41 protein-coding genes and 1 pseudogene (2 of these 42 running past the window's edge) are annotated in these 51,643 nt (G+C 44.3%); 31 read left to right on the top strand and 11 right to left on the bottom strand.

What is annotated here, in order from left to right; translation table 11 throughout:
* The 3 genes from PYS60_RS01150 to PYS60_RS01160 form a co-directional block, all read left to right on the top strand.
* Positions 1 to 3,704, top strand: partial view of a S8 family serine peptidase gene (locus PYS60_RS01150; RefSeq protein WP_315570093.1) — the 3' portion only. The gene continues 1,510 nt to the left of window position 1, outside the view; only the last 3,704 of its 5,214 coding nucleotides appear in the window; its start codon lies off the left edge, out of view; its stop codon occupies positions 3,702 to 3,704.
* Between the two features lie 222 nt (positions 3,705 to 3,926).
* Positions 3,927 to 4,430: a hypothetical protein gene (locus PYS60_RS01155; protein ID WP_315570095.1), complete on the top strand. Its 504-nt coding sequence runs from the start codon at positions 3,927 to 3,929 to the stop codon at positions 4,428 to 4,430.
* A complete protein-coding gene (locus tag PYS60_RS01160; protein WP_315570097.1) occupies positions 4,427 to 5,137 on the top strand; it encodes a hypothetical protein in 711 nt (236 codons plus the stop codon). Before PYS60_RS01155 ends, PYS60_RS01160 begins: the two co-directional genes overlap by 4 nt.
* A gap of 77 nt (positions 5,138 to 5,214) precedes the next feature.
* Here the strand turns inward: PYS60_RS01160 and PYS60_RS01165 are convergent, their stop codons facing one another.
* Positions 5,215 to 7,755, bottom strand: coding sequence for a M1 family metallopeptidase (locus tag PYS60_RS01165; RefSeq protein ID WP_315570099.1), 2,541 nt, complete (start codon positions 7,753 to 7,755; stop codon positions 5,215 to 5,217).
* 216 nt (positions 7,756 to 7,971) lie between these two features.
* On the opposite strand from PYS60_RS01165, the gene pgmB reads away from it, so the two are divergent.
* On the top strand, positions 7,972 to 8,652 hold the full coding sequence (gene pgmB, locus PYS60_RS01170) for a beta-phosphoglucomutase (protein WP_315570101.1): 681 nt from the start codon (positions 7,972 to 7,974) through the stop codon (positions 8,650 to 8,652).
* Positions 8,653 to 8,681: 29 nt separating this feature from the next.
* Positions 8,682 to 9,041 (top strand): arsenate reductase family protein, encoded by a 360-nt coding sequence (locus PYS60_RS01175; RefSeq protein ID WP_390866561.1) that lies wholly within the window; start codon positions 8,682 to 8,684, stop codon positions 9,039 to 9,041.
* 63 nt (positions 9,042 to 9,104) lie between these two features.
* Here the strand turns inward: PYS60_RS01175 and PYS60_RS01180 are convergent, their stop codons facing one another.
* Positions 9,105 to 10,013, bottom strand: a complete 909-nt coding sequence (locus PYS60_RS01180; protein ID WP_315570105.1) for an Abi family protein — start codon at positions 10,011 to 10,013, stop codon at positions 9,105 to 9,107.
* A gap of 149 nt (positions 10,014 to 10,162) precedes the next feature.
* On the opposite strand from PYS60_RS01180, the gene PYS60_RS01185 reads away from it, so the two are divergent.
* Entirely contained in the window at positions 10,163 to 11,530 is a 1,368-nt protein-coding gene (locus PYS60_RS01185; protein WP_315570107.1) for a sodium-dependent transporter, read from the top strand.
* Here PYS60_RS01185 and PYS60_RS01190 read toward each other — a convergent pair.
* Positions 11,509 to 12,423, bottom strand: coding sequence for a helix-turn-helix domain-containing protein (locus PYS60_RS01190; protein ID WP_315570109.1), 915 nt, complete (start codon positions 12,421 to 12,423; stop codon positions 11,509 to 11,511). The two genes, PYS60_RS01185 and PYS60_RS01190, sit on opposite strands and share 22 nt — an antisense overlap.
* Before the next feature lie 193 nt (positions 12,424 to 12,616).
* On the opposite strand from PYS60_RS01190, the gene PYS60_RS01195 reads away from it, so the two are divergent.
* The 3 genes from PYS60_RS01195 to PYS60_RS01205 all read left to right on the top strand — a co-directional run bounded on the left by PYS60_RS01195 (position 12,617) and on the right by PYS60_RS01205 (position 16,297).
* Entirely contained in the window at positions 12,617 to 14,218 is a 1,602-nt protein-coding gene (locus tag PYS60_RS01195; protein WP_315570111.1) for an ATP-binding cassette domain-containing protein, read from the top strand.
* Between the two features lie 171 nt (positions 14,219 to 14,389).
* On the top strand, positions 14,390 to 14,842 hold the full coding sequence (gene rpoZ / locus PYS60_RS01200) for a DNA-directed RNA polymerase subunit omega (protein WP_315570113.1): 453 nt from the start codon (positions 14,390 to 14,392) through the stop codon (positions 14,840 to 14,842).
* A gap of 18 nt (positions 14,843 to 14,860) precedes the next feature.
* On the top strand, positions 14,861 to 16,297 hold the full coding sequence (locus PYS60_RS01205) for a glycine--tRNA ligase (protein ID WP_315570114.1): 1,437 nt from the start codon (positions 14,861 to 14,863) through the stop codon (positions 16,295 to 16,297).
* A gap of 137 nt (positions 16,298 to 16,434) precedes the next feature.
* Here the strand turns inward: PYS60_RS01205 and PYS60_RS01210 are convergent, their stop codons facing one another.
* The 4 genes from PYS60_RS01210 to PYS60_RS01225 form a co-directional block, all read right to left on the bottom strand.
* The gene (locus PYS60_RS01210; RefSeq protein WP_315570116.1) at positions 16,435 to 17,004 is read right to left on the bottom strand and encodes a hypothetical protein; all 570 of its coding nucleotides are present in this window, start codon (positions 17,002 to 17,004) and stop codon (positions 16,435 to 16,437) included.
* 48 nt (positions 17,005 to 17,052) lie between these two features.
* Positions 17,053 to 18,189: a serine hydrolase gene (locus tag PYS60_RS01215; RefSeq protein ID WP_315570118.1), complete on the bottom strand. Its 1,137-nt coding sequence runs from the start codon at positions 18,187 to 18,189 to the stop codon at positions 17,053 to 17,055.
* 119 nt (positions 18,190 to 18,308) lie between these two features.
* Complete coding sequence (locus tag PYS60_RS01220; protein WP_315570121.1) at positions 18,309 to 20,798, bottom strand: YhgE/Pip domain-containing protein; 2,490 nt, start codon at positions 20,796 to 20,798, stop codon at positions 18,309 to 18,311.
* A gap of 9 nt (positions 20,799 to 20,807) precedes the next feature.
* The gene (locus PYS60_RS01225) at positions 20,808 to 22,976 is read right to left on the bottom strand and encodes an efflux RND transporter permease subunit (protein ID WP_315570123.1); all 2,169 of its coding nucleotides are present in this window, start codon (positions 22,974 to 22,976) and stop codon (positions 20,808 to 20,810) included.
* A gap of 164 nt (positions 22,977 to 23,140) precedes the next feature.
* On the opposite strand from PYS60_RS01225, the gene PYS60_RS01230 reads away from it, so the two are divergent.
* Positions 23,141 to 24,688 (top strand): UDP-glucose--hexose-1-phosphate uridylyltransferase, encoded by a 1,548-nt coding sequence (locus tag PYS60_RS01230; protein ID WP_315570125.1) that lies wholly within the window; start codon positions 23,141 to 23,143, stop codon positions 24,686 to 24,688.
* A gap of 93 nt (positions 24,689 to 24,781) precedes the next feature.
* Positions 24,782 to 26,125: a C1 family peptidase gene (locus PYS60_RS01235; protein WP_315570127.1), complete on the top strand. Its 1,344-nt coding sequence runs from the start codon at positions 24,782 to 24,784 to the stop codon at positions 26,123 to 26,125.
* Positions 26,126 to 26,259: 134 nt separating this feature from the next.
* Here the strand turns inward: PYS60_RS01235 and PYS60_RS01240 are convergent, their stop codons facing one another.
* The 3 genes from PYS60_RS01240 to malQ all read right to left on the bottom strand — a co-directional run bounded on the left by PYS60_RS01240 (position 26,260) and on the right by malQ (position 31,502).
* A complete protein-coding gene (locus PYS60_RS01240) occupies positions 26,260 to 27,687 on the bottom strand; it encodes an aminoacetone oxidase family FAD-binding enzyme (protein ID WP_315570129.1) in 1,428 nt (475 codons plus the stop codon).
* Between the two features lie 66 nt (positions 27,688 to 27,753).
* Positions 27,754 to 29,781 carry an AMP-binding protein gene (locus PYS60_RS01245; RefSeq protein ID WP_315570131.1) on the bottom strand — a complete coding sequence of 676 codons (2,028 nt, stop codon included), beginning with the start codon at positions 29,779 to 29,781 and terminating at the stop codon, positions 27,754 to 27,756.
* Between the two features lie 152 nt (positions 29,782 to 29,933).
* Positions 29,934 to 31,502 carry a 4-alpha-glucanotransferase gene (gene malQ, locus PYS60_RS01250; protein ID WP_315570133.1) on the bottom strand — a complete coding sequence of 523 codons (1,569 nt, stop codon included), beginning with the start codon at positions 31,500 to 31,502 and terminating at the stop codon, positions 29,934 to 29,936.
* A gap of 37 nt (positions 31,503 to 31,539) precedes the next feature.
* On the opposite strand from malQ, the gene PYS60_RS01255 reads away from it, so the two are divergent.
* From PYS60_RS01255 to PYS60_RS01270, 4 genes are read left to right on the top strand one after another with little or no spacing between them, the layout of a single operon-like run.
* The gene (locus PYS60_RS01255) at positions 31,540 to 32,817 is read left to right on the top strand and encodes a glucosaminidase domain-containing protein (RefSeq protein WP_315570135.1); all 1,278 of its coding nucleotides are present in this window, start codon (positions 31,540 to 31,542) and stop codon (positions 32,815 to 32,817) included.
* A gap of 8 nt (positions 32,818 to 32,825) precedes the next feature.
* Complete coding sequence (locus PYS60_RS01260) at positions 32,826 to 34,397, top strand: Mur ligase family protein (protein WP_315570137.1); 1,572 nt, start codon at positions 32,826 to 32,828, stop codon at positions 34,395 to 34,397.
* A gap of 44 nt (positions 34,398 to 34,441) precedes the next feature.
* Entirely contained in the window at positions 34,442 to 35,245 is an 804-nt protein-coding gene (locus PYS60_RS01265) for a type 1 glutamine amidotransferase (protein WP_315570139.1), read from the top strand.
* 19 nt (positions 35,246 to 35,264) lie between these two features.
* Positions 35,265 to 35,942 carry an HAD family hydrolase gene (locus PYS60_RS01270; RefSeq protein ID WP_315570140.1) on the top strand — a complete coding sequence of 226 codons (678 nt, stop codon included), beginning with the start codon at positions 35,265 to 35,267 and terminating at the stop codon, positions 35,940 to 35,942.
* A gap of 85 nt (positions 35,943 to 36,027) precedes the next feature.
* On the opposite strand, the gene PYS60_RS01275 is transcribed toward PYS60_RS01270, so the two are convergent.
* On the bottom strand, positions 36,028 to 37,221 hold the full coding sequence (locus tag PYS60_RS01275) for a DUF5685 family protein (protein WP_315570141.1): 1,194 nt from the start codon (positions 37,219 to 37,221) through the stop codon (positions 36,028 to 36,030).
* A 204-nt stretch (positions 37,222 to 37,425) separates the two neighbouring features.
* On the opposite strand from PYS60_RS01275, the pseudogene PYS60_RS01280 reads away from it, so the two are divergent.
* The 16 genes and pseudogenes from PYS60_RS01280 to PYS60_RS01355 form a co-directional block, all read left to right on the top strand.
* Positions 37,426 to 37,608: pseudogene (locus PYS60_RS01280) on the top strand (ABC transporter ATP-binding protein); the annotation flags it as partial.
* A gap of 122 nt (positions 37,609 to 37,730) precedes the next feature.
* Entirely contained in the window at positions 37,731 to 38,204 is a 474-nt protein-coding gene (locus tag PYS60_RS01285) for a J domain-containing protein (protein WP_315570143.1), read from the top strand.
* Between the two features lie 14 nt (positions 38,205 to 38,218).
* Complete coding sequence (locus PYS60_RS01290; RefSeq protein ID WP_315570145.1) at positions 38,219 to 38,812, top strand: hypothetical protein; 594 nt, start codon at positions 38,219 to 38,221, stop codon at positions 38,810 to 38,812.
* 92 nt (positions 38,813 to 38,904) lie between these two features.
* Positions 38,905 to 40,059: a M28 family peptidase gene (locus PYS60_RS01295; RefSeq protein ID WP_315570147.1), complete on the top strand. Its 1,155-nt coding sequence runs from the start codon at positions 38,905 to 38,907 to the stop codon at positions 40,057 to 40,059.
* Between the two features lie 31 nt (positions 40,060 to 40,090).
* Complete coding sequence (locus tag PYS60_RS01300) at positions 40,091 to 40,891, top strand: inositol monophosphatase family protein (RefSeq protein ID WP_315570149.1); 801 nt, start codon at positions 40,091 to 40,093, stop codon at positions 40,889 to 40,891.
* Complete coding sequence (locus PYS60_RS01305; protein ID WP_315570151.1) at positions 40,884 to 41,804, top strand: bifunctional hydroxymethylpyrimidine kinase/phosphomethylpyrimidine kinase; 921 nt, start codon at positions 40,884 to 40,886, stop codon at positions 41,802 to 41,804. Before PYS60_RS01300 ends, PYS60_RS01305 begins: the two co-directional genes overlap by 8 nt.
* Entirely contained in the window at positions 41,777 to 41,989 is a 213-nt protein-coding gene (locus tag PYS60_RS01310; protein WP_315570153.1) for a hypothetical protein, read from the top strand. Before PYS60_RS01305 ends, PYS60_RS01310 begins: the two co-directional genes overlap by 28 nt.
* A 155-nt stretch (positions 41,990 to 42,144) precedes the next feature.
* Complete coding sequence (locus tag PYS60_RS01315; RefSeq protein ID WP_315570155.1) at positions 42,145 to 42,984, top strand: DeoR/GlpR family DNA-binding transcription regulator; 840 nt, start codon at positions 42,145 to 42,147, stop codon at positions 42,982 to 42,984.
* Positions 42,985 to 43,256: 272 nt separating this feature from the next.
* A complete protein-coding gene (locus PYS60_RS01320; RefSeq protein WP_315570157.1) occupies positions 43,257 to 43,892 on the top strand; it encodes a class II aldolase/adducin family protein in 636 nt (211 codons plus the stop codon).
* Positions 43,882 to 44,973 (top strand): S-methyl-5-thioribose-1-phosphate isomerase, encoded by a 1,092-nt coding sequence (gene mtnA / locus PYS60_RS01325; RefSeq protein ID WP_315570159.1) that lies wholly within the window; start codon positions 43,882 to 43,884, stop codon positions 44,971 to 44,973. Before PYS60_RS01320 ends, mtnA begins: the two co-directional genes overlap by 11 nt.
* Positions 44,974 to 45,041: 68 nt before the next feature.
* On the top strand, positions 45,042 to 46,229 hold the full coding sequence (locus tag PYS60_RS01330) for a BMP family lipoprotein (protein ID WP_315570161.1): 1,188 nt from the start codon (positions 45,042 to 45,044) through the stop codon (positions 46,227 to 46,229).
* 72 nt (positions 46,230 to 46,301) lie between these two features.
* Complete coding sequence (locus tag PYS60_RS01335; protein ID WP_390866538.1) at positions 46,302 to 47,840, top strand: ABC transporter ATP-binding protein; 1,539 nt, start codon at positions 46,302 to 46,304, stop codon at positions 47,838 to 47,840.
* Positions 47,827 to 48,993: an ABC transporter permease gene (locus PYS60_RS01340; protein ID WP_315570163.1), complete on the top strand. Its 1,167-nt coding sequence runs from the start codon at positions 47,827 to 47,829 to the stop codon at positions 48,991 to 48,993. Before PYS60_RS01335 ends, PYS60_RS01340 begins: the two co-directional genes overlap by 14 nt.
* Positions 48,974 to 49,933 (top strand): ABC transporter permease, encoded by a 960-nt coding sequence (locus PYS60_RS01345; protein ID WP_315570164.1) that lies wholly within the window; start codon positions 48,974 to 48,976, stop codon positions 49,931 to 49,933. The genes PYS60_RS01340 and PYS60_RS01345 overlap by 20 nt, the downstream gene beginning before the upstream one ends.
* A 47-nt stretch (positions 49,934 to 49,980) precedes the next feature.
* Positions 49,981 to 51,075 carry a Gfo/Idh/MocA family protein gene (locus PYS60_RS01350; protein ID WP_315570166.1) on the top strand — a complete coding sequence of 365 codons (1,095 nt, stop codon included), beginning with the start codon at positions 49,981 to 49,983 and terminating at the stop codon, positions 51,073 to 51,075.
* 56 nt (positions 51,076 to 51,131) lie between these two features.
* Positions 51,132 to 51,643, top strand: partial view of a cupin domain-containing protein gene (locus PYS60_RS01355; protein ID WP_315570168.1) — the 5' portion only. Its footprint extends 25 nt past the window's final position; 512 of the gene's 537 nt are visible here — the first part of the coding sequence; it begins with the start codon at positions 51,132 to 51,134; the stop codon falls past the right edge of the window.

Consider the following 51,643-nt stretch of genomic DNA (forward strand, 5'->3'; position numbering starts at 1 on the left):
GTACAACGGCGGAATTGGATTTTAAGCCGGAAATTACGGGTATCGGCGGTCAGGTTTATTCGACCGACAATGATAATAAGTATGTTATGATGAACGGCACATCTATGGCCTCACCTTATGTAGCCGGCGCTTCGGCTTTAGTTATGTCGCAAGTGAAGAAGGATTTGCCCGGCTTGCCCGATTATGTTGGCTTTACCAAGAAAACGCTGATGAATACGGCCAAGATTGTTATGAATAAGCAGGCGGGAAATGCGATTCCTTTCTCTGTTAGACGCCAGGGAGCAGGATTAATTCAGGTTAAGAATGCTATGGAAAACCGGGTTCTCGCTACTTATGAGACGGCTGACGGCGAGGCGGCGGCAGCATTGCGCAGTTTCAGCGGCAGCAAAAGTTTTAAGATTAATTTGCGAAATTATTCGAATCGGGCGCTGACGTTTACGGTCGATCCGGGAAAAGTGTATACAACGGAAACACTTAACGATAATTTATTGGAGCGAGAGGCGGCGGCAACAATCAGCACTGATGTTAAAACTCTGACTTTGCAGCCGGGAGCTCAAAGTCAAGTGAGCGTAACATTGGATGCGGCGGCGGTTAAGGATAATTTCGTCGAAGGCTATGTGCGCTTCCTTTCGCAAACGGACGGCCAGCCGGATATTCATTTCTCTTATATGGGATTTGCCGGTGACTGGAATGCCGAGAATATTTTCGATAACTTGGATACTTTAGAGAACAAAAAAGAAATAACCTACGGCGATACGCGCTTGATGACGATGAATAAAGATCCGCTGAATTTCTTTGACAGAGGTGAAATTGTGCCCTTGGGTGTCAGCCCCGATGACCAAAAGAAAGGAGATGTCAAACCGGCAGAAAAATACTGGTCAATATCTCCGAATAAAGATGGTCGGGCCGATGTTGTCATTCCGCAGATAGGCATTTTGCGCAGCGCCAAAAGCGTCGAATTCAGCATCTTGGATCAGGACAAAAAAGAACTGAGAAAATTAGGTAAGATGGAGAATGTGCGGCGTCAAAGCTTGCGTAATTTCATCAGCAGAAAAGAAAGTAAGCAGTTATTTACAACTTTCCCGTATATTGAAGGTATGTGGGACGGACAGCTTTATAATCAGCAAACAGGTAAAATGGAAGCGGCGGCAGACGGACAATATTATTTAGCAGCGACAGCTCATTTAACTGCAAATTCGGAGCCCCAACAGCTGCTCTTCTCTCTCAAAGTCGATACGGAAGCACCGACAATTGAATTAATTAAAGCTGCCGACGGTAAAGAATATGAGTTGACACCGCAAGGTCGTTTGTTCAAGTTCACTGTCAAAGATAAAGTGGGAGTAGCAGAGGTCAAAGCGGAAATAAATAAGAAGACCTTACAAGTCACGGACAAGGGCGACCATTATGAAACTTTGGCGCCTTATAGTACGGAAATGGGCGAAAATGTGTATTTGACAGTCAGCGACTATGCTTACAACAGCAAAAAAGTTAATGTCAAAAATGTTAAAGGTAATTCTTTGAGCTTTACTAACTGGAAGAGCGTTATTAATAAGAAAATAAATACTATTATGGGCGAAAGTTACAGCGGTGTGACCCAAAATAAGGATACGGCCTATATTTCTCTGAAATTCGTCAGCGCTAAAGACCAAACGGAGATTACAAGTAAAGATTGTCCGGTCAAAAACGGTAAGTTTGCTTTTGCCTCCTTCGTACTGACGCCGCAACAACAGGGGAAATATAAAGCGTTTGCGATTGAAAAGAACGCGGATAAGAAAGTGATTAAAGAGACAGCTTTAGGCGATTTTGTCTACGATTACGTGAAACCGAGCCTGACCTTTAATTATGTGTCCGAATTGAAGGGCAATGATGTAAAGGACCCGCAAAAAATCAAAGCCAAAGACCCGAATTATAAAGAGTATGTGATGCGTAAGAACAAAGACGGCAGCTGCACCTTTACCGGTAAAGTTCAGGACAATGTTTATCAGCCGCAGGAACTTACACTTACAATTGGTACACGTGAAAATAAAGTTGAGATTCAAAAGGACGGCAGTTTCACTTATGTTTTGCAAACACCGTCGAAACATTTTGACTTTATCAATATTTCCCAACCGGCGGAGTTAAGTGCTTCCAATACAAGTTCCCTGTTTGAGGGCTTGGATTTAGGCGGTTTCCTTAGACCTTCCACTGCGAAAAAGAAAAAATTGGAGAGAACTTATGTCGTAACTAAGTACTTGGAATATGATCCTAATGCAACGCCGCCGACGACAGGCACAATTTCGGAGCCGGAAGCTGCCAAGCCGGAATTTAAGCTGACAGTTAAGCCGCAAAAAGCAATTGTTAATATTAAAGAGACGACCAGGTCTTACGGCCAAGTGGCAAAACGGGCCGACGGATATTATTACAAATTGTACGGTTATACCAACGATTCCAATTGCGAAGTTTACGTCGCAGGCGAGAAAGTTACAGCTAAAAAGACAAGTTCAGGTCTGAATTTCTTTAAAGAAGTTAAATTGCAGGAGGGGATGAATAATATCAATGTGCGGGCAACAGATGCTACCGGTAATGTATTACAGGAGCTGAAAGTCAGAATTTTACTTGACACCAAATTACCGACATTGATTCTGGACAGTCCGACAATAGAAAGTGAAGAAGCGGCGCCGAACGCTACGTCGCAGGCGCAAACGCCATCCGGGCAACAAGCTCCGGCTGCTAATCAAGGCGAGAAGTTCGAAGTTATTAAAACTTGGAAAGATAGTGTCGTTTTTGCCGGCAGCATCGAAGATGAAAGCCAAGGATATGATTTGTTCTTGAATGGTGATAAGCTGCTTTCTTATAACAGTAACGGTGCTTTGGGCAATAATTTGCGCCACTTCAAGCGGAGTGTAAAGGTTAGTGACGGTAGTATTCTGATTCTGGAGCTGGCCGACGCTTCCGGTAACGGTAAGGTTACCAAGTATAAAGTTAAAAAAGTGAGCGGCCCGAAGCTGGTGGAAGTTCTTGATTTGACGGAAGAGAAAACAACAGGTTATGTTCGCGTCAGTTTGATGAGCAAAGACGGCAAAGCTAAGGTTTACGATGTGCTGGCCGGTGCAGTGGATGTGGCAGAATTACCGCAATTGCCGGCAGACAGTGACTATAGATTTGACGGTTGGTATTTAGATGAAGGTTGCAGCAAAGAATTTACCGGTAAAATTACTGCCGATATGACTTTGTATCCGAAGTTCGAACCGTTGGATGTCGCAAGGCCGATAATTGACAATGGAGATGAGGATGAGCAGCCGGAGCAAGATTCCGAGCAGGAGCAGATTGATGTCAGGGACGCTGTGCAACGACTCTTACCCGACAGGAACGAAAATCCGACTCTGCCTGAACCGGTGCTTGTGCCGATGCAGGCGCCGCAGGCCGGACGTGGTAGCGGCAATAAGCAAGTAGTTGCCGCCAAGTCGGAGAATAAAGTGCGGGCGACGACAAGTAAGTCGAGCAAGGTTACGGAAACAACGCTGACAAGTACGAGTGAAACTAAGCGGGAAACTCAGCCGACTTCGACGTTAAAGCCGTTAACTACGACGGCAGCGGAAGTGAACGAAACTAACGCAGCAGCACCGTTTAAGCGGGTGATTATCGGTTTAATCATTGTCGGCAGTTTGAGCGTTTTAGCGGTGTTACTATATATTTTGCTGAAAGAACGGCGCGTTGAACGTTAGGAAAGCAAATGCTTGCTTAGCAAAATTACAGGCTCTCTTCGCCCTTTACAGGCGAGGGGAGCTTTTTGTGCAGATTAGCGGTAAATAAAGGCACGATTTGTGAAAAATAGAGAAAATGATTAAAGACGGAAAAGTTGCAGCATTATCTATTGATAAAATCCTTTTTTTGTGTAATGATACTGATAGTAGCTACTGAAATTTTAAATATCATAGAGGTGCGATATGAAAAAAATATTATCATTGTTGTTAGGATCACTATTTTTATTGAATACTGGTAACGTATTAGCTAGCGGTGATCAGTGTAGTTCAGTACGTTCTCCAAGATGTGAAGATACTTATTATTATGAACCATACTATAAAACTTTTGAATATAGAAACGAATTTAGAATGGAAGCGGACAATGTAGTAGATTTAGTAGTGACCAGAGAAGTAGAAACGTACAAATCTTTATCTATTTCTGCTGAAGCGGGTGTGGATATTGATGCAGTAATAGGCCATTTGAGTCTTGACTTTTTAATGAAACGGGAAGGTAGCGAGCGTTATGTTATCAGAGCTATGTGGCCTACAAAAGCAGGTAATAAGTATGAATTAACTGCGGGCATGAAGATCGGCGTGGAAAAAGGCTATTGGGTTCATATGGATGAATATTGTAATAGAAAAGAAGAAAAATATATAGAAGCACGGGGAGAAATAGAAGAGTATGTTCATTCTCGGGTGATTGGATGAAAAAACATGTTAGCAAATTTGCTCCTGTTTTCGCGGCATTGCTTGTTTTTACCTTAACTGCTTGCAGACAAACTTCCAATATTCAGCCGAATATAAGCAAAAAAGTAAGTACTGAAAATACAGTAGCGGAAGATACCGATTTTTATAATTTGAAGAATTTAGTTTTTAAGTATGAAGGTGAACTTGTTTATTATCCCCGTGCCGGAGAATACTCTCTGAATTTGACCTTAAAATTCCCCAACTGTTCCATGCGTGATGCTAAAAGCGGCAAAAGCGCTGAATATGCCTATTTATCATTTCATGCCGGCAGAATCGGGGATAAGGACAACTATCCTTTAGGGTGGGACCAAAGTAAGAAAAAAGAGTATGTAAATCCGAACAGTAAATTTCAGTCGGAGCGGCATGAGTTGGATAAATTCGGCGGTGAATTGATCGGTTTCACTTATCGGAGCGTAACGACTTTACCCGACGAAAAATTGTATCAGATTAAATTGGCCGAGGGTAATTTCCCGCAAGAATTAAAAATAAGCTTGAGTTCACATGACAAAATGCTTTTAGATTCTCATAGTCGCCAAGTGCTTAAGGAAGCCCGGGAGAAAGGACATCCGGTGCAATTAGGAATAGCTTTACGTGATGATAAAGGAACTGTGCGGCAAATTTGCAGTCTCTTCCTGGAGGACGAAAATAAGAAATATCCTGCCTGCTAAAGTAAAAAACTAAAGTAAAAAGCGAGCTGCAACTGATTAGCTGCGGCTCGCTGATTTTTTTGCAATCGACATCGACGTCATTCCGCTAAAGCAGCTTGAACGGCGGCAATCACAGCCGGTTTTTGCGTAGTAATCATTTCAACTTTACCGGCAATAACCTTGGTATCCATAATAATTTCCCGATCAAGGCCTTTGGTATTGATGAACGGTTGGAAGAACTCCTTAAATTCCTGTAAGCGTTTTTCACTGTTGAAAACATGAGCGGTAACCTGAATAAAACCATTAAATTCCATATCGCCGCCCAAAGTCTTTTCCAACCATTTCCATTCGGTCCTTAACCATTTCCAGGTACGTTCCTCTGCCAAAGGATTGGCCAAGAGGCTGTAATACCAGGAACGGACATCCTGAGGTTTGATAATTTCGCCGTTCTTCAAAGCTTGCAGAATTTCATCCAACTGCTCATTTTGGCGACTGACAGTCAAAGCTAAACGCAAGTCATCTTTATAAGCCGGATCTGCATGTTTTACGTACACATCGAACAGCTCGGCGAAAAGCTGCGGCTGATTGTAATTTTTGATTTCATTGCGCAAAATCAGGTAACGCATATCAGCCGGTAAATTATACGGTTGTGCAGTATGTTTAAGATAAAGTTCATGCATGGCGGCGAGGCACTTCTGATCTTCGGCATAATATATGATGCTCCAGACATAGGGACGCACGAGCGTATCGTCATTGCTTTCGTTCGCCCGGGCAATCAAGCCTAAACGCTCGGTTTGAGGAAGATATAACTTAGCGAGCAAAGCTTGTAAATCTTTTTCCTCCGCACTCTCAGGGGTGAAGAAAGACTTTAAGATGCCGATAACATTGAGCAATTTCGCCTGTACAAGTTGGGAAGTGCTGCCGGATAATTTGACTACGAGCGGAATCAGCTGCGCGTAAGACAATTCACCGCATTTGGCAAGTAAAGACATATCCTGCAGAATTTGCAGATGAGTGACGGTATCAAGTTCATCCAAGTTGTCCAAAATATCATCCATCAAAGTTTGGTCGTATTGAACGATGAAATGAGAATTGTTGCCGAAATTAAGAATAAACGGTCGATTGCCGTTAGCTTGTTTCAATTTACGGTAGTCGCCCAAATTAATCATTTCATCCCGCATAAGTTCAGGCACAGTTTGATAATTGCAGCTGAGCGGAATTTGCCAGAGACGTTGTTTATCTTCATGTTCGCCGATAAAGAATTGCCTTTGACTCAAGTACAAATTACCGTTAACAACATTGGCATTGACCAACGGATAGCCCGGTTGCTCCAACCAGGAATTCATAATTTCGCCGACATTGAAGCCGCTGACAGCCGACAAAGCGTTCCATAAATCCTGCCCTTTCGCATTAGCATATCGGTGCTCGGCAAAGTAGGCTTTCAAACCGGCTCGCAGTTTCTCATCTCCCAGTAAAGCCCGGACCATAACAAGGAGGCGGGCACCTTTGGCGTAAACAATAGCGCTGTCGAAAATTGCGTCAATTTCCGCCGGATCATTGACCATGACATGCACCGACTGCACACCGTCGGTAGCATCTCGCTGCAAAGCGGCGGGAATATCGGAAGTTTGGAAAGATTCCCAAATCTTAAATTCCGGTTCCAAAGCGTCGACGGCGACATATTCCATCATATTGGCGAAAGATTCATTCAACCACAAGTCATCCCACCAGGCCATAGTCACAAGGTCGCCGAACCACTGGTGCGCCAACTCGTGACAAACAACTGCAGCAACCAATTGTTTGGTAGGAATGGAAGAATTTTGCGGGTCCAACAGAAGACATGATTCTCTATAAGTTACAAGGCCCCAGTTCTCCATCGCTCCGGCTGAAAAATCGGGTAAAGCCAATTGATAGGAATGTGCTAAAGGATAAGGTGTTTCATAATATTCTTCAAAAAATTCAATTGCCCGTTTGGCAATATCTAAAGCAAAATCCAACTCTTCCGCCTTATGCGCCTTAGTCGCAAAAACGCCGATTTCCACGCCGGATTTAGTTGAAGTTAATTTTTTTTGCATATCACCGAAAGCGAAAGCCACCAGATAAGTGGACATGCGAACAGTTTCCTGAAAGTAATGTACACCGGCAACACATTTTTCTTCCGGCTGGTTGGCAATAATCGTTTCCCCGGGCTGTTCATCATATTTAATGGCTAAAGAAAAAGTCGCTTTAGCTGCCGGTTCATCGAGGCAGGGGAAAGCCTGACGGGCGAAGGTTGTTTCGAATTGCGTGCCGATTAACTGCTTCTTTTCGCCGTTAATTTGGTAGTAAGACGGATAAATTCCCATCATGGTATCGGTAAGTTTGCCCGTGAAAGCCACTTCAATAACAACTTCCCCGGCCGGTACACCGCTGATTGTCAGATCTTCGGTTTTATCGCTGTAATCGAAGGCGGCGGTGAGATTGTTGACTTTAACTGTGTTAATAGTTAAATATTTTTGGTTTAATTTAACCGTATCGCCGAGAGCTGTACCTTTTACGGTGCTTTTACCGGTAAAAGTTTTGGCGGCACGATTAATATCTAAATAAATGTCATAGTGTTCCGGATGAAATAAGTCAAAAAGTCGTTGAGTTTGCGGCATAGTCTATCTCCTAATAACTGCTGTTTTCGTTAATTTTAACCTCCGCCGCCGATTATTACAAATTTTTCGCCTGTTTCTCGCACTGCTTGGGCCGCGGCAGCGGCAGCAGCACAGAGGAGCGGCTCGTTTCGGCTCGGCTCGCTGTAGATATTTGGCGCCGGATTTATTCAGGTGGTAAACTGTTCAGTAACGATAATATTTGCGGCGGAGGGGCCCATGGTTAAATTTAAAGGCGTGATTTTTGACTTGGACGGAGTTCTTTGTCATACGGATGAATATCATTATTTAGCTTGGCAGCAATTGGCACAACAGGAGGGAATTTATTTTGACAGGCTGATTAATCAACGCTTGTTGGGGATCAGTCGCAGCGAGAGTTTGGAAATTGTCCTGGAGCGGGCCGGACGCACTTACACGCAGGCGGAAAAAAGCCGGCTGGCGGAGCGCAAGAATGAGCTGTATCGGCAATATTTATTGCGGATGACACCGGCGGATTTAACAACAGGTGCCGAGAAAGTGCTGCAAACTTTAGAAGCGGCCGGAGTGAAGCTGGCTGTCGGTTCGTCCAGTCGCAATGCCCGCTTTATTTTGGATAAATTGGGAATCAGCTCGAAGTTTCAAGTCATTATTGACGGTAATGTATTACAACATTCCAAGCCGGATAAAGAAGTTTTTTGCAAAGCACTGGCGGCGTTACACTTGGCGGCCGATCAATGTCTGGTGGTTGAAGATGCTGTTTCCGGAATACAGGCTGCCGTCAGCGCCGGGATTAAAACGGCGGGAATCGGTAAGGTGATTGAGCAGACTGCGGTAGATTATACTTTGCACGCCATCAGCGATTTATTGCCCGTAGTTTTGGGTACCGGCTCGCAACGCCATGCCTTTAACAATCTTGGGTAGTATACTGTAAAAATAAGAGGTGAAATATGTTGACTTTATACGCTTATCGTGCCTGCAGTACCTGTCGGCGAGCCGAAAAATGGCTGCAGGAGCATCAAATCGATTATAATTTCGTTTCCGTTAAAACGGCGAATTTACAGACTTCGGACATTGTCCGTTGGCAAAAATTGAGCAACTTGCCGTTGAAACGGTTTTTCAATACAAGCGGTCAAGTTTATCGGCGTTTGAATTTGAAGGATAAACTTGCGACCTTAACGGAAGATGAACAGCGACAAATATTGATCAGCGACGGTATGTTGCTGAAACGTCCGATTTTAGTGGCTGAAAATTTTGTCTTAGTAGGATTTCAGGAAGCAGAATGGGCGGCAAAGCTGGATAAACTTGCATAGGACTTGGACTTTATGTTTGTAGAAATTAAGTTCTGCAAGCGCCGTGACGGTTTGAGCGAAAATTTATATTTCATCCGCCCAATCGGCCGGGAAACCGAGGTGTGCCAAATCGATAGCATCCTTGTAGTCGCTTAACAGCAGCAACAAACGCTCTTTTACTTCTTTTTCCCATAAAAATTCCGGGGGACAAAGCTGTCGCAAAACTTTAAGGAGCGGCCAAAGTCGTCTTTCGGCAGCCGGAGCGACATTTATTCCTGCCGGTACAGCGCTGAAGGTACGATAATAAAGGCGGTTGAAATGGGCGCAAATATTACGCAGCTGCGTCAAACAAACCAACCAGCTGGCCAGTTGACGATATTGGACGTGATATGCGGCGGCGATTGTTTTTTGGTCACAAGTCAAAAGGTCACAATAAAAGCGGGAAAGCATACCGAAAGAAAACAATTCCGTCATAACCCAAAGTGGAAATTTACCGCCGTATTTATCCAGATGGTGTTGTACGAACAGCAATTTGGCATTCAGATGTACCTGATTTTGCAGAGATTGCAGAAACTGCGCATGTTGATGCTGTAAATTAAAGTGTTGCGCCTGCAAATAGCCCAAAGGACCGTATTTGGAAGTGTGACAATAAGCTAACTTCGTCCTTAAAGAAATTTCAATCGGCTCCAGTACACCGTAAATGATTTGGCGCAACAGACGATCAAACTCATAAACTTGATAAATTTGCTCAAAAGTGACACCGGGACGAAACTTGCCGTCAGCCCGCTTAAATGCCTGAAAATAAGGCGAAAGACGATAATAATTCAAATTGGCCAGACGCTCGGTGCAAAGCTTTTCATCCAGAACAAGACAACCGTGTTCCTGCAATACTTGCATTTGCTGGCGATGACTTTTATTCGGCTTGACATTTACCGGTGCCTGCACCGATGCCGATAAATTAAACGGTTTGTCCAAGTTAGGCATAATACTCATAAACTCTCAAATTAATGTCTCCCCTTGGGACACATCTGCGAGAGGTGCAGGGGAGTCCTATTACTTACATTATACCCTTATTCAGTAGAAAATGTTATAATCACCGATATATTTTAGCTGCAAACTCAATTGAGGGAGGGCTTTAGCCTATGTCGGTATCCCACTTGGAAAAAAGAGCTGCTTTCAGCGGCAAAATCGGTTTTGTCATGGCTTGTATCGGTTCGGCCGTCGGGATGGGAAATATTTGGCGTTTCCCGATTATGGTGGCAATATTCGGCGGCATGAACTTCATCCTGCCGTATTTAATTTGTGTTTATATAGTGGCAGTTTCCGGCGTAACGGGCGAATTTGCTTTGGGCCGGGCAGCGCAGGCGGGAACAATTAAAGCCTTTATCTATTGCTGTACGGCGAACAATAACGCGAGAGACGGAAAGAGGAAGGACGCCATAATCGAGCGGATTGCCGTGATTGCAGGCGCTTTGCCTGTTTTGGGCAGTCTGGCATTAGCTGTCGGTTATACGGTAGTTATGAGTTGGATTTGCCGCTATACCTACTTAGCCTTGAGCGGTCACTTGTTGCAGGTTAAAGCAACAATAACGGATACAACGGCGTTATTTCAGGAAACTGCTGCCAATAATACAATTTGGATAGTTGCCGCGATTGCTTTGAGCTTATTAATTTCGGCCTTAGGTGTAGGTAAGGGCATTGAAAGAGCTAATAGAATAATGATGCCGTTATTATTTTTTCTTTTTCTGTTGCTGGCAGTTTACGTAGCCTGCCTGCCTGCCGCCCGCTCGGGATATGCTTACATTTTCAACTTGCAGGCGGATAAAATGACTGATCCTGTTCTTTGGCTTTTCGCTTTCGGCCAGGCCTTTTTCTCTTTGTCGGTTGCCGGGAACGGTTCGGTTATTTACGGTTCTTATTTGCCTAAGAATGAAGATCTGCCGCAGGCGGCGCTGCATGTGGCTCTATTTGATACTTTGGCCGCTTTACTTGCCGCTTTAGTAATTATTCCGGCGATGGCAGCCGGCGGTGCGCCTTTGAACCAAGGGGGACCGGGTTTGCTGTTTGTTTGGCTGGTGCAGGTCCTGCAGGGTTTGCCTTATGCTTATTTTTTGCAGACTGTCTTTTTCGTAGGGATTCTTTTGGCCGGCTTAAGTTCGCTTATTAATTTGTATGAATCCCCTGTTGCCGTTTTGCAGGAAGAATGGAAGTGGCGGCGTATTCCGGCTACTTGTGCAGTTTTGTTGTGCGGCGGACTTGCAGCGCAACTGATTAATCCGATTACAGCGAGGTGGATGGATATAGTTTCAATTTATATTTGCCCTTTGGGCGCTTTTCTGGCCGCTTATATGTTTTTTTGGCGCGGCGGTATGAATTTGGTCCTGTCCGAGGTTAATTCGGGAAGCAAACACCCCTTAGGTAAGTGCTTTTTCTATTTCGGGAAATACATTTATTGCTTTTTGTGTTTGCTGGCGTTGACAGCCGGTGCTTATTTCGGCGGTATCGGGTGAGACGTGCTGTTGTCGGCTGCAGCTTTAAATTCAACTTCATTTGAAGATAGAGCAGTGATTTTTCGAAAGCAACAATCCCACTCGTTCATTTTTTCGGGGCTAATAATAAGGTTAAGCGTTGTCAGAATTGCTTCATGTGTTTTTATAGCTTGTTCCTTTTTACCCTGCAAATAATCATACATAGACTGAAGTTCATATAAGTAAAGTTTTTCAAACAAGAAATAAGTGGGATATTTTTTTAAAAACAGTAATTGTAAAAGATTTCGACAGGCACAAATTTCTTTTCGTTCAATAAAAACATAAAGGCAGTTTAAAACAGTATCAATTTTGATGCGATCAAGGTTATTTTTCAGAGATTGAGGTATGCTGCTCATAATGGTATCGGTGAATATTATCAAAGCTTCGGTTGTAAAATAAGGAACTATATTTCCCAATAGACCTACATCCAGATTAGTCCAGTACTCTAAGGAAAAAAAGTAGTCGGATAGTTGATGTATAACCGCCTGTTCAACAGTTTTCTGTTTAAGTTCACATATTATAACTTCTAAAACGAGAGAAATAATGAGGTAAATATATTGCTCGTTTTTACGAGACAGTTCTTCAAGTCGATTTTTAATATTAGATAGTGCAGGGATATCCTTAAGCCTCAAAGCGTCCTCTATTTGTTGACTGACTAAATAAAAATCTTTGTCCCGGAAGTCTTTCCATTCGAAAAATTCATTAATTTCAACCATCATGTAGCCTAATAATTTAAATAGTACATCATTTGAGAGGTTAGTGTGTCCATTTTCAAAGTCTGAAATACTGGTTGCAGAACCGGCTAATTTTCCCAAGGCTTTTAGGGAAAGTTTTCTCTGCTTGCGAATGGCCTTAAATTTTTCTCGATTGTTCATGTACGGATTTCCGAAATTTCCCTTTCTTAAATTTTTAGCATTATATAATACAAACAATCAAAATGAAAGGCGGGGAAAAGGCGGAGCTTGCCCCAAACGTGATATTTTCAACGAATGCAACAAAATATTATGCAAAGTTTTGAACTTGCAATTTTATCTAATAAACTAAATTATGAATTAAAGGTGGAGTAAGATGCTGACGATTATTAGAAAAATATCTAAACTAAAATTGCTTATCTATATATTATTTTCTTTATTGTATTCTTTCCAAGGCTTGCTTATGTCTTTTCTTATACAGGCAGCCGGAAAACTTGATGTTGAAGATACACGCATGATTTTAATATTCGGAGCGGGTGGAGTGCTGCTGTTTGTCTTTATTTATGCTTGCATGTACATAAATAATGTTATGATAAGAGCAATAATTGAAGATTTTAATATCCTGGTTTCTAAAAAAAGTATTGAAAAATTTTATCAAAAGAGACTAAAATATACGCCGTCCGAGCTGAATTCTTTTTTGACTCAGGATGTTCAGATGTTTTGGCAGGAATACCTTGCACCTTTATTGGTTTATCCGGTCTTTTTTCTCTCTATTTCAGCATCTGTAGCGTATCTTCTGCTGCAAAATGTTCAAATAGGTTTATTGTTTACAATTGGTGGCTGCTTAATGATTATACCGCAGTTTGTTTTTAATAAAAAACTGCAGAAAAAAGGAGAAGAATTAAGTACAGCCAGAATAAAAAGTATGGAATCAATTACAGATTTTACTCAAGGAATAGATGTTATTCGCAGTAATCAAGCAAGCAAACCGTTTTCGGCCCATGTTTTGGGAACTATTAGAAATACAGAAAATAAACAATATAGTTATTTTACAACACATAATTTGGTTATGTTTTGGACAGGTCCGCTGAAAGGAATCGGACTGGTACTTCCACTGATGATAGGTTTGCTTTTAATAAGGACAACATCTTTAACCCTTACAACTTTACTTGCAATGATGACAGCTGCGATGAACCTCATTTCTCCATTGCAGCAACTTCTTGATGGAACTGCAAGATTGCAGTCAGCTAAATTTATTAAGGATAAAATAATTTCTGCTTTAAATGTAATTAATGATAGCGACGATAAGGTGGCTATGGGAGATAATCCATCACCTGGTAAAGAAAAACTGAAAATTTCGGCTAAAAATCTCAGAAAATCGTTTGCAGATAAAATCCTTTTTGAAAATTTAAGCTTTAATATTCCTTTTGGGAATAAAATTTTATTATCCGGAGCAAGCGGCAGCGGAAAGTCAACTTTATTCGGAATATTAAGTGGAGAAGATTCCGACTTTTCCGGCAGCTTATATTTGGAAGATGAAAATGGAAATTGCTATGAGCCGTCATATACTAATGTGTCTGTAATTCATCAAAGCCCTTATGTGTTTAAGGGAAGTTTGAGAGATAATTTAGCATTATTTCAAAACTTTTCCGACAACGAGTTATTGGATGTTCTACGGAAAGTTAAACTTGCTGATGCAGTGGCGGATAATCTTGATTTTCAACTTGATGGACAAAATTTATCCGGAGGGCAGAGCATGAAACTGGAACTTGCCAGATGCTTGTTAAGACTTAAGCCGATTTTACTTGTGGATGAGGTAACGGCTGCATTGGATGAGACTAATGCTCGAGAGATTCGGGGCCTGATTTATGCACAAAATTGCACAATTATAGAAATATCACACAAAGATGTTAACAGTAATTTTGATGAGATTATTAAACTGGAAGATTATAAACCGTCAAGGTTAAAAGAAGTATAATTCTCGTGGAAGCATATACAGTAAACTAGGGAATAATGATTCTACCATACCGGGACATTATCATTTGTGAATCATAGTGAATCATAGAACTAATACAGCTTTTTTGACTTGTTTTGACAAAGAATCTATAATTAATTAGTTAGCGAATTTAGCATATATAAGGAGATAAATATGTTAGTAAATCCACCGATTGAGAAATTATTAAAACATGTTGAAAATCGTTATTGTCTCGCTATTGCCATTTCCAAGCGTTGCCGACAGTTGGTGAACGGCGGCTTGCCGTTGGTAAAGAGTACAACTAAGAACGAAGTAAGTTTGGCCTGCGAAGAATTTGCAGCCGACAGCGTAGTAGGCGTTATGAAAAACGTTCGTCCGTCAGTCCCTTTGCGCCCGGATGTTGTTGCCCGTAAACGCCAGGAAAGAGAGCTGCGTTTCCAGGAGATGGCCGAGAAAGCCAAAATGGCCGAGCGAAATGAGCGCTTAGGCGATGAAGAAGAGAAAGAAACTGTTACAGCCGCAACTGAAAAACCGGAGTTTGCCGGGGAAGACGTTATGGATCAGGACACCGACAGCATTGAGTCGATGATTGAAGCGGAAGACAACGAAGATAACGAAGAAGAGTAAGAGAAAAGAGTTGAAATTATGCCGGTAGAGAAAGTCAAAGGACAGAATGCAAACGGTTTAACGATGGAAAAGCTGGTAGCTTTGTGCAAAACACGGGGCTTTGTTTTTCCCGGTTCCGATATTTATGGCGGATTGGCTAATGCTTGGGATTACGGTCCTTTAGGCGTTTTGCTGAAAAACAACCTCAAAGCTGCTTGGTGGAAGCGCTTTAATCAGGAAAACGAGTATAATGTCGGCCTGGATGCAGCCATATTGATGAATCCGACTGTTTGGCAAGCTTCCGGTCATGTCGGCAACTTTAATGACCCTTTAATTGACTGTAAAACTTGTAAGAGCCGTTATCGGGCGGATAATTTGGTTGAAGATTTTGTTCAGGCGCATGTAGAAGCACAACCGGAATTGGCACAGTTGCAGATTGAAGGCGCAGATAATGCCGCTTTAACGGAAATTATCGAAAAATATAATATCGTTTGCCCTAATTGCGGTAAACTGGATTATACGCCGATTCGTCGTTTCAATATGATGTTTAAGACCCATCAGGGAGTGACGGAAGACAGTGCGACCGAGTTATATTTGCGACCGGAGACAGCTCAAGGAATATTTGTTAATTTTGTCAATGTGCAAAGAGCTATGCGTCTGAAGTTGCCTTTTGGCATTTGTCAAATCGGTAAATCTTTCAGAAACGAAATTACTCCGGGTAATTTTACTTTCAGAACCAGAGAATTTGAACAGATGGAATTGGAGTTTTTCTGTAAACCCGGTACATCTTTGGAGTGGTTTAAGTACTGGAAAGATTATTGCTATCAGTTCCTGCTGGATTTGGGCTTGAAAGCGCAGGAGTTGCGTTATCGGGATCACAGCAAAGAAGAGTTGTCGTTCTATTCCAATGCGACCAGCGATGCGGAATTCCTTTTCCCCTTCGGTTGGGGCGAAATTTGGGGTATTGCCGATCGTACGGATTATGATTTGAAGCGTCATTCGGAATTTTCAAAACAGGATTTGAGCTATTTTGACGCCGAGAGCAATGAAAAATACATTCCCTACGTCGTTGAGCCGTCTTTGGGTGCCGATCGTCTTACTTTGGCTGTTTTATGTTCCGCCTATGAAGATCAGACTTTGGAGAACGGCGAGAGTCGTACCGTGATGCATTTCCATCCGGCTATCGCTCCGATCAAGGTTGCAGTTTTGCCTTTGAGTAATAAGTTGACCGAGCAGTGTTTACCTTTGTATCGTGAGCTGTCCAAGCATTTTATGTGTGAATTTGACAGCCGGCAATCTATCGGTAAGCGTTATCGCCGCCAGGATGAAATCGGTACGCCTTATTGCGTGACTTATGATTTTACTTCGCCGGAAGATCAGGCAGTGACCATCAGAGAGCGCGATACGATGGAGCAGGTGCGGATACCGATGAGTGAAACTGTCGCCTGGTTGCAGGAGCATTTGCCGCTCTTTTAAATTTACAGCATCCGCTTGCATACCGGTAAAAATGAAAATACCCGCTGTACCTCCTTATAGGCGGTCCGATGCGGGTATTTTTTTGTTTGCTGTTTCCGGCGCCGGGATAGATTGATTCAGGCTTAATTCAGCGGCTGTCAGCGGCTGAGAGAATACCATTTATCCTTTATTTTTTGTCCGATTATTTGGGCGATATTGAAGAAAGAACAGCTTAAAGCTGCTGCCAGTAATGCCGTCAGCAGGCAGATTAAAGCTTTCCATTCCGGGGTAAGCTGCTTAAATTGTTCGAAGTAAGGTGCAATTATCGGATCAATAGGTAGATAATTCCAAGATAGGATTAAAGGGAAACAATAGTTGCCGCCTACATAAAACAGGATAAAGAAGGCGCTGAAAGCTGTGAGAATACTGATCAGGCTACAGCCCCAAAAGAAACAAATTAAAAGGACTGCCGGTAATAAGAGCAGAAAAAAGAGTAGGCGGGGTAAAAATAAAGACGAAGTACTCGGCTCGCTCGCAGATACGGCCGCTGTTTCAACTTGCGGTTCTGCTGTCGGTTCGCTACTTGTTTCAGGCTTTGTCTCTACTTGTGTTTCCGTGACAGTTTCCGCTTTAGTTTCTGTACTCGTTTCAGTAGCCGTTTCTTCTGTCTGCCGGTCAATTACAGCATTATCTTCATTTTTCGGATCAGTTACATTATTATCGACCATATGTTTTACCTCTTCAATCATTTCCTTTAATCATAACACAACGATAATTTAATTGTCCGCCCCGTCGGCATTTACAACAGCAGGCTGATCTTCAGCTGTATAAACGGGATAATTTCGGAAAACTTCAGCTTGCGCCAAAATTTGCTCAGCCTGTAATTTGTCCGGATGATAATGAGCATAAATCAAAGCGGCAATTTCAGCTAATACCTGTTCGCCCGCCGGTCCCAAGTCGGTCAGGACAACCAAAGAAAAAGGATTATTCGCATCCAAACTGAAGCCGACAGAATTCATGGCATTTTCAAAAGAACCGTATTTTTGCGCCATTATGTGCTGCATTGGCGGCAACAAATTAAAATATCTTGAAGTTTGCGCTTGGGTCATATCTTCCAGTAACTGTTTATAAGTTGTTTGCGCAGCGCTATAAATGGCCCGGGCACAGGCTGTTAAAATTTGGGCATTAATTAGATTCCCTTCCTGTAAATAAGCCTGATCCGGCTGAATATTAAGGAAAGAGCAGGTTAAAGTCTTGAATTTGTCGAAACCGCCCAAGTGCTGAAATAAAACGTGAGCAGCTGTATTGTCGGAACTGATAACCATATGCTTCAAAAGCTCTCTCACAGGAATAGAGTCACCGGTTTTGTAAGTGCCGGCCACCGCTTCGCCCTCATCTGTCATGGAAGCGTCCAACAAATAAGTGTCACTCAAAGCAACTTTGGATTGGGCAACTAAATCATAATATAAAGTCGCTAAACAAAGTTTGTAGGTACTGGCTGCCGTAAAATAACAACTGCTGTTGAAGGTGTAGCGGCTTTGCGTGCGAAAATTCAGGACATCGACGGCCAAGTGCCGACCGTCAAGTTGCTTTTTCTCCAGATATTGCCGAATTAATCGGCTTATTTCCTCCTGATCGGCTGTTTGCGGTGAAATAACGACTGCGGGAGCCGGTAAAGTGGAAATTGTTTGCGGCAATTTAAGTTCGTTTTTGGCCATGGTAAGTTTCCTCTTTTCTGTCGGCGGCACAAGCGGCCTCGCCTTATGTTCGGAAGACTTTTGACAGGAACTGAATGTGCCGCCGGCTAAGGCTAAAGCCAGGAGCACGCTTAATTTGCGCCCGATTTTACCTCGTTTTATAGCGCTGTCGTTGCGGCTGAAGTTGCTGTGCGGAGCAAGGCTGTGCTGATTCATATTCCCCCCTGAATTATGTCATTGTTGAGTGCTACTAAAGTTATTATTATATATGTAAATTGAAGGCGTCGGCAATACCACGCCCCGGGGACAAAGGACAGCAATTCCCGGCAAAAGGATTAATCATTTGCCGCCGGGCGGAACAGAGCTTTTAATTTATCCCAAAACTTGGCTTGCGGCTCGTCAACGGGTGCAGCTGCTTTTTCATCCGGCAAACTTATGCCCGGATAAACCATGATAAATTGAGTTACCGTTTGTGGAGCGTTTTTTTCAGCGATAAAAGAATGCGGGCGGAAATTCTGACCGAGGAACTCGGCGATCATTTTTTCCATCTGCTTTTGGGCTTTAAGCGCCATGCCCGAGGTAGCTTGGGCCAACTTAGCAAAACCGGCAGTGTAAGCCTGTAAACCTGTCTGATATTCTTCACTGCCGTCAGCCAGGCGCTCCAGACCGTCAGCCAATTTGTCGCTGCCTGCGGCTAATTGACCGGCACCGGCTGTGAGTTTGGCGGAACCGCTTGTGAGTTCACCTTTTTTTTCGCCCAATAAATCGGCATTGGCAGCCAATTTTCCCGAACCGTCGGCTAATTCCTGTAAGCCGGCAATCAGCTGTTTAATTTGGTCGATTGCCTGACTTAATTCGCTCAGTTGCAATTCTTTTTTGCCTTGATTTTTCTGATTGAATTTATGCAGCAGTTCCTTCGCTTGTGCCAAATGTTTTTCAGTCTCACTGATTTTAGCGATGATTTCCGCCGGATTGCTTGCAGTACCGCCGTTTAAAAGCTTTTGTAAGTCCTTGATATTTTGTGTGAGGGCGGCAATATCATTCAGCTGACTTGCCAACGAGTGCAGTCCTTGGCGCAATTCTGCCAGCTTTTGCCGAATATTGCCGGCAGGATTTGCCGGTTGGGGATTAGGTAAAGCCGTCAACAAATAACGTCCGGCAAACGGTAGACCGATACTGCCGCTTACAGGCAGGATTGTCGGGGCCTTAACAGGGGGCTTTTCAGCTGCAGCTGCTGCCGGGGAAGAATGCGGCTCGGGCGGCATTTCACGTTTTTCACTCGGACTTGGCGCTTCTTTTTTTTCAGTTTGAGCTTCGGCTTGAGGCAACTTGGGGGCGGACTTGTCGCTAACAGCATTTCCTTGCGGGAGAGAGCGGCTTGGAACAAGATTGGCAGTTGCCGGCAATAAGTCTTCAATTTGCTTAATCAGACTTTCCAGGTGGCTGATTTGCTGTTGCAGAGCGGCAATATTAATATCCGGTAATTTGATTTTGCTTAATTGCAGCAATAATTTTTGATTTTGTTTGAAGAGCGAGAGGATTTTATCCAAACTTTGCAATAACAAATCCATTTGTTGCTCCAACTTTTGCAAATCGATTTTTTGCATATCCGGCGAAGCCTTGTCCAAATACTCCTTGAGATCTTCCAGAAAAGCCAGTTGAGCCTGTAATTTGTCGCTGCTTAAGGCCTGCTTGACCTGCTGCATACCGCCGTCCAGGCGTTTAACACCGGCAAAATACTGTGTTAAGCCGTCGCTGTAACGCTGTAAGCCGTCTGTGAAAGCGCTTGCGCCGTCAAACAGCTGTTCACTGCCGGAAGCTAATTTCCGACCGCCGCCGGCAAGTTCCTCAATCCCTTGATTCAGCCGGGAATAGCCGGAACTGAGAGCACCGGCAGCTAGGTGTAATTGATTTATACCGTTTTCCAATTGGCTTAAACCGTTTAATTGCTTTTGCAGTAAGCTGCTGCCGTCAAGTTTGAAAGTCAAGGGCAAAGCGGTCAACATGGCTGACGGAATATGAATATTGTTCGCATCGGCAGTTACCGTATATTCGGCTTCCTGTTTCGGCAATTTCAGAAATACAATATTAGTTTTATCGGCAGCCAGACTTATTTGCGCCTGTTCGGCCTTAATGTTGTGGAAGGAATTTAACGGCAAAGCGAGGGTGAATTGGAGAATATAGCTGTCAAAAAAGCTCGAGTCGACGGACTTATCGGCGCTGATTTTCATTTTCAGCGTGAAATGCCCGCTTTTCCCGGCAATCTCCGTCGCCGTCATTTCCTGCCCGTCCAGTTGGTAAGAATACTCAATTTTCCAAGGCAGAGACGTTTTTTGCAATTTAGCCTGATAATAGAAAAATTCGCCTTTTTGCAGGGGGAATTTAACGGCGGTTAAATTGTCGGCTTTGGAAGTTTCCAACTTTTTTTCCGGTTTCAAAGAAACAGTTTCACTGTAATTACCGTAATCGGTTACATTGCAGTCTTTTTTAGCTTCGAAGTAGTTGACGGCATATAGTTCGTCCGGAGCGTTGAGATTGCTGTATATAAGTTCGTGTTTGATATAATCTCGATTCGGGGTATCTGCAGCCGTTGCCGTTGCGCTTGCCTTGGCGGTAGAAGTTGCCTGTGGACTTTTCTGCTTCGGTAAATCGCTTGCCAATAAGCCGGCGAAAAGACTTGCAATCAGCAGAAGTGAAACGAGCAGTGCTAAAAGTCGGTATCGGAGCTTCAACCTCGAGGTGCAGCGGGTCTCGGAATGAGAGGAGCGGGCATGAGAACGGGATTTTTTCTGTTTATCAATTGCAGGTATAATTTTGTTAGCCATATTAATCTCCTATTTGTCGCCGTGCTGTTTAAGCTTGTCGTTTACGGCAGTTGCAAGTACAACGGACTTAGCGGCCTTGTTTTTTCCGCTTCTTTTGAGTTTGAGTAACAAATTGCCCAATTTTACGAACAAAGGATTTAAGTCGCTCTTTTCTATAAGCTTATCACACCAATATAACAAATTTGGTAAAAGTAAGAGGACATTTGCCAAAGATAAAAGAGCTCCTCTACCTAAAACCTGTCCGATTTCGCTAACCGCGTTAATGGAAGAAATCAAGGCTAAAATATAACCGCAGCCGCTTAAGATGAAAGCGGGAGCCATAAGTGAGGCGCAGGTTTCTTTGAGCGTACGGGTGTAAGCTTGCAATTTCGGATAAGTTTTACGATAGTTGAGATATTTTTCGCACAATAAAATGCCATAATCCACCGTTGCTCCCAGTTGGAAAGTATTAATTACCAGGTAGCCGATAAAATTCAGGCGGGTAGAGGAAAAATAAGGTACCGCAAGATTCAGCCAGATGGAAAATTCGATCGTTAAAACAATGAGCAGCGGCACGATAATGTTGCGAAAATTGCAGAGTAAAACGAAAAAGACGGAGCCGATAATGAAGTAGTTAATAATGATGTTATCGTGCTCGATCGCCTTTTTCATATCCAACAAAGTAAAAGCTTCGCCGACGGTATAATAAGGCTGTTTCAAGTGTTTATCGGCAATTTTTCTGACAGCTTGAGCCAAAGCGAAGGCGGGCTTGGAATCGGCTTTTAATTTGCTTTGAATGATGATTCGTTCATAAGAGGGTGAAACAAGTTGCTTTATTAAAGCGGGCGGAAGAGAATCTTTCGGTACGTCATTGCCGACTTGATTGGCATAGCTGATAACGGTATTAACATGCGGCAAATCTTTCAATTCCGCTGTCATTGCGGCGGTAGCGGGCGAATCTTTTCTATTTACCATAACTACATAAAGCAGAGAACGTCCGAAAACACTTTCCAATTGCTGCTGCGCCTTAAATTCGGGCGAGTTTGCCGGTAAATTGCCCATCCCGTAAGAAATATCGCAACGCTTTTGGGCGATGAAGGCCAAGGGGAGAAGCAACAGGGCGATAATTAAATAAGTCAGACGGAACTTGCGGGCAAAAGCAGCCAAAAAGCCGAAACGTTCAGCCCTTAGAGGGGGCTTATAGGATAACTTGCTGATCAGAGGGGCGAACAGACGAATAAGACAGGGCAAAAAAGTCAGGACACAAATCAAACTGAAGACAATACCCTTGGCTAAGACGATGCCCATGTCCCAACCGAGAGTAAATGACATCAAAAGCAGGACGATAAAGCCGAAAAAAGTAGTAACGGCCGAGGAAGTAATACTGGAAAAACTGCGGTAGACAGCTTTCACCAAAGCAACCTGTAAATTGTCACCTTCCGCCAGAGATAATTTGAACTGATGCAAAAGGAAAATTGCATAGTCCATAGATACGGCAAGCTGCATAATGCCGGCAATAGATTGGGTGATAAAAGATAAATCTCCTTTAAGAAAGTTGGTGCCCATATTAAGCAGAACAGCCAAAAAGATTGTAATCAGAAAGATGAAAGGCTCCAAAGCGCTGGAACTGATCAGAAAAAGTATCAGCAAAGCAAGCGGTACGGCGTAGAACAGGATCTGTGTTACTTCTTTGCCCACAGCCAAATTAGCTGACGCCATATCCAAAGCCTGACCGCTTAAGTAAATTTCCCGCGGCGCCAAGTCTTTCTTCAGCTTCTGAATATAATAGCCGTAATTATGAGTTTGTACGACCAACTCGTAACGGGCAAAACCCTTTTGCAGATAATTTTTGACATAGTCCGCTTTTTGCAATTTGAGCGGGAGGGTAATATCGGTAATATCGTCCAAAAAACGGACACTTTGGACTCCCGGATAGTGCAACAGTTCCTGTTTGAATTGCAAAGCTGAAGTTAAACTGTCAGCCTTAATCGCCAAGTTCAAATTGGGAATAGCATCATTGAATTCCTGCTTCAATAATTTTAAACCGCGGGTGGAATTACTGGCCGGCGGTAAATAATGACTTAAGTCGAAACGCACCTTGACCTGCAGTAGTGTAAAACAGGAAATAATCGCCAAAATGAAGTAAAGGATTATAACGGAGCGATAATGTTTGATGATTTGTTCAGCTAATTTTCTCATAATTAATCCTCATATAAATTCGCATCTTCATCATAGCATTTTATGCTCGCCGATAAAGCAAAAATGTGCAAGAATATTGTTTATTTTATCCGTTAATCCGGTTAATATTTTGCTAAAATAGAAAGGGTAGGAACATCATTTGCCGGATGGAGAAGAGGATAAAAATGGATAATCGCTTGAATTATTATGTAGAAGCTTTATTGAATTACGGCCGCCGGGAAGGTCTGCTTTTAAGTGAGGGAGATGTTATATATTCCCGCAATCGGCTGTTGGCATTGCTGCAGGAGGACGGAGACGAGTATACGGGTAAGCTGCGACCGGAAGAAGAGACGGAAATTGCCGACTTACAACTTGTCGATATTTTGCAGGGCCTGTTGTTGGAGGCGGATATTAAAAATTTGGTTGACGGGACGTCAATTGCCGCCTGCGATTTGTTCGACAGCCAACTGATGGATTGCCTGTTGCCCCGACCGAGTGAGGTAGAGGCGAAATTCAGGCTTTTACAACAGCAAAGTCCCAAAGCTGCAACCGACTATTTTTATCATCTCAGCCAAGCTTCCGATTATATTCGGACTTATCGGGTGTGTAAGGATGAAAAGTGGCAGACGGCGACCGATTACGGTATGCTCGATATAACAATCAATTTGTCCAAACCGGAAAAAGATCCGCGCGCCATTAAAGCCGCGGCCACGCTTAAGTCCGGCACTTATCCGCAATGCGTACTTTGTAAAGAGGCGATGGGTTACAAGGGGAGATTGAATTATCCGGGGCGGAGCAATCACAGAATAATCCCGTTGACTTTGGCCGGTGAAGATTGGTATCTGCAATATTCTCCGTATGTCTATTACAATGAGCATTGTATCGTCCTGAGCGCTACCCATCGTAAAATGGCGGTAACGGCTCCAACTTTTGAGCGCTTGCTGGAATTTGTACGGCAATTTCCCCATTATTGCTTAGGATCCAATGCCGATTTGCCGATTGTCGGCGGTTCAATTCTGAGTCATGACCATTTCCAGGGCGGCGCTTACGTTTTCCCGATGCAAAAGGCGCAAGTGCTCTTTTCTTTGCCGCCGCTGCCTGATTTTCCGCAAGTCCAAGTTGATTATCTTAACTGGCCGCTTAGTGTTCTGCGTTTACGTTCGGCCGCAGCTGAGGCTTTAGTTGGTGCCGCCGACAGAATTTTACAAGCCTGGCGCACTTATTCGGATCCGGCCTGTGCAATTCTCGCCCAATCGGCAGTTGACGGTAAGGAAGAAAAGCATAATACAATTACGCCTATTGCCCGTAATTTAGGGCAGGAATATGAGCTGGCCTTAGTTTTGCGCAACAATCGGACAAGTCCGGAATATCCGTTGGGAATTTTCCACCCGCATGCCGACAAGCATCATATAAAGAAAGAAAACATCGGTTTGATTGAAGTCATGGGACTTGCTGTTTTACCTGCCCGTTTGCAAAGTGAATTGCAGGCATTACAGCAGGAACTGATTAAGGGTAAGACAGGTGAAAATAATGCTGCTTTACAAATTCACAGTTCCTGGGCCGGTGATTTATTAAAGCGCTACGGTGCGGCAGCTTTTCGCGGGGAAGAGGGGCAGGCGCTTTTGCGTCGGGCCGTGGGCGAAGTTTTTGCTTCCTGTTTGGAAGATGCCGGTGTCTATAAGTTGGATGCTGCCGGCATAGAAGGAGTTAAACGTTTTTATGCTTCACTTTGAAAAAACACCGGGTCGGAGGCCGGCTGCAAGGGGCCTTTTTGGCTTTTCGGCGAAAGTGAAGTATAATTAGCAAAAAATCAGAGGAAGGTATATATGCTAAACTTAGATGCTAAAACATTGAATCAGTTCAAAGAACGTTATGAAGCCGATAAGCAGAGCCTGGCTGTCGCCGGTGCAATTGCCAAAGTTGGCCTGAATGATGCTTCTGTTAATCCGGAAGTTCTGCGCCGTCATACTTTTGTCTTTTCTGAAGAGCCGAAAATCGGTAAAATCACCAATCAGAAATCATCCGGACGTTGCTGGATGTTCTCCGCTTTGAATGTTGCCCGCTTGGATATTATGCAAAAATTCAATATGGAAACTTTCGAGTTTTCTCAAGCTTACACTTTCTTTTATGACAAGTTGGAGAAAGCCAATTATTTCTTGGAATCAATTTTGGAAACGTTGGATGAAACAACAGATTCCCGCTTGATTAAGCATTTGTTGCAAGCTCCGGTGCAAGACGGCGGACAATGGGATATGTTCAAGGGTATTCTGGCTAAATACGGTTGCGTGCCCAAAGAATTAATGCCGGAAACTTTCCACTCTTCCAATTCTTCCAGAATGGCTGCTTATTTAACCACAATGTTGCGCTCCTTTGCCTGCGAGTTAAGAACACAGCATTTTACTGCCGGTAAAACAGCAGAAGAATTAAGAGAAGCCAAAGCCGAAATGCTCTACAAAGTATACAATTTGCTGGTAAAGTGCTTAGGTCAGCCGCCGGTGAAATTCAGCTATGCTTATCGTAACAAGGACAAGAAATATGTCCGTTTGCCGGAAACTACACCGCAGGAATTTTTCCGTACTTATGTTGCTTGGGATTTGGAGAATATGGTGTCATTAATTAATGCGCCGACGGCGGATAAGCCTTACGGTCATACCTACACCGTTAAATTCTTAGGCTCAGTCAAAGAGGCCGCTCCGATTTGCTATCTCAATGTCCCGATTGATGTTTTGAAACAAGTTGCCGTTGCTTCCATCAAAGACGGTCATCCGGTCTGGTTCGGCTGTGATGTCGGGAAAAATCTGCTCGGCAAAGAGGGAATCATGGATTTGGACAGCTTCAATTATGATTTAACTGTGGGCGAATATCAGCACATGAACAAGGCCGAACGCTTGGACTACAGCGAGTCGTTATTGACCCACGCTATGGTTTTGGCCGGTGTGGATTTGGATGAAAACGGCAAGTCTTTGACGTGGAAGGTGGAAAACTCCTGGGGTAAAGACGTCGGCAAAGACGGTATTTATTCGATGAGCGATGCCTGGTTTGATGAGTATACTTACCAAATTATGGTTAATAAAAAGTATGTGCCGCAAGAATACTTGGCCGCCTTGCAGGAAAAACCGAAGGAACTTGAACCTTGGGATCCGTTCGGTGCCTTGGCGATGATGCAATAATTGTTGCAGAGATAATATAATAACGGCGTAAGCGGAATTTTTGCTGCTTACGCCGTTTTTTATAATTAATTGTGTTACTTCAGCTCCGTATCCAAATAACTGAAACGATCATACATATCGCTGCCCATCTTAAATTATTGTGCGGGAAGTAAAAGTAAAGATTTCACAGCTAAAGTAGAGGTAGCAAAAGCCGCAAGTAAATTGAAACCGCCGCAAGCAGCATCTATATCCAGAAGTTCACCGACAATATGGACGTTGGCGGCAGCTTTACAGGCCATGGTATTCGGGTCAATACAAGTACGTTTAATTCCGCCTGAAGTAACTTGGGCATGAAGTAAATCGGCAACATGCCAATCAACGCTGTGCCAGTGACAGAAAACTTCAAGAAAATCCGCAGCTTCGGCGGTAGTTAAATATTTAACCGGCATAGTCGTTTGATGCCGATATTTTTGCGTAAGCAGCTTTTCCCGAATAGAATTTTGCAAACGTTCCGGTAAGGGCAAATTTTGTTTCAACCATAGCCCTAACGGCCTTTTATCGCGTTCATGAATCGCCTGTTTTAATTTTTCCGACGCTTCTTTAATTGCTTCGGCCGGTAACCAAGTGACGGTTAAGGAGTTATCCTCTGCTTTTTCTCGGAGAAATCTTGCCAGATTCATGGCACAAGGCCCGGAAAATCCTTTTTTATTAATCAGCAGGTCGCCTTGCAGCGATTGCCGTTTCAAGCGTTGATAACGGCGTTCTTCTTCCTTGCTTAAACGGGACAATGTTTCCCAGGTTAAAGTCACATCAGTCAGACTTATTCCTTGTAAATCAGCTAGAGGAAAGTCATTTTGCTGTAAAGCGGCCAGAGCCGGTTTAGCAGGATAAGCCGAACAATTAAACTGTTTATTAGCTGTAAGTCGCTCGAGAAAAGCGCCGTCGGAACCGGTTTTAGGGTAGCTTGCTCCACCTGTTGCCAAAATCGCGGCCTTAGTGATGAATGTATGTTTGCTGCCGGGGAGAATAATTTGCTGTTGCCCGTCCATACTTATATCCGTAATTTTTTCAGCATAATAAATGGTAGAGAGGGGGTTAGCTAAGGCGGTATGTAGTAGTTTGCTTGTAACTTCTTTGGCCTGATTGGATTTAGGGTACAGCCTTCCCTGCTCGTCGTAGTATGTAGCTATATCCATGGAATATAGGAGAGAACGCAGGAGCGCAGGCGTCAGATATTGGCGCGCTTTACGCAAGAAGTCTTTGGCGGCAAAATATTTTGCCGCTAAAAGTTCTTCTGTAAGGTTGGTGGCCAAATTAGCTCTTTGTCCGCCGGTTAAATTCAGCTTTTTACCTGCCTGCTCCTGACCTTCAATGAGAGTAATTTTCAAGTTGGCGGCAAGAGTGAACTTAGTTAAATCCGCTTGCCAGAGGTCTTTTACTTCCGTTTCTACATAAGGGCGATTCAAAGCTTCAAGAAATTTGCCGTTACGCAGTAAGGTAATTAAAGCGGCGGCAAACAAACCGCCGGCGCCCATGCCGACAATGGCCAAATCTGATGTAATCTGCTTGCGGTTCAAGTCCATAAAATTCTCTGTTAATAGTGAAACTGCCGCACCGGTTACAGTACGGCAGAGAAATTTGTGCAGTTTTTATGCTTGGGTGTCTTCCATCGCTGTCGGCAAATAAGAACCGTTAAATTCCTTGAGCGTGCTGTTTAGGGCTGCCAGACTTGCGTGCGTACGCTCAATTTCTTTCGCCCGTTTGATTTTGAGAGTAGTTGTCATCAGGAAATCGTCCAAAGTAAATACTATATAGCGAATATATTTGTAAACGGCCAATTGCTCATTCAGCTTGGCGATTTCAGCCAATAAATATTCTTTAACAGCTGTGAGATTGAGTTTCAACGTCGGATCAAGTTCACCTTCCATACAAGCAGCAGGCAGCGCTTCGGGATTGAGCTGTAATTTAGCAACAATATCTATTTGTTCTCTGCTGTTGCCTTCACCCCAGCACAAGGCGTTTTTGATACCGGGTATATGACATAATTTCGCTTCAATCTCTTCCGGGAAAACTTTTTTACCGTTCGTTAAAACAATCATCGACTTAATGCGGCCGGTAATGTAAAGACAGCCCTGATCGTTCAGATAGCCGACATCACCTGTATGCAGCCAACCTTCGGCATCTATAGCCTGCGCAGTTTCTTCTGCGTTATCAAAGTAGCCCAACATAACATTTTTACCGCGGACGCAGATTTCACCTTTCAAAGGTTCATTGGCCGGATAGAGAAAACGTAAAAAATTAAATTTGTTCAGGCCGCTGTTATCACCCTTGTTTTCGTAGTAACTCGGTTTCTCATCCGACAAAATCTGCAGCTCCAAATCGGCGCAAACCAAACCGACGGAACCTAACATATTAATATTCTGATTATTGCAGGAAATTAAAGGAGCAGCTTCCGTTAAACCGTAACCGGTCCACAACTCTATACCGATGTCGTTAAAGAAGTTGGAAATAGCCGGATCTAAGGCGGCAGCGCCGACAACCATCCAATGCAAATCACCCAGTTGTTCAATAATTTGTTTAAAAATCATCCGGCGATTATCCAAACCCAACTTCAACATACTGTTGGAAGCCATACGGGCAATTTCAATCTGACGTTGCTTCTTTTGCTTAACTATACCGCGCCAAATTTGTTTATACAAAGCTTCGACAATAGCCGGAACACAGAGAATAATCTGAATTTGCCAATCTTTCAAATTGTAAGCGGTGTAACGCAAGTTATCGTTGATATGAATAGCTATACCGTAATTCCAAAAACCGTACATGCCGCAGGTGTTTTCAAAAGTATGATGTAAGGGCAGCAGGGATAAAGCTCTGGAACCGACAGGAATTTTCAGCAGTCTGGCAGCCTGACCGGAATTGAAAGCAATATTTCGATGACTCAAAAGTACGCCCTTGGATTGGGAAGAAGTACCGGAAGTGAAGATTAAAGAGGCCGGAGCATCAGGGTCGAGAGCGATTTGAGCAAAACGATGATCACCGGCAGCTATTGCCGCATAACCGGCCTGCAGAATATCCGCAAAAGCCAGAAAGCGCCGATCTTCCTGCTGCAAAGTATGCGCCAGGTCGCAATCGTCGAGGACAATCAGCGTTTGCAAAGAATCAACCTCGGGAATAACCGATTTAACCAAGTCGTAATGTTTGGCATCAAAGGCCAGAATATCAACGGCAGCGCGTTGCAACAGTACTTTCAGTTCGTTAAGAGACAATTGCTTATCTAAAGGCACGGAAACACCCAAACCGAATAAAGTCGCATTGTGCTGCACGATCCATTGATAAGAGTTTTCCCCGATTACGCCGATGCGATGTCTTTGTTCATCCAAGGAGACGGTAGAACCGGCCGAACCGTAAGCAGCCGGCTTATTAACAGGGGAGGCGGGAGATTTAACGGCATAATCCGGCGGCAATTTTACAAGTCCCAGTTGCAAAAAACCTGTTCCCAGAGCTTGAATATCGTCCTGTAAATTTTGATAAGTTTTATGTACACAGGCCCCCTTTGCCTGCAGTCGATAAATGTAGGCGTCATTATTGCCGTATTGGCTGACACAGTAATTCAGCAGTGCCCGTAAATCCGAGAAAACAGGATGTTCGACATAAGTTTTGCCTTTTATATAGTTCATAGTGTTAACCGTCCTAAGTTAAATTCGTGCCGGCGCACGTTTAGCTTATTTTAGCATTATTTAAGCCGCTATGTTGAAATAAGCGGAAAGAAAAGGCGATACCTTTGCGGTACCGCCATCGTTGCTTGGTAAGTTGAGCTTGCAAGCAGCCCTTAACGTTTGTATAAATCCATGAAGTAAGCGACTCGCTTCGCAATATCGTCGGTTAAAGCGCCGCGCCGCATCCGCCAGACCCAGTTATTGCCCATAGTAGCCGGCAGATTTATTCTGCCTTCGCTGCCCAGACCTAACAAGTCCTGCACCTGGACAACGGCCAAATTGCTGACTGTCGCCCAAGCGGCACGCATCATACCCCAGTTATAGCCTTCATTATCATCAATATGCAGATACTCCCGCGCATATTGCACAACATCCTGCGGTACTTCCTGCATCCAACCGTAAACGGTATTATTATCATGCGTACCGATATAGACACAAGAATTCTTAATATAATTATGCGGTAAATAATCGGCATTTTCGTTGCGATTGAAGAAAGCGAATTCCAAAACATACATACCGGGCAAACCGGAATCGGCTAATAATTTCTCCATCGACTCTGTGACAAAACCCAAATTTTCGGCAATCATTTCATTTTGCGGGAAGCACTCTTTGATTCTTTGGAAAAATTTCAAGCCCGGACCTTCGCACCATCTGCCGTTTCTGGCCGTAGATTCGCCGAACGGTACGGCGTAGAAAGCGTCGAAACCGCGGAAATGATCCAAGCGCAAAACTTGATAAATTTGAAATTGATGTGCTAAACGTTCCATCCACCAGGAGAAATTATCCGCTGCCATTTTTTCCCAGTTATACAAAGGATTACCCCACAACTGACCGTCGGGTGAGAAACCGTCGGGTGGGCAGCCTGCAACTTCAGTCGGATTTAAATTGCCGTCCAGGAGAAATTGTCCGACATTGGACCACACATCGACGCTGTCGGCGGCAACATAAATAGGTAAATCGCCGATGAAGCGGATCCCGCGTTCCTCAGCATATTGCCTCAAAGCGTACCATTGGCGGAAGAAAAGATATTGAATAGCTTGCCAATAATAAACTTCCTGTCCCAGTTCATTCATCCAGTTGGAGACTTTATCTTCGCTGTAATAGCGATAATATTCATCCCAACTTTGCCAAGGACGCCCGTTGAATTTTTGCTTCAAAGCCATGAACAGAGCGTAGTTATTCAGCCATTTCTGCTCTTTTTGCACAAAATTTTGAAAATCCGCTTGCAGGGAATGGTGCCGCAAATTATCGCAGGCAATGCGCAAAACTTTAATTCTTTCATTATATAAGATACCGTAGTTAACTTTCGTTTCATCGTCGAACCAATGAATGTGTTGATAATCGTCAGGTTTAAGCAGACCGGAATTGCTCAAATCGTCAAGATCAATCCAATAAGGATTACCGGCAAACGTTGAATATGATTGATACGGCGAATCCCCGTAACCTGTAGGACAAACCGGCAAAATTTGCCAATATTTTTGTTTGGACGTTTGTAAAAAATTAACGAAATTACGTGCTTCCTGCCCCATTGTACCGACGCCGTAAGGTGACGGTAAGGAAGTAATCGGCATTAATAAACCTGCTGAACGCTGCATAAACAAAACCTCTTTCAATTGATAACAATCAAACTTATTGTCCGTTGTGCTATTATTGTAGTAAATTTTCAGTCGTTTTGGCAACATTTAAAGTATTTTTTTAGCTAAAGTAGAGAATTGATTTATGATAAATACACAAGAACAAGAGAACTTACAGGCAAATGTCGAAGAATTGAAGCAGCCGGAAGCATTTATGCAAATAAGAAACAAGGGCGATTTTGAACCTTTGGTGGATATTCCCGAGCCGAACTTAATCAATTTAATGAAATTCGGTAAGATTGATGAGCGGAAAAGGCGGCAGGAACAGCAAAGTATGCAAAACCGGGAAGCAGCCTTACCTTTGCAACCGCAAAAGAAAGCGTTGAAGATCAACGTCGATGTGCCGTCAGTGACTATGGATACTCCGATTAAACGGGGAAAAGTCGGGCGCAAAAAAAGGAAAACAGGCGGCAAACGGGTTTGGCTGATACCGCTTATAATTTCGTTACTCCTGCTGCTGCTTATTGCCGGAATTTTGCTGTTACGTCGTTATAAGCAGGAAACACCGATGAATTTTCAGAAACGTCTAAGCAAATATGAACGCTCTTTAGTAGCAGCAGCCAGAGAAACGGGCGTCTGGCCGTCAGTTACGGCAGCGCAGCTTTATATTGAAGCCGGTGACGGTCCCAACAAACTGGCCGATTGGGATAATAACGGCTTCGGTTTGAAATGGCATGATAATATGGCGCGCCGCCATCGCAACGCCGCCTGGCCGGTGACATACGAAACGAAAGAGTATATTGACGGAGAATATGTAACGATTGACGACCTTTTCGGGAAATTTGCCAATTTTGAGATCGGAATATTCGAACATGACCGTATCTGGTGGAACGGCTATCACGAGGAAGCGCGGGAAGTGCTGATGAATCTGGCGGACGGAACAAGAGAACAGTTCATTGCAGCTATTTTGCATTATGCCACCGACCCGTCTTATCGAGCGGCTATTACGAAAGTGATTAAAGAACAGAAATTGGATTATTTGGATAAATTGGCTTTCCCCGACGGTAAACGCCTGCGCGCCGGCTTCCCGGATTTGCAAAGACGGGAAGAACAGGAAGCTTTGGAAGATTTTGTCAAAAGAAGAGATGAAAAAGCAGCCGCAGAAGCAGCCGAAAAAGCCGGGAAAAAATCCCGCTCGCAGCAAACGGACAAAAATCAGGGACAAAATACAAGTAAACCGGCAGCGACAATAAGTCGAAAAAAATTAAAAGAGGAAGTAAAAGCCTTGCCGGATGAACAAAAAACGGAGATATTGCAAACAGTCAAAGAAAAAATGTTCCGTCAAATCGGGCAATATCCGGATGACGGCTATAATGTAAAGAATCTGGTTAGCAAAAACTTACAACAGGCGTTGACAAGGTAGGTGAAAATATGCGGACAAAGTTAATTAGAGCCGATATAGGATTATGGCAGCAGGTAAATTGCCATCTGGCAGTCTATGCCGCCTGTCTGGCTCGTAAAATGTTGCGCTTCTTACATCGGGGCGCCACTGTTTTTCCGGGTAAAGTAGCTTTACGTCTGGTACCGAATATCCTGTCTTATCTGGTCAGCGGCCGGGATTTAATCTTTGTTACGGGAACTAACGGTAAAACCACTACTGTCCGTTTCCTTGTGAAAATTTTGGAAGCGGCCGGTTTTAAGGTGATTACCAACGTTTCCGGTGCTAATTTAACCGACGGTATAGTAGCGGCGATACTGGAACATTACCAAGACTTGATTAACGATAATCCGAATCCGACTGAGAGCAAGTTGGTTCTGGTGATGGAAATTGATGAGGCTTATTACGGCAAATTAGGTACGCAAGTTCCGTGGCTGATTACTGTTTTAACGAATTTATTCCGGGATCAGCTGGATCGCTACGGCGAATTGTCCACAACCAGAAAACTTATAAGCAAAGGCTTAGGTTGTCAGGCGGACAGTAACTGCAAGGAATTGGCCCCGAGCGGACGAACTTTTATAACTTGCGCCGATGATGCTATGAGTATGAGCCTGTATCGCTGTCATAACGGTAAAATTTTGACATTCGGAACGGATGCGGCGGCGATGAAACCGGGACATCCGAGTAAATTGGGTGACGGCAATTTCTGCTATTTTTGCGGGCGAGAATTGCAATACAGCGCCTACAATTACGCACATTTGGGCATCTTCAAATGTGAAAGCTGCGATTTCTGCCATCAGCCGGCCGACCTTGTGTTTAAGCCGCTTACCCCTAAGGCGGCAGCTGCGGCGGAAGCAACCGCGGCAACAGCCGGCGCTGCCGACAGGACCCGGAACAGGAACAATTATGAACTTACATATGCCGGCGAAAAAGCCGCGTTACATTTATGCGTCGGCGGTCGCCATAATGCTTACAATGCTGCTGCAGCCCTTTTGGCGGCGACGGACTACCTGCACAGCAAGCAAATAAAAGACTTTTCTTTACAAAAAATGGCAGCGTCTTTGAGTAAAATCGAGGCGGCCTTCGGGCGGATGGAGCGGATTGAATTACCTGACAATAAAGAAATTTGTCTGATTTTGGTCAAAAATCCGGCCGGCTTCAATTTGGCGTGGGATTATTTGCATGAACAATCCGATTTGGGCGGCTTGTGTCTGGCTCTTAACTCCAAGGTTAACGATGGCAAAGATGTTTCCTGGATTTGGGATATTTCTTTGGAGACCCAAGGCTTACAGGCGGCTGATTTTGCCGAAATTGCCGGCGAGAACTATCGGATTTTCCTGGGTGGAGAGCGGGCTTTGGATTTAGCTTGCCGCTTTTACTATGCCGGTTACCCGGCCGAGCATTTGCAGGTGGAAAAAGATTATAATACTTTGTTGGATCGGGCCATAGCCGCAACACCGGCAGGCAAGTGTCTTTATTGTTTGCCGAACTACACAACGATGTTGGCGATAAGAGCAGCTTTAGCCGCCAAGTACAATTTACGGGATTTTTGGCTGGAAGATTAGACCAAGCGGCTGAAGTTAAGGTAAAAAAGAAGCGGGAGACTTAAATGGAACTTGAACAGGCGAAATTGAAATTAGCGTGGCTTTATCCGGAATATTTGAATTTATACGGCGATCAGGGAAATATTATTTGCTTGCAAAAGCGAGCCGAATGGCGGCATATTACCTTGCAGGTCGACAAAATAAGTTTGCAGGACGAGTTTAAGGCAGCTGCTTATGACCTGGTTTTTATGGGCGGCGGTCAGGATCAGGAACAGGAGGCCCTTCATCAGGATTTATTGGAAAATAAAGCGACGGAGTTGCGTAAATATATTCGCTCCGGCGGGGTGATGCTGACTATTTGCGGCGGTTATCAACTTTTAGGTAAATATTACAAAAGTGCCGACGGCAAACTGACTCCCGGGATAGATGTTTTACCTTTAGTTACGCTCGCTCAGAGCCGCCGCTTGATAGGCAATCTGGCGTTTGTCGCCGATTTACCTCTGCCTGAAGCCGACAGACGGATGTACGGCTTTGAAAACCATAGCGGTTTAACTTATTTTTTAGATGAACGGGGCGAGATGCTGCGCGGAGAGAAAGAGACTGAGGCGGCAGCCCGTTTTGCTTTCGGACGCGTGATTAAAGGCAACGGCAATAACGGAGAAGACGGCTATGAAGGTTGTCATTATCTGAATTGCTTCGGCACTTATGCACATGGAAGTTTCCTGCCGAAAAATCCGGCTTTTGCCGACTACCTTTTAACAACGGCACTACAGAAAAAGTATAAATTGGCGGCCGATTTCACTCTGCCGCCGTTGCAGGAAAATATACTTACGGCTCTGCGGGCCCAATTACAACAGTTACAGGCGTAAGGCGGAAAGAAGGTTGAAAATGAAGTATAAATTGATTTCTTTTGATTTGGACGGAACGCTGGTCAACACTTTACCGAGTTTAGCTTATGTCGGTAATTTGTGGTTGCAGGGTTTGGGTGTAAAACCGGTAGCGCCGGCCGATTATGCGTTTCTGGTAGGTCGCGGTTCCAAAAATCATGTAATCGATTTGTTGAAGTATGTCGATTACCCGCCGTATGATGCCGAATTTTTGCAAGTACAGTGGCAGCGCTATATAGAATTGTTGAAAAACAACGGTACTTACCAAGTGCAGCCTTATCCGGGTTTGGTTGAATTGCTCGAAAACTTAAAAAAAGCTGATATTTCCTATATTGTTTATACCAACAAAAAGGAAACTGTTGCTGCCCGGGTTTTGCAGGCTGCTTATGCCGGCACGGGCATTGATTTCCCGACAATTTACGGGGACAAGCCCGGAAATATCATCAAGCCGGACGTTACCCGTTTACTGGCTTATATGAAGGAACATAGGCTTTCACCGGCGGAAGTTATGCACGTGGGAGATACCAATGTTGATATGCAGACGGCGCATAATGCAAAAGTCACGGCGACCGGCGTGTTGTGGGGTTTCAGAGACAAAGCTGAATTACAGGCTGCCGGAGCTGATTATCTTGTGCAAACGCCGGCAGAATTGCAACGCTTAATTTTACAGAATATTTAACTCGCATCCTACAGGCGGCCCTTCTACTTGCGGTCCTTCTGTTTGCGTCCCGACATTCGGTCGACGGCTGAGACGGTTGATAGTTTTACGGCAAATCGCTGCTTGGCGCAGAAGCAAGCTGCAGCAGGTCAAATTGGTATCTTTGCTTGAAATTACAGCGCCAAAGTGTTGTCGGTAATCCCTGTTGGATAAGAGCGGCAATTAAAGCGGCATCCCGCTGCCAGGGCAGTAAAATTAAGGATTGGTCCAATAAAGCTTGTAAATTATGCAGAATTTCCTGCGCTGTATGCAGTAAATCGGCAATCTGTTTTTGCGGCTCTGTCAATTCCTCCGGACCTTTGTCCCGATAAATGGTTTTCTTGGCCGGATGTTTTTGCCGCCGCTGCAGCAGCGGCAGTTGTTGGAGGCGGAGCAATTTCCGCTCGTAATTTTGCCGAATAAGCTTTCCTTTTTCCGACATGAGCAAAATATTGTACTGTTGGCGGCGTAAATCGTCACTCAAGTCATCCAATGCATCTATTAAATAAATCCAGGCTCCGAGATAAATCCCGATTACCTCCAGACAGGGACTGAGAAGCTGTTTTTTAACGGTTGTCGTAAGTTCAGATCTATCTGTCGGCGGAACTTGCAGCGGTAGGAGCGGTAAGCAACGGAAAATTTCTCCGATGACGGCGGCAAAGGCCAAAGTACAGTTATAAGCGGCCGGGCAGCAGGAAAGCAAAGGCGCCAGGACCTGTTTAATTTGTTCGGCACAAGCTGCCTGCACGCCGGCCGGCAGCAGAGCTTCAATGTTTTTATAATTATGGCGATAAAGACTTTCCAAGCGGTTGAAATTCAGCATGCCGGCCTTAATTTCAGCGGCAATCTCAGGATAATTGGTCGCCGCCTGCCGGAAAGTTTTCTGAAATAAACGCTTAACGCCGAAGGTACGCAGCAGATGCTCCTTATCCGCTTGATCATCGAGCAACTTCTGTTCCGCCAACAAAACACTGATATTAGCGGCATAGTCGAGACAGCTCCAATGATGAGCGACCGCCGTTTTTTTTCCGAAATGTTCCAAACAACGCTCAGGTTGAAAGAGAGGGTCCGTATTCTGCGGGAAAACGGTCAAAGCTTCTGCCAGGAGGACCATGAAAGTTAAATCGTATGACAGCATAAAACGCGGTAATTGCCCGAAATTATCAGCTAAAGCGTGACATAAACTGCAATAAACACTTTTGTAACGCTCGTAATCGGGAGGACTAAGTTGGACTTTGTAAAAACGAATATAACCGTACATAAATAAACCTTTCCTTCTAATATTAGCATAAATATGAGCTGCGAACTTTCTTCTTTGGCGCTTAACTCCACGGTATTTTCGGGCGACTGCAGTAAGTATGTGCTGGAATGATGGCAACGGATGCTTTCAATCCGGAATGTAGTGGACTGATCAGGCAGCGGCAAAACGACATTAATAAATTTATTAGCTCGCTTTGGGGATGTCGAAACAGTAATTATGATTGCACATCGCTTGAAAACGGTTAAGCAGGCGGATAAGATTCTGGTGCTCGATCACGGCAGAATTGTACAGCGGGGTAAACATGCGGAATTGCTGCAACAGGACGGACTTTATCGGCAGTTGATTAATGCGAGAAGCGAAGCTGTGAAGTGGAAAATAAGTAAATAAAAATGGGTGAAAGCCGCTTGCCGGCAATTTCTTCGCTTGCTTTGGCCGAAATTTAATAAATGGTATTATCTTTGTGCTACAATTAAAGAATTAATTAACCGATGAAAGTGTAGGAACAGTCGATGGAAAACGGCAGAAGTCCTTATGATATCCTGGGTTTGCAATACGGAGCCGGTAAGGAGGAAATCCGGGAAGCTTATCGCAATTTGGTACGTCGCTATCAACCGGAAAATTATGTCGGTAATCCTTTGGCGGCATTGGCCAAGGAGAAGTTGGCGGAAATTAACGCCGCTTATGATGAACTGATGGGAGCGGGCAATTATTCGGCGCACACATCCGAAACTGATTCTGCGAAAAGAACAGGAACCCATTATTACCGCCGGGACGACGATTACGAAGATTTGGAAGACGGCGTGGTTGATCCTTGCAGCGGTCGTTCTTATCCCTCACGTAGAGACTATCGCTATCGGCAAACGCAAGTTACGCCTTGTTGCTGTTGCTTACCGGCAGGCGGCTGCTGTCAGGCGCTGGAAACCCTTTATTGTCTTGATTGTTGCTGCGAGTGTATGGGCGGCGATCTTTGCTCTTGTTGCTGATAAGGGAGAAAAATATGTTGCAGGCACGGTTGCGCACTTTGAGCCTGACGGCTTTGACGGCGACATTAGCGGCGTTAGTAATGCTGATTATTAAAATCAGTCCGCTGAAAGATATTCCCTTTTACTTTCTGCTGCTTTGCTTACAGGCTTTAGTGCTGAGAATTTTCGGCATTAAAACGGCGTGCGAGTATTATGTCGTTAGTTCCGTGCTGGCCCTGCTGATTTTGCAAATTCCCTTCTGTTTAAGTTATATTTGCTTGGTTGCGACTTGGCCTTTTGTCAAATATTTTTGCGAAACATATATTTTAAGCCGCTTGCACGAGCGAAAAATATCTCTGTTTTTCGGCCTGCTTGTAAGTAAAATGTTTTTTATTTCTATTTATCTCGGCTTAACACTTGTATATTTGACTATGTTCGTAAAAATTGAACCGTCCGTCTTACTTGCACGGCGACTTTCTTTGGCACTGCCTGCCGCCGCTTGTTTCAGCATTTTTGCAGTAGCTTTTTATGTTGCAGCGTTGGCAGTCGACTGCCTGTTAAGTCGAGCTTTGCTTTATTTTGAGGTTAATTGGCGGGAAAAATTACAGAAATATTTGCACAATAAATGAAAAATTAAGTGCTTATTTACAGACCGATAAGCGCGCCGCGGGAATATATAGTAAAATATACGGAGTTATTGCATAGTATTAAGGTAAAAATAATGACACTTGAATTACAACGGAAATTAAAACTTAAACGTGCCGTCGCCTGTCTGTTGGCTGTACTTATTACGGCTTTAACAGCTTGTCGGGCACACAGAAATTCCAATATGGAAAATCCGACAGATGCATATGCCGATGAAATTTGTCAAAAATTAACCGAGCAGGGGGTTAGAACTCCCGGCAGTGAAGCAGCTAAGGCAGCGGCGGAATATATTAAATCCGAATTCCAAAAATTGGGCTATGTGCCGGAAGAACAGCCGGTTGCCGGAATGGACGGTGCCAACATTGTAGTCAGGATACCGGGATTTAATATGCGCTACAATCAGCGTGATTTGCAAAATAAAGCCCGTTATATAACTCTCGGCGACAGTTACGCCCGCAGCAGCGGAATTGCAGTAGTTATGGCCCGGTATACGACTGTGACGGCCAAAGAAATTACGGAGGCCGACGGTTTGTGCGACAATGCCGCCGGGGTAGCGGCTTTGCTGAAACTGGCCAAACAGCTGAAACAGAATAAAGTCGGATATGATGTAGTTCTGGCGGCAATTTGCAGCAACAACAGCGAAGGCGGCAGCGCTCTTTTGCAGAGTTTGAAGACGAACGAAAATAAAATAGCTGTAGCCTACGAATTACGCAATATATTCGGCGGCAGTCGCCTTTATGCGCATGCCGGGTGGAATTCTCTGAACAACGAAATGAAGTACGCTCATCGCCTGCCGGTCTATCAAATCGTCGATTTGGCTTTGGAAGAAGGATTGGGCGGCAGTCAAAGCCCCTATGAATCAATTTACACCAATCAATCGGGCTTTTCCGTGGCTTCACCGTTGAACAGCGCCGAGAGTGTAGTTTACCGCGAGTTTACTTCGCATGAATCGGATTATCGCGCTTTCGATGCAGCCGGTATTGATACCGTGTATATAGAAAGCTGGAATTATGCTGCCAAAGATTTAGCCGGAATTAAACAAACGGACAGTCGTTTGTTTGCCAACAGTAAGGGGCAACTTTCAGGCACCAATAATGATAATTACAAAACTTTAATGCAGACTTTCAGTCGGGAACAGCTGATAAAACGTGTTAATTCTGCGGCTTTTATCGTTCTTAGAGCGTTGATTAAAGGCGCGTTGGATTCCAAGGTCAACAGCATTAATTATTAATGCTTAACTTTTGATAAACAAAGGCGGGAAAATGATGGAAACGGAAAAGTTGTTGGAAATTTTGGCAGGTGTTAAGAATTGTGCCGTAACGGCCGGCCGCTATTTTAAGCAGGCGGCGATTGAAAAAATTGCGGAGAAAAGCGGAAATTCCGACTTGGTAACGAATGTAGACCGCCAAACGCAACAGTTGATTCAAACGCAATTGCAGCAGTTACCTCTGCAAGCGGCTTTTGTCAGCGAAGAGCAGGAGAACACGGATTTAACGGATGAATACACTTGGATTGTAGACCCGATTGACGGGACCAGCAATTATATTTTCGGACGCGAAATGTCTTTCGTTTCCATTGCTCTGGCTTATAAAAAACAGACGGTTTTAGCATGTTGCTATAATCCTTATAGAGATGAACTCTTCTGGGCTGTTAAAGGTCGGGGAGCTTATATGAACGAGCAGCATCTTTGGATCAAACCCAGACCTTTGGCGCAGTCCTTGCTGGCTGTGGGAACGGCACCTTATGACAAAGACGTCAGCGATGCTACTTTCAGCTGCTTGAAGGATTTGTTCAATGCCGGACTGGATATCCGCAGAAGCGGTTCCTGTGTCGCCGATTTGTGCTATTTAGCCAAGAACGAACATCATGCTTTTTATGAAGCGAAAGTCAGTTTATGGGATTATGCCGCCGGGGCCTTGATTGTGGAAGAAGCGGGCGGAGAAGTTAATATTAATGCCGATACTTTACATTTGGGCAAAACCTACATTATGGCCGGAAACAGCGATAATTTTGTGAATTTGAAAGCAATTTGTTATCGCTACATCGAGGCAAACAATGCTTGATGCGGTAATTTATCAACCTATAACGGCTTTAGGAGATTGTTCTCTGAAAATAAGTCTGCCGCTTTTACAACTTATGGGCTTGCGTACCGCGCCGCTGGCTAATTCTGTCATGACTTCATCGGGTGCGTATCCCGGTTTGGCTGCTAATTCTGCTTGCGGCTTACTTACGGATTTGGCCCGGCAATTACAAAAATTGCAAATTGAGCCCCGTTCTCTACTTACAGGTTATACGAGAGATCTCGCTTTATATGAGGAAATTCAGCAATTTAAGCAGCAATTTCCGGCTTGTCTCGTCTGTGTCGACCCTGTTTTGGGAGATAACGGTAAAATGTACGGCAGTTTGCCGGCGCAAGCCCTTGCAGCCGCTGTCAAGCTGTTAAAGATTGCAGATTTTGTCACGCCCAACGCGACGGAAACACAATTGCTGTTAGGTGAGAAAGTAAGCGATTGGCGTACGGCGGCGCAAAAACTGCAGCAGCTGGGTGCCAAAAATGTTTTATTGAAAGATTGGCCTGCAGCTACGGACGTGGGCGCGGGCGCAGGTGCGGAAAAGAATCAAAGCAGCGGCTGTAATTATTTTCTGTCGTCCACCGGGGAGCAGTATACTTCAACTTTTGCACGTTACGGGATTGGCGAAGTAACAGCTTATAGCGGCACGGGCGACTGCTTTGCCGCTTTATTTTGGGGAACTTATTTAAGAACCGGCGATTACAGGCGGGCCATGGAACAGGCAGGTAAATTAACCGGTCTGGCAGTCAGGGTCAGTAATGATTTTTGGCGTAAGCAAGCAGCTGCCGGGAAAACTACAGGTCCTTACAGTCTGCTGTGGCAACATTGTTTACCGGTGCTGGCGCAAGAGCTTGCCGGCGAAGGAGGAGATTTTCAGTGGATGAACTTATCGGCAAAGAGGTGAAACATCCCCGATTCGGTTACGGACGCATTAAAAATATCAAAAATAATTATATTGAGGTGGTCTTTGCCGGACAGAGTAAAATCTTTCAATATCCGCAAGCCTTTGAAACTTATTTGCAAATACAGGATTCGGCCGGGGCTGATTATGTAAGGAAAATATTGCGTGACAGCAAGTTGGCCCGGTAGGCTGAAAGTACGAAAACGGCCAAATAACGAAAATTATATGCAAATTGCACAAATAAACCTTCTTTTAGCAGGAACAATCTGTACAAATTCTATATAAATGCTATACTAACACTGAATTTTATCCAAGTTTTCGAGCCCTTTAGAAAGTGAAAAGTATGATTAAAGCGGAATATGAAGGAATAAATAAAAGCAGCCCGAATGAGATGGGAAAGATGCATGCTTTGGAACGTATCGACTTTATTTTAGGGACTTTGAAACGGGATAAGGTTGTTTTAGTTACGGAACTGAGCAAACAGCTTAATGTTTCGGAAGAAACGATTCGCAGCGATTTGAAAAAACTGGAAAAACAGGAACAGTTACATCGGGTTCACGGCGGAGCTTATTTGAATGAAGGCTACGGCAATGAAACCCCTTTTGTTGTCCGCAATCGTATTTTATGCGCCGAAAAAGCCTTAATTGCGCAGCGCTGTCTGCCTTTGATTAAAAATCGCGAGACTATATTTTTGGATTCCAGCAGTACAGCTTTGAATTTAGCCAAGGCCCTGGCGGAGTCGGGCAAACGTCTGACAGTTATTTCCAATTCGCTGGAGATAGCGAAAGTTTTTGCTTACAGTAATGAGGTCCGGCTGGTTATTCTCGGCGGTGAACTTAATCGTTCCTGTTCGGCATTTGAGGGCAATTTGGTCACGGAACAATTGGCGGAATATTATATATCTACCGCTTTTGTCAGTTGCGCCGGGGTGAACCTGCAAGCAGGCATTACCGATTCCGTTCAAGGTGAAGCCATTGTACGTAAAGCGGCTTTATCACGCTGCTACCACAGTGTCTTATTGGCGGATGAAACAAAGTTTCAGGAAGGCGGTCCTTATGTTATTGCCAATCTGGCGGCAATAGATTATTTGGTTTCGGACGGCCTGGTGGCCAAAAGCAGCCCGGAAGTTTATGAATACCTTGTAAGTACCGGTAAAAGTATCATCGATGCGGCTTTAAATTGAGGCGTTTATATAATCTGCTCCCGCCAAAGGGTGCAATAAAAAACAGTATAAAATTTTACAGGCACTGTCTCCGGCCGAAAATATTTCCAAAATTATGGTATACTTTTGTTTATGAAATTGAAGCCTGATTGAAGTTCGATAATTTGGAGGCGGCATGAGAACAGTACCTATATTCATACAAATGTTCAAGAGAATTAAGCGCCGTCTTATTGCAGGCAATTCGTATATAATTTACCGACATAATCTCAAGTTTACGTGTTAGAAGGTGTTTTATGGACGTACAGACGGCGAAGTTACAAGTGTTGGCTTACAGCAAAAAAGCTTATAAAGAGAAGCTGATGGCAGGAACAAGCGGTAATCTGAGTGTCTGTATTCCGGAGAAACACTGTTTTGTTATTACCCCCTCTTCTGTAGATTATAATGAGATGCAAGCGGAAGATTTGGTTCTGCTTGACTTTTCCGGTCATGTGCTGGAGGGCCATTATCCGCCTTCGTCCGAATGGCGTTTGCACGCCGGTATATATAGAAATATCCCACGGGTTGCAGCAGTAGTACACACCCATTCACCTTATGCGACAGCTTGTGCGGCGGCCCACTATACAATACCGCCTGTTTTAATCGAAATGATACCTTATGTCGGCGGCAGCGTGGAGGTAGCACCGTATGCGCCCCCCGGATCGGAAGAAATTGTCCAAACCGTTTTGCCTATTCTGAAAACTAAGAATGCCTGCCTGTTGGCCAATCACGGCGTTGTTGCCGTCGGCGAAGATTTACAGGCGGCCTATATCAACAGCGTATACACGGAAGATGCGGCCAAGATTGTTCTTTTGGCCCTGGCAGCCGGCTTACAGCCTCAAAGTATTCCTGAATTTTCCGAACATGAAGAGGATAGAAACAATGAAAAATAATGCTGAAATTAAGAACATTTTTCTGAATGAAAACCGGGACGCGGTAGTCATTTTGGATCAAACGCAACTGCCGAACAGAACGGCGTATTTGGAAATCAACGATCTTAAAGATTCGTATGAGGCGATTTTACAGTTAAAAGTACGCGGAGCCCCGGCTATCGGCATATTTGCAGCCTATGCTTTGGCGGTAGAGGCTCGCAGATTGGCAGCAACGCTCACCGATACAACCTTGCTTTTAAGCAAATTACAGGAAGCGGCAGCATATCTTAATTCCGCCAGACCGACGGCGGTGAACTTAAGCTGGGCTTTGCAGAGAATGTGCGCATATGCTGAAACGCTGCGGACGCAACAGCCTTTAGCGCTGGCTGACGCTTTAATTGCGGAAGGCGAAAAGATTCAGGCGGAAGATGCCGACATGTGTTATAAAATAGCGCAGTACGGACTTTCCCTGCTGCGAAAAGACAGCGGTATCTTAACGCATTGCAACGCCGGACCTTTGGCCACGTCACGTTACGGCACGGCCTTGGGACCGATACTTTTGGGGCAGGAAAAATCGTATAATTTTCATGTCTTTGCCGATGAAACAAGACCCTTGCTCCAAGGTGCCCGCTTAACGGCCTATGAATTGGCGCAGGCGGGAGTTGATGTAACTTTAATCTGCGACAATATGGCATCAATTGTTATGAAAAGCGGCAAAATTCAGGCCTGCCTGGTCGGCTGCGATCGCGTAAGTGCCGCCGGCGATGCCGCCAACAAAATAGGAACATCGGGGGTAGCGATTTTAGCAAAATATTACGGGATACCTTTCTATGTTCTGGGCCCGAGTTCGACCATAGATTTTAATTGTGCGACAGGTGATGACATTAAAATCGAATTAAGACCCGACGGCGAAATAACTTCTAAATTTTATCAAAAACCGATGGCACCGGAAAATGTCCGTTGCTATAACCCGGCGTTCGATGTTACCGATCACAGCTTAATCAGCGCAATTATTACTGAAAGAGGTATTGTCTATCCACCTTATCGTGAGAATTTGGCCAAGTTATTCTCCGATCGGCAGGCAGATGCCTGCAAACACTGATACTTGGTACTTTTTTTGCTAAATACAGTTATTGTTCAGCAATAACTGAGAAAAGAAGAGGTATTTATATGAAGAAATTGTTATGCAGCTTAATGAGCTTAGCTCTCGTGGCCGGCATTTTGACAGCCTGTTCCAAACCGGAAAGTGCTGAAAAAGCAGCTGAAACCGCTAATACCAAGGCTCAGACCGCTGCGACGGAACAAGGCGGAAAACCTGCTGCAAAAGGCTTGAAAATAGCTATTGTGACAAGTCCTTCCGGCGTTGATGACGGTAATTTCAACCAGGACAATTACAACGGTATCCTGGCGTTCTTGAAAAAACACAAAGATGCTCAAGTTACGCCCGTGCGAGAAGAAAGCGGCGATACAACAGCTGCAGTTCAGGCTGTCAGCGAAATTGTAGCCGATTATGATGTAATCGTCTGCTGCGGTTTCCAGTTCGGCGGCATCGGTGCAGTAGCCAAAGATAATCCCAAAACAAAATTTATTTTAGTCGATACTTATCCTTCCGACGCTGCCGGTAAGGAAGTGAAATTGGATAATGTCTATGCCATGATCTTCAAAGAGCAGGAAAGCGGTTTCTTCGCCGGTATGGCGGCGGCCTTGTCTACCAAAACCAATAAAGTGGCGGTAGTTAACGGCATAGCTTTCCCGAACAACGTTAATTATCAATACGGATTTATGTCCGGTGTCAATTACGCTAACGCCAAATTGGGGACAAAAGCGGAAATTGTTGAAATTCCGTCTTATGCCGGTACCGATGTGACCAAGGCTAATGTCGGCGGTAACTATGTCGGCACATTCTCCGATCCTGCAACCGGTAAAGTTGTCGGTAAAGCGTTAATAGACAAAGGTTGTGATGTGATTTTCGTAGCAGCCGGCGGTTCCGGTAACGGCGTTTTCACAGCAGCCAAAGAAGCCAAAAATGTTAAAGTTATCGGCTGCGATGTCGACCAATACAACGACGGTGCCAACGGCAAAGAAAACATTGTTTTGACCTCGGTACTGAAAGTTATGAGCACTAACGTCGATAAGCAGCTGGAAGCTATCGTCGCCGGCAAGTTCAAAGGCGAAAATGCGCTGCTCGATGTCATGACCGATTCTACCGGTTATGTAAAAAAAGAAGGCAGACAGCAATTAACCCCTGAAGCCATCAAAAAAATGGATGAAGCCTATGCTTTAATGAAACAAGGGAAAATTGTCCCGGCAGCTAATTTTAATAAAATGAAACCGGATAATTTCACGGGATTGAAATAAGCGAAAAGTATAACCCGGCAGTCTAACGGCTTGCCGGGTCTTTTTCACCGAAAACCGTAAAGGAGTATGCAGGTGGAATATATTGTTGAAATGAAACATATAAGCAAACGCTTCCCGGGAATTTTGGCTAACAATGATGTTACAATCCAAATAAAAAAAGGCGAAATCTTTGCTATATTGGGCGAAAACGGAGCCGGCAAATCAACTTTAATGAGTATGCTTTTCGGCATGTATGAACCGGATGAAGGCGAAATATTTATTAGAGGAAAAAAAGAAAAAATCACTTCCCCGGCTTATGCAGGAAAATTGAATATCGGGATGGTACACCAACATTTTAAGTTGGTTTCGGATTATACAATTACCGAAAATATTATTCTCGGATTGGCGGGACAGGAGAAAAAATGGGGCTTTCTGCCGTATGTCGATTTACGGCGGGCATCCAGGAAAATCGCTGAACTTTCACATAATTACGGCTTGGAAGTTAATCCGGACGACATCGTCGGTCAAATCGGCGTTTCCGTCCAACAGCGGGTGGAGATTCTGAAAATGCTCTATCGGGAGGCGGAAATTTTGATTTTCGATGAACCGACAGCCGTATTGACCCCGCAGGAAATCAGCTTTTTGCTGCAAATTATTCGCAAATTGCGGGCGGCGGGAAAAACTATAATTTTAATAACCCATAAATTGGCGGAAATCAAAGAGGTGGCGGATCGCTGTGCCATATTGAATCGCGGTCGCCTGGTGGACGTTCTGGATGTGGCCTCAACTTCCATGCAAAAAATGGCGAATCTGATGGTAGGAAGAGAAGTATCTTTAACCTTACAGAAAAAGCCGGCCGAACCGGGAAAGGATATTCTGCAGGTAGAAAATCTTATTGTCTATAATCAGCACAAATTTCCGGTTGTCAATAATGTCTCATTTACAGTTCGGGCGGGTGAAATCTTCGCCATAGCCGGAGTAGCGGGTAACGGACAGGTGGCATTGGCCGACGCCATAGCCGGTTTGAGGACAAATATCACGGGTAACATCTACCTTAACGGTAAAAACATAAAAAATTTGAATATTCGTCAGCGCACGGCGCAGGGTATTTCCTTTATTCCGGAAGATCGGCAGAAGTACGGGCTGGTTATGGACTTTACTTTAGCGCAGAATTTAATCCTGAAAAGTTATTATCATTTGCCTTTTGCCCGCCACGGCGTTCTGCAGACAGCTGCTATTAACGAATACAGCCGAAAATTGATTGCCGAATACGACATCAGAAGCAGCGAAGGCGGAGCAACAATTGTCCGTCAAATGAGCGGCGGAAACCAGCAAAAAGCAATAATTGCCCGCGAAACGGAATTGCATTCCGAATTGTTGATTTTCGTCCAACCTACAAGAGGTCTGGACATCGGCGCCATTGAAAACATTCATAAACAAATGCTGCAGGAACGGGATAAAGGCAAAGCAATATTACTTATTTCTCTGGAATTGGATGAAATTATGAGCTGTGCCGACACCATCGGCGTTATTTACAACGGACAGATGCAAAAAATCGCAGCGGCAAACACTATGACAACGGCTGAGGTGGGCCGTTACATGATGGGAGTAAAAAGCGATGACGAACAATAAACAAAGCTCTAAGTGGAGTGAACTGAGAGCATATCTCAGCTATGAACGACAACAAAATCTGTTTGTGCCGCTGTTGGCTATTATTTTAAGCCTTATAGTCGGTTCACTGATTATTCTCGGTCAAGGTAAAAATCCGCTGCAGGTATACATGAACCTTTTACAGGGATCAGGTATATTGCCTAAAAGCACTTATGCTGCTTACAAAAATATTTTCAGTGACTTCAGCAGTTTCCTTAATGCTTGGACACCGATGCTTTTCGCTTCTTTGGCTGTTGCTGTTGCCATGAAAGCCGGTTTGTTCAATATCGGTGTTGCCGGGCAAATGTTGACATCAGCCTTTGTTGCTACAATTGTTATCGGTTACAGCAGTCTGCCGGCAGTAATTGCTAAACCTGCAGTTGTTATAATCGGCATCATTACCGGGATGCTCCTGGGCGCTCTGATCGGCTATTTCAAGTATCGCTTCAATATTAATGAAGTAGTTTCTACAATAATGGTCAACTATATCGCTCAGTTTGTCATTAGCTTTTTCATTAACACTTATTATGTTAATCCCGTTTCAAGACAATCGATTTTAATTAACAATCAGGCGAGATTAACTTTAATGCAGATGAAAATCGCCGGCATAAAAGTTGACATACCCTTAGGTATTATTCTGGCTTTGGTGGCCGCCGTAGCTTTGCGCTTTATCTTAAAACGCACAGTTTTCGGTTATGAATTGGCAGCCGTAGGTTTAAGTCGACCGGCAGCCGCTTATGCCGGTATCAACGTCGGGTCAACAATAGTTTCCGCCATGGCCCTTTCCGGTGCTTTGGCCGGTTTGGCGGGTGTAACTTATTATTTAGGCTATTTTGCTTCCATTCAACCGCGAACCCTGGTAAGTACGGGATTTGATTGTATAGCAGTTTCGTTGTTGGCTGAAAGCAATCCTTTAGCTATTATCGCTTTCTCATTCTTAATTACAATATTGTCTAAAGGCAGTACCTACATGAATTCTGCGTCCGGGCTGGAATCTGAAATTTCCGCCGTTATAACGGGAATTATTTTGCTTTTTTCCGCCGGCAGCGTCTACATTCATTATTGCCTCGATAAATGGCGCAAAAACAGAAAGGACAAATGCAAGGTGAATAATAATGGAACGAATCATAATTGACGGCTTATCTTTTTCTTTACCGCTCTTTATTATGGCCATCGGCGGCATATATTGCGAGAGAAGCGGCGTGATTAATTTAGCTTTGGAGGGATTCCAGGGAATAGGTGCCTTCAGCGGCGCTTTAGCGGCAGTTCTGCTCATGCAACGTTGCGGTCTGAGTGCCGACAAAGCCATGTATTTTTCCTTCATTTTTGCCATCGCCGGTGCCGCAGTTTACTCGGCCATCCATGCACTCTTGAGTATTAAATTTAAGGCGAACCAGGTAATCAGCGGTGTCGTTTTGAACATCCTGGCCCTTTCATTGACTATATATTTAACCAAAGTTCTGAATAAAACCCTTTTCCGGCAGGCTTCCGATAAATTTGTTTTAACGGTGTCCGAAAGATTCAATATTCCGTACATCAGCGACATTCCGTTGATCGGCGCTTTCTTTCGGGAAATTTATCCTTTTGAAATAATCGTGCTGCTATTGGCCGTGATATTTTGGTACATTCTATATAAAACCCATTACGGTATGTTATTGCGGGCCTGCGGCGACAACCCGCAAGCAGTCGATGCTGCCGGTAAAAGCGTGGCTTTCGTCAGAACAATCGCCGTTTTAATATCCGGAGCCTTATCCGGGATAGCCGGAATTTGCTTCTCTTACTCTATTTCCGGCAGCTTTTCCTCGTCCAGCTTTGTCGGTTACGGTTATCTGTCCATCGCCGCCATGATTTTCGGCAACTGGAAAATTTTACCGACAATTGCAGCCTGCTTACTATTCGGTTTTGCACGCTCCGGCGGATATTTTATTGTCCAGAAAATGGCCATGCCCGCCAGCTACTCCGACTTGGCAATGACCCTACCTTATGTAATGACTTTACTTCTGTTGCTGTTTTTCTCCAAATACAACCATGCTCCGCGCGCTTTGGGAGAAACTTACGACAAAGGTAAACGTTGAACGGGAGAAACCTGTACTCGCAGCTTAAGCTGTACAATCGGAGAAATATGACAAACACAAGCAAAAACAAAGTCGTTATAATCGGGGCCGGATTCATTGCCGCTACCCATTTAACAGCATTACAGGCAGTAGGTTGCCAAATAGCAGCCATCGTCGACCGTAATACTGCCGCAGCCGAAAAACTGGCTGCAGCTTGCCGGCAAAAACCTGTAATTTGCACGGATTATCGAGAATTACCGGCCGAACTGGAATATGAAGCGGTACACATATGTGTTGCTCCGGCAGCCCATTACGACATAGCAACTTATTTCCTCAACCGCGGTAAAGCTTTAGTGCTCGAAAAACCTTTAACCTTGGTGCCCGAGGAGGCCCTTAGTTTACAAAAAACGGCAGTTGAGCGGCAATTGCCGATTTTAATTTGTTACAATAACCGTTATTATGTGGCCAATAGGCAGATAAGCACAGCATTGCAGGCGAAAAAATGGGGCGAAGTTCTGCTGCTTTATGGAACTTACGAACAGAATTTTCATTTGCCGCCTACTCCTTATTCCTGGAGATTCGCGCCGGAAAAAGGCAACTATGAGCGTGCCGTCAGTGAAATAGCATCCCATTTAATCGACCTGGTACAATATTGGACAGGAGACAAAGTTAATAAAGTCAGCGCCCGCTTCATTAAAAGGCGCCAAGTCTTATATCGCAGTCCTCAAGGAATCTTATTGGATCAGCCGACGCCGACAACTGTCCCGCTCAACATCGGCAACGAAGATATCGCACAAATAAATTTGCAGTTAGCCTCTTCCGCTTTGGTGAATTTATTAGTATCGGAAGTCAGCAGCGGCCAAATAAATTCCCTGAATTTAACGGCAATTTGCAGCGCCGGTAGAGTCCACTGGTCCAATCTCAACAGTGCCTGCATAGACGAATCGGGCAGCAAAGAAATTGACAGCAGTCTGACTATCGGCATGCAGGAAGGAATGAAGGACAGCTATCTTGCCATGTTTCAGAAATTTTACCCGCTTTCACCGCAGCCGAAACTGACTTCAGAACAATTAAACGCCCTGAACGGAGCTGTAGAAAACGTCCTTATTTGCCGCAAAGCATACGAAAGTAATATAGCCGACGGAGCTTATCTGGACCTCTAAACTTAAAATGGCGGCAGTCGATTGGCAACAGGAGGCGGAAGAACAGGAGATAACTTATGAACAGCCGAGCAGAGTATCTATATCGAGTATTAAATATGAAAATGTTGCCGGAAGAGGGGACATTTTATAGCGAAATAAGCAAATCGGAACAAAAAAATGCCGCCGGTGAACCGTTATATTCTTTGATGTACGGCTTATATACTGATGTCCCTTGCAGTCAATCCTATTTTCACCAATTGGAACAGGAAGAAATATGGCAATTTTATGAGGGCGATCCGATAGAATTACACTTGCTGCAAACCGACGGCAGCTATCAAAAAATTATCTTAGGTTCAGAGCCGAGTCTGGGCCAAACCCGCAGTGCGGTAATTGCACCTTATACGCATCAGGCAGCAGCATTGCAGGCGGGCGGAAAATATGCCCTATATGCCTGTATGGTTGTGCCTGCCTTTAATTATCGCTGCTTTCATTTGAGCAATGCCTCCGAATTACAGGCGAAATATCCGCAAGCGGCGGACGTTATTCGGAAAATGACGGCAGCTGTTCAGGTAAAGTCGGCGCCGGACCT

The organism is Amygdalobacter indicium, from assembly GCF_029101545.1.
GTDB lineage: Bacteria > Bacillota > Clostridia > Saccharofermentanales > Fastidiosipilaceae > Amygdalobacter > Amygdalobacter indicium.

Bases quoted from the DNA above. Each gene is read 5' to 3' on its own strand.
- PYS60_RS01155 (WP_315570095.1), top strand. From the start codon at position 3,927: ATGAAAAAAATATTATCATTGTTGTTAGGATCACTATTTTTATTGAAT.
- PYS60_RS01160 (WP_315570097.1), top strand. From the start codon at position 4,427: ATGAAAAAACATGTTAGCAAATTTGCTCCTGTTTTCGCGGCATTGCTT.
- PYS60_RS01165 (WP_315570099.1), bottom strand. From the start codon at position 7,755: ATGCCGCAAACTCAACGACTTTTTGACTTATTTCATCCGGAACACTAT.
- pgmB (WP_315570101.1), top strand. From the start codon at position 7,972: ATGGTTAAATTTAAAGGCGTGATTTTTGACTTGGACGGAGTTCTTTGT.
- PYS60_RS01180 (WP_315570105.1), bottom strand. From the start codon at position 10,013: ATGAGTATTATGCCTAACTTGGACAAACCGTTTAATTTATCGGCATCG.
- PYS60_RS01185 (WP_315570107.1), top strand. From the start codon at position 10,163: ATGTCGGTATCCCACTTGGAAAAAAGAGCTGCTTTCAGCGGCAAAATC.
- PYS60_RS01190 (WP_315570109.1), bottom strand. From the start codon at position 12,423: ATGAACAATCGAGAAAAATTTAAGGCCATTCGCAAGCAGAGAAAACTT.
- PYS60_RS01195 (WP_315570111.1), top strand. From the start codon at position 12,617: ATGCTGACGATTATTAGAAAAATATCTAAACTAAAATTGCTTATCTAT.
- rpoZ (WP_315570113.1), top strand. From the start codon at position 14,390: ATGTTAGTAAATCCACCGATTGAGAAATTATTAAAACATGTTGAAAAT.
- PYS60_RS01205 (WP_315570114.1), top strand. From the start codon at position 14,861: ATGCCGGTAGAGAAAGTCAAAGGACAGAATGCAAACGGTTTAACGATG.
- PYS60_RS01210 (WP_315570116.1), bottom strand. From the start codon at position 17,004: ATGGTCGATAATAATGTAACTGATCCGAAAAATGAAGATAATGCTGTA.
- PYS60_RS01215 (WP_315570118.1), bottom strand. From the start codon at position 18,189: ATGAATCAGCACAGCCTTGCTCCGCACAGCAACTTCAGCCGCAACGAC.
- PYS60_RS01220 (WP_315570121.1), bottom strand. From the start codon at position 20,798: ATGGCTAACAAAATTATACCTGCAATTGATAAACAGAAAAAATCCCGT.
- PYS60_RS01225 (WP_315570123.1), bottom strand. From the start codon at position 22,976: ATGAGAAAATTAGCTGAACAAATCATCAAACATTATCGCTCCGTTATA.
- PYS60_RS01230 (WP_315570125.1), top strand. From the start codon at position 23,141: ATGGATAATCGCTTGAATTATTATGTAGAAGCTTTATTGAATTACGGC.
- PYS60_RS01235 (WP_315570127.1), top strand. From the start codon at position 24,782: ATGCTAAACTTAGATGCTAAAACATTGAATCAGTTCAAAGAACGTTAT.
- PYS60_RS01240 (WP_315570129.1), bottom strand. From the start codon at position 27,687: ATGGACTTGAACCGCAAGCAGATTACATCAGATTTGGCCATTGTCGGC.
- PYS60_RS01245 (WP_315570131.1), bottom strand. From the start codon at position 29,781: ATGAACTATATAAAAGGCAAAACTTATGTCGAACATCCTGTTTTCTCG.
- malQ (WP_315570133.1), bottom strand. From the start codon at position 31,502: ATGTTGCCAAAACGACTGAAAATTTACTACAATAATAGCACAACGGAC.
- PYS60_RS01255 (WP_315570135.1), top strand. From the start codon at position 31,540: ATGATAAATACACAAGAACAAGAGAACTTACAGGCAAATGTCGAAGAA.
- PYS60_RS01260 (WP_315570137.1), top strand. From the start codon at position 32,826: ATGCGGACAAAGTTAATTAGAGCCGATATAGGATTATGGCAGCAGGTA.
- PYS60_RS01265 (WP_315570139.1), top strand. From the start codon at position 34,442: ATGGAACTTGAACAGGCGAAATTGAAATTAGCGTGGCTTTATCCGGAA.
- PYS60_RS01270 (WP_315570140.1), top strand. From the start codon at position 35,265: ATGAAGTATAAATTGATTTCTTTTGATTTGGACGGAACGCTGGTCAAC.
- PYS60_RS01275 (WP_315570141.1), bottom strand. From the start codon at position 37,221: ATGTACGGTTATATTCGTTTTTACAAAGTCCAACTTAGTCCTCCCGAT.
- PYS60_RS01285 (WP_315570143.1), top strand. From the start codon at position 37,731: ATGGAAAACGGCAGAAGTCCTTATGATATCCTGGGTTTGCAATACGGA.
- PYS60_RS01290 (WP_315570145.1), top strand. From the start codon at position 38,219: ATGTTGCAGGCACGGTTGCGCACTTTGAGCCTGACGGCTTTGACGGCG.
- PYS60_RS01295 (WP_315570147.1), top strand. From the start codon at position 38,905: ATGACACTTGAATTACAACGGAAATTAAAACTTAAACGTGCCGTCGCC.
- PYS60_RS01300 (WP_315570149.1), top strand. From the start codon at position 40,091: ATGATGGAAACGGAAAAGTTGTTGGAAATTTTGGCAGGTGTTAAGAAT.
- PYS60_RS01305 (WP_315570151.1), top strand. From the start codon at position 40,884: ATGCTTGATGCGGTAATTTATCAACCTATAACGGCTTTAGGAGATTGT.
- PYS60_RS01315 (WP_315570155.1), top strand. From the start codon at position 42,145: ATGATTAAAGCGGAATATGAAGGAATAAATAAAAGCAGCCCGAATGAG.
- PYS60_RS01320 (WP_315570157.1), top strand. From the start codon at position 43,257: ATGGACGTACAGACGGCGAAGTTACAAGTGTTGGCTTACAGCAAAAAA.
- mtnA (WP_315570159.1), top strand. From the start codon at position 43,882: ATGAAAAATAATGCTGAAATTAAGAACATTTTTCTGAATGAAAACCGG.
- PYS60_RS01330 (WP_315570161.1), top strand. From the start codon at position 45,042: ATGAAGAAATTGTTATGCAGCTTAATGAGCTTAGCTCTCGTGGCCGGC.
- PYS60_RS01340 (WP_315570163.1), top strand. From the start codon at position 47,827: ATGACGAACAATAAACAAAGCTCTAAGTGGAGTGAACTGAGAGCATAT.
- PYS60_RS01345 (WP_315570164.1), top strand. From the start codon at position 48,974: ATGGAACGAATCATAATTGACGGCTTATCTTTTTCTTTACCGCTCTTT.
- PYS60_RS01350 (WP_315570166.1), top strand. From the start codon at position 49,981: ATGACAAACACAAGCAAAAACAAAGTCGTTATAATCGGGGCCGGATTC.